Origin of the sequence: Streptomyces sp. NPDC097619 (genome assembly GCF_040302735.1) — a bacterium.
Taxonomy (GTDB): Bacteria; Actinomycetota; Actinomycetes; order Streptomycetales; family Streptomycetaceae; genus Streptomyces.
On record NZ_JBEOSD010000051.1, the window covers coordinates 1 to 49,258 of the forward strand.

Consider the following 49,258-nt stretch of genomic DNA (forward strand, 5'->3'; position numbering starts at 1 on the left):
GCAGCGTCCTGTCGGGCACCGGGGTCCGCGAACTGCCCCCGGGCTGGGGAGCGCCCCCGGTCGTGGTCAGGCCTCTATGGTCGGGACGGGGCGGCTCTCCGGCAGCGGCGGGCGGCCTTCTTCCTCCAGCTCTTCGAACCTCCGGTCCAGCCCCCGCATCGCGCGGCTCAGCGCCCACACCCGCCATCGGCTCCCGAGGAAGAGCGTGTGGAAGTACGCGGTGAGCTCCAGCAGGTGCCGCAGCTTGGCCTCGTCGGTGCGGTCGGAGATCCAGACCATCCGGACCGTCCCGCAGTAGCGCATGCCGCGGATCGAGTTAGGGCCGCGGAAGGTGAAGACGAACTCCTGCGCGTGGTCGGCCAGGTGGCAGGTAGCTTCGTCGAGCTGCTTCGTCCACCGGACCCGTTCCTCGGTGAGCGCGGTCCGCAGGGTGTCGGTGACCCCGTCGGGTATCTGCACGCTCTGGAGCTTCTGCGTGGCCGACAACACGGAGAGCGCGGCTGCGGTGATCTTCTCCTGAGCCTGCATCTTCGTCTGGAAGCGCCGGTTGCGGACCTCCAGGAGCGGCGAGATGTAGCGGCCGGTGACGATGGTCGTCGCCATCGCGATGAGCGCGGTGCTCCCCCACGCTGGGATCCAGTCAAGCATGTGGCTGATTCTCGCGGTCCACGTCTCCGCGCACAGCGGGATCGCCCGATTCCCTACCTGCCGGAGCGGGGAACCGGGCATGCCTGTGCGGGGCCGGATGCCGTCTGCGCCAGAGTGGTCGGATGCGCCGTCGGACCCTGCCCCTGCTGCTTGTCGCCCTGCTGACGACGTCCGGGTGCGTCTCGGTGATTCCGGCCGACGACAAACCACGCGCCGCGAGCACGGGCACGGTCCCGGTGTCGGCCGCGTCCGCCCTACCCGACCGGTCTCGGCCTGCCGAAGGCTCCTTGCCGCTGACCGCGCTGCCGACCCCGACCACCGCACCGGCCGCGCCTCCGAGCGCCTCTGTGCCGGTCCAGGTGCGGCCAGCGTCTCGCCCGCGGGATGAGCGGCGCACGGCGCCGAAGGCGGAGAACCGTCGATCCGTCGGGGAGCGGACGCAGGAGAAGCGGTGGGCACCCGCGAAGTCCACACGGCCCCGCACCGCCGCCTCTGCGCCGAAGTCGAAGCCGAAGACCCGCCGGGTCCACACCGCCCGCCCATTGGCCCCGCCGCGCTACCGGCCTGCGCCTGCCCCGGCTCCGGGCCGGGTGCACATGGCGGACCTCTGCCGGGCCTCCCAGGGAGTCACGAACCCGGCGATCACGCAGCTGTGCCGCAGCACCTACCGGTAGGGGCGGTCGGCGGGCTGGTCCGGAGTAGGGGTTCCGCACAGCACGCGGACGCTGGCCTTCCAAGGTCGCCCTCACCTTCCTCCGCCGTCTGTTCCGGTCCGACGCTGAGAGCACCCGGTCATGGTTCCGGCCGCACGCGGGTGAGTGCCGCCGCCTCGAACACGGAAAGGTGCTGAGTCAGGCAGGAGATGAGGTCCGCGTCCTGGTAGCACCCGGCATCGGATGCCGCTTGGTGAACGTCAGCTACGAGGAACTCGCCGAGTGAAGTAATCTCTCGAAGGCTTTGAAAGAACCGAGTGGTCTCCTCTTGTGTCGGCTCGACCATGCTCGATGCCGTGTATGCGACGCGCCAGAGTTCCGCAGCCTTCGACTGCCAGCCGCCGACCCCTGTCACCTCAAGCTCGGAGTCAGCCAATCCTTGGTATATCCGGGCCGACTTATGTGAACCGGCGTGACTGGCCGCTCGCACGAGGCGGTGTACGTTGATTCCAGCGTCAAGCAGCTTGGTTGTCTGCTCCCTGAACCATTGGATCTGCCGGTCTGTGGGGCCCCCGATACACTTGCCGCCCCACTCGTCCTCGCCGGGGACCCACGATTTCGGCCATGCCGAGTTCCATGCGCTGGCGACAGCGTCGTGGTCCATGTCCCGCCGCGCCTGCGCGACATCGCTCATCCTGAAGTAGGTGGCGAACTGAGCAGCCTCCAAAATCCGCTCAGGCTCCGTCAAATCCGCCTCGATAACACCTTCGAGGCTTTTCCGAAACTCAGCGACCTGCTCAGGAGTCGGTGCATCATCTCCGTCGCCCATACCGCTGAACCATACTGCGAAGGCTGCTTCGAGCACCGCTTGACGCATATCGAGAGGAGCGGGGGGAGCGCTGGCGCCGACTATTCGCCGGGCGCCTTCCTGAATAATGCCGACCTTCTTCCATGCGATTCCACAGCAGTACTTGAACTTATTGGGGTCATGGACCTTATCGGAACCCATGGCGATGTCCACGATCTCACCCCAAACCCATTCGGGCAGTCCGGCCACTCGAAAGCGTTCGACACTCTGCTTCCAATCGCCGGGCAGCTCGATGGCCTTGCGGTCGTCGCCCTCGCCGTAGCCCCAGCGGTTCCACTCCCGCAGGAAGGCGGCGCGGTAGTCCAGCTTGGGGGCTTCCTGTTCGAGAAGGTTGTCGGCAGCCTGCTGCATGGCGGCAGCCCAACGGATCGCGTCGTCGGCGACGTCTTGAACCAGAGCATTGTCAGCGGTTGCGGAACTCTTCCCGCTGTTGCAGGGCTCGCAGCTCGTCACGAGGTTGCCGGGGGTGTCTGTACCGCCGAGGGCAACGGGTGTGACGTGGTCGATGCGCAGCGGGACATCGGGCGCGCTGGCACCGCAGTAGCGGCAGGTGTGATTGTCTCGGCGGAAGACTTCGTAGCGGAGGCGCTTTGAGACGGCCATGGAGCATTCTCTCCGGCCGGCCCAGGGTGGTCCAGGCGTTTCCTTCGGATCGCAAAGCGCGTAATCGGGATCCCCCACGGGCGTGCACCGCCGCGATGCCGCTTCGTCCTGCTCATAGTTGACGGCCAACCTGCTGGCCCTACGGCAACGCACCACCCTGGCCGATGGCGCCTACCAGGCTTGATATTCGGGCCGTCGTGCGCGGCTCCGGGTCCCCAGGCTGCCGAGCGCGGGTGGCGTGTCAGACGGCCGCCGGTTCAGGGTGGAGGATGATCCCCGTGGCCGTGTGCACGTTGGCGGCCATTGCTTGCAGCGAAGCTCGGAATCCGGAGGCCGTGGCGTCGGCCTGGGCGGTGAGGGTGAGAGTTCGGCGCGTCGAACAGTGGACGCCGCGGGTCACTTCGGTGCCGGGGCCATAGCCACATGCCTCCAGCAGCCAACCCGCGCTGGCCCGCCAGGCCTGCACGGACGTGCGGTACACCGGTGCACCTTGGCCACCCAGGGTGCGGGCCTGGTCGTCGGTGACGGTGGGGTTGAGGAAGCAGGAGCCGGCCTGCCGGTGGTCGTGGCCGGTCTCGGGCAGGAGCAGCCCTCGCTTGGCTCGGTCGTGGATTACGGCAGCTGCCGCTTCGGCGAGTGGGGGCCTGCTGCCCAGCGGGGCTCGGAGTGCTGTGGCGAGGTGCTGGTAGGTGACGGGGGCCGCTGCGGTGGAGGGGGTCAGGTGGAGGGTGAGGGAGAGGATCGTCCACCGGCCAGGCTGCTGCTTGAACCGGCTGGTGCGGTAGCCGAAGCCGCACTTGCTGGCGGGGATCCGGGTGGTCCGGCCGGTGGTCCAGTCGTGGGCGGTGACGGCGACGAGCCGGTCGCCGATCTCCTGCCCGTACGCTCCGGCGTTCTGGACCGGCGCTGCCCCGGCTGTGCCGGGGATCCCGCCGAGGTACTCGATGCCGGACAGGCCTTCGGCGACGGTGTGGGCGACGAGTTCGTCAAGCGGGTGTCCGGCGGCGACGGTGACCTCGACCTGCCCGTCGTGGCGGCGGCGGGTGTGGATGCCGCGGGTGGCCATGTGGATGACGGGCCGGGTGGTGCCCTGGTCGGGGGCGAGGGTGTTGCTGCCGCCGCCGAGCGTGAACGGCCGCGCGGCGTGCGCGGCGGCGGTGCGGGCGAGGTCGGGCCAGTCGGCGTCGTGGGTGTGGCTGAGCCAGAGCGGCGCGGGGCCGCCCAGGCGCAGTGTGGTGTGGTCGGACAGCTGGTGCTGTCCCATGGTGGGCCTCCTGGGTGTCAGGTGGCGGTGATGGTCTTGAGGGCGAGGGCGCGGAGGGGGGCGATCTTCTTGCGGGCTTCGCCGTGGTAGACGGCGTTGGTGAGGATGGTGAGGTAGCGGCCTGCGGTGGGGTTGAGGTAGAGGCTGGTGCCGGTGAAGCCGTGGTGGTAGGCGATTCCGCCGGGGGCGACGATCCAGGAGAGGCCGCGGTCGAGTCCGGTCTCGATCGGCACGAAGGGGAGCATGGAGGTGCGGAGCCAGCCGTGGAGGCGGCTGGCGGGGTCGATGAGGTATTCGGCATAGCGGGCGAGGTCGCGGGCGGTGGAGAAGACTCCGGCGTGGCCGGCGACGCCGCCGAGGAGGGCGGCGTTGTCGTCGTGGGCCTGGCCCCAGATGCGGGGTGCTCCGGGGATCCGCTGCTCGGTGGGGGCGACCTGCGGTCCACGGGTGACGGGCCCGTACGTGGTGCCGCTCATGCCGAGGTCGTCCCACAGGGTGCGGCCGAGTTCGTCGAGGGGGCGGCCGTGGGCGTGGGCGAGGGCCAGGCCGAGGAGGATGTAGCCGCGGTTGATGTACCGGTGGGTGCCGGGCTCGGCTTCGAGGGGCTCCCTGCACAGGAGTTCGTGCAGGGGCGTCTCGGTGCCGCGGTAGTGGTCCAGGCGGGTGGAGGCCTTCAGTCCGGCGGTGTGGGTCAGGAGCTGCTCAATCGTGGCCTCGCCGCTGGGCACCGGTCCCTCGACCCAAGGCAGGAAGTCGCGGACCGGGGCGGTCCGGACCAGGACTTCGGCGTCGAAGGCTTGGCAGGTGAGCGGCCAGGTGGCGACGACCTTCGTGAGAGAAGCGATGTCGTAGACGGTGTCCGGGCCCGGGGCGGCGTCGCCAAGCTCTTCGGCGACGCGGCCGGTCTTGAGGAAGCGCGGGGGCTCGCCGAGGGTGCCCAGGGCGATGACGCCGCCGGGGGTGGCGCCGTCGGCGACGGCCTGGTCGAGGGCTTCGGCGAGGCGGGCGGTGTCGGCGGACGTGAACGGAACGAGCTGCGTCATCGGCGGGCCTCCGCGGCGGTGGTGGTGATGTCGGCACCCAGCGCGGCCAGGTTGGGCAGCAGGCGGCCGTAGCCGCGCGCGAGGTGGTACATGCCGCCGATCGTAGAGGTGCCCTCGGCCACCAGGGCCGCAATCAGCAGGGCGGTCACCGCCCGGATGTCCGCCGCCTGCACGTCGGCCGCCCGGAGGCGGGCCGGGCCGTGGATGCGGATGGGTGGGCCGTCGGCGGCGATGTCGGCACCGAAGGCCCGCAGCGGTACGACGTGGGTGTCGCGCTGCGGGTAGACGGCCTCGTAGACGTGGCTGGTGCCGACTGCCTGGGTGAGCAGGGCGGCGAGCTGCGGGGCGGTGTCGGTGGGCAGGCCGGGGTGCGGGCCGGTCCGGGCCTGCACCGCGCGCAGGCCGTCTGTGCCGACGGCGGCACGGATGCCGCCGTCGTGGGAGGTGAGGGTGAGGCCCGCGTTGGCGAGGACCTGGCGCTGGGTCTCGGGGAGTTCGGACAGGGTGATGCCGTCGATTTCGATGGTGCCGCCGGTCGCGGTGGCCGCCATGATCATGGTCGCGGCCTCGATCCGGTCCCCTGCGACCGTGAACTCGCCGCCCTCGATCCGGTCGGCACCGTGGACGTGGAGGCCTTCGTCGTCCCAGGCCGCCCGTACGCCGCGCTCGGTGAGGAATCGCAGGGTTTCGGTGACCTCAGGCTCGATGCTCGGGCCGGTGATGAGGGACTCCCCCGGGATCCGGGCGGCCAGGAGCACGGCGGTGACCGTCGCGCCGAGGGAGGGGCCGTAGGGGGTGGAGACATCCACGCGGAACGGGTGCAGCCGATGGCCGGGAGGGACGGCGGCGCTGATGGTGCGGCCGTTCTCGTCGATGGTGACTTCGGCGCCGGCTGCCTCCATGGCGGCGAGGTGGCGGTCGATCAGGCGCGGGCAGAAGGCGTCTCCGCCGGGGGTGGGGAAGGTGACGGATCCGGCGCGGGCGAGGACGGCGGCGGCCAGGACCGCGGTGGTGCGGACCTTCGCGCCGAGGTCGTGGTGGATAACCGGGCGCAGGCTCGGGGTGGGGACGACGCGGAAGGTTCCGTCGCCGGGGGCGTGGGTGTGAGTGCCGGTGTGGGTGAGGATCCGGGCGCAGACGCCGGTGTCGAGAATCTTGGGCGCCTGGTGCAGGACGAGTTCGGTGTCGGCCAGGAGGGCGGCGGCGTAGAGGTGCAGGGCGATGTTCTTGCTGCCCTGGACCCGGATGCGGCCGGTGAGGCGGTGGCCGCCGGTGATCTGGATGAGCTGCTGGTCGGCTGCCCGGGTGGCGAACGTGGTTGCGGTCATGGTGGTCACCGGACCCTGGAGCCGGCGGGCATGAAGCCGCCGAGCTGGGTGCGCGGGTAGATGACGGTCCCGGGCCCGATCAGGGTCCCGGGGCACAGAACGGTTCCGGCGGAGAGGGTGACGCCGTCGCCGATGACCGCACCGAACTTCGTCTGCCCGGTGCCGTACGTGCGGCCGCCGAGGGTGACGGTGATCTCTCTGGTGGCGGGCTCGGTGACCGGGCCGTCGCTGGAGATCAGGCCGGTGGTGGAGGAGAACGCGCCGAAGTTCACGCCCGAGCCGACGGTCGAGTCGCCGATGAAGCAGGCGTGCTTGGCGAACACGGCCGCGCCCAGGAGGCTGCGGGTGATCTCGGCGCCGAACCCGACCTGGGTGCGCGGGCCGATGACGACGTGGTCGCGGACGTACGCACCGACAGCGATGACCGCGCCCTCGCAGACCAGGACCGGGCCCACGACCCGGGCGCCGGCCTCGATGCGGGCGCCGGGCTGGACGATGACCGTGCCGGTGACGTGCGCGCCGTCCTCGATCACGCCTCCCCCAGTCAGGCCGTGCCGGTCGGGGTGGGTGAGGTCGGCGGTGAGGGTGGGCTTGATGTCGAAGACGGTGGTGCAGCGGGCCAGCAGGCCGGTGAGGTACGGGACGAGCTGGTCGTGGCGCAGGTAGTAGGCGGGGGTGAGCTCGTCGGCGACAGTCTCCGATCCCGGGGCGGGGGTGAGCAGGGTGGGGCTCATGGCGGCTCCTGTGCCGGTGGGCCGGTGGGATGCCTTCAGGAAACCGCCACTGTCCTAGGACTGGGCAGGCTCACAAGGGGGGCTCACAACTCACAAACCGGCGACGGCCCGTGGGATGCGGGCCTACCCTGCTGCTCCGGACACGGCCACGCTCCGCCGTGACCAGGTCTTCGTGAAGGAGGTGCCGTGATGGCTCCGAGCACGCGCCGGGCCAAGCCGCCCAACCTCGCCTTGGAGCACCTGCTGGCATCCAGCGGCATGAGCGGGCACGCGCTGGCCCGGCGGGTCAACGACCTCGCCGGGCAGGCCGGGGTGCACGTGGCCTACACCCATACGAGTGTCGTGAACTGGACCCGCCGCGGCATGGCCCCCCAGGCCCCCGTGCCCGAGTTCATCGCACGTGCGCTGGGCGAACGGCTCGGCCGGCCCGTCGACATCGCCGAGATCGGCATGAAGACGGTGCGCAAGAACACGGCGGAACTCGGGTTGGATTTCCCCCGGGACACCGCCGAAGCCGTTCGGCACGCCGTGAGTTTCTGGAGCACCGTGGAACACCTGGACCGCCGCGACTTCCTGAACAAGGCCTTCGCCGTCGGCGCGTACTCGACCCCCGTCACCCGCTGGCTCGGCGTCCCCGCCGACCCCGGCGCCGGACACCACGGCAGCGGCAAGGTCGGGCACCAGGACCTGGCGGAGCTGTGGCAGGCCGCCGACGAAGCGCAGCGGTGGGATTCGAAGTACGGCGGCGGGACCTGGCGTGCCTCCTCGATCACCCACTGCCTCACCCGGCGGGCCGTCCCGCTCCTGCACGGCTCGTACACCGACGAGGTCGGCAGGGGCCTGTTCGCGGTGACCGCAGAACTCGCCCGGGTCGCCGGGTGGAGCGCGGTCGATACCGGGCACCACGACGTCGCGCAGCGGCACTTCATCCAGGCCCTGCGGATGGCCAAGGCGGGCGGCGCGGTGGACATCGGCTGCCACGTCATGGCGAACATGGCCCTCCAGGCCCTGCTGCGCGGCTACCACCAGGAGGCCATCGACATGGTCCAGGGCGCCCACGACCGAGCCCGCAGCCGGGCTGGCAAGCGGGTGCTGGGGTTCGCCAAGCTCATCGAGGCCCGCGCCCACGCCAAGGCGAACGACGCGCGGGCCGCCGCCGCGGCGCTTGCTGCGTCCGAGCGCTGCCTGCAGCAGGCGGACCGCGACGCCGACGAACCGGCGTGGATCCGGTACTTCACCCACACGCGCCTGGCCTCGGACGCCGTCGAGGTCCACCGTGACCTGCGCAACCCGGCCGCGGCCTGGCGGTGGAACGCTCAGGCCGACGCCATGGACCCGGACAGCTTCGCCCGCTCGGTCGGCCTGCGCCTGACGGTCCTCGCCACCACCCACCTCCAGGAACGCGACCTCGACCAGGGCCTCGCCGCCGGACACCGGGCCATCGACATCCTGGGCCGCGTCGCCTCCGCCCGCGCCCGCGACTACGTCGCCGACATCACCACGACCATCACCCCCTGGCACCGCGAACGCCCCGTCGCCGAGTTCCTCCACCGGGCCCGCACCGAACTCGCTCTCGTCACGTGAACGCCGATGGGGCACCGCTGAGCGGTGCCCCAGCAGGTTTGGGTCGAGTGCCTGGCCGCGCACAGCCCGCCGGCGGGAGGTGCGACCGGCGCCGTCGTGGCAAGCCCATGCACTTCTTCCGCATCCAGATGATGGCCCACCGACCGGCCGCCGCGGCCCGCGCGCCGTGGACTGGCGTGTCCGGGACCGGGCTGCGGCAGTGGCTGCAGCCGATCCCGGCTCGGTTTAGCTGCGGGCTCGCTCGATTATCTGCCGGAGGCTGATGCTCTTCTTGAACGGCATACCCCATTTCCTCCTCGCCTCGGCGTATTCGGCGAAGAGGCCGGGGTTGAGCTGGGCCGAGTGGATCAGATCCTCGGTCTTGGCGAGCCGACAGGCACGGCCGCTGCGCCCAAGCCGATTTCCCACTACTTGGATTCCCCCATCAGCACCCGCCAGCACAGAAGTGCCCATGAACCGATAATCACTCTTAGTTGGCTCGGCTTCACTTAGCGTGCCGGAGTGCGTATGGTGATTCTCGGCTCGTGAAGCCACAGGATCCGTACGTTCCGACCCGTGACCGCAACGTACGCGCATGGATCCGAAGGTGCCTTGCATCACCACGACGTACTTCCAGTTCCCGCAACGTGCCTACCAGTCAGGCCACCCGCGGATCACGGGATCTCCGCGAACGGCCCGTGCCGAGGACGTTGCAATGACAACCGATCACGCCCGGAAGAGCGCTGCGCGACAGCAGGCGCGGATCTCGGGGCAGAACTATCTTCAGGCCGCTTTCAACATGGCCGCAGGGGTGCCCGCCCCGGCCCGCGGGGCAGTACAGCAGTTGGTCTTGTCCTCCGACTTCTCCGGGTCTTTCGCCGGGGTGGTGCGCGACCGGGAGTGGCTGGTCGACGTGTATGCGACCCAGGTGGGGCGGGGCCTGCCGCGTGGGCTCGCCCCGTTCGAGGCGCCGCTCCACTCGTGGGAACGGTACGTGCAGGGCGAGATCAATCGGAACCCCTTCCTTCCGCCTCTTCCTCCAGGGGCCGCTCCGCCGCTGCGGGAGTATCAGCAGGATCAGGTCGCACGGCTGGTGGCCGCGTGGCGTGAGAAGGCTCCCGGCTACCTGTGGGCTTTGCCGACCGGTTCCGGGAAGACGCCGATGGCCGTCAGGGCGGTCTGTGCGGCAGCGGGGCGGACACCGCAGAGGATCCTGGTGGTGACGCGGCTTTCCGTGGTTCCGGCCTGGCGGGCGGCCATCGACCGTTTCGCCACCAGCCGACACCAGTGGGTGGTGATCAACCCCGAACGCCTGTGGCGGCTGCTGCGCCACCCTGAAGCCCGCCTGCACCGGATGCCCACGGACGAAGCGGCGAATCTCGTCGCCCATGAGGGCGTATCGCGGGTGGACTGGGACACGGTCATCGTCGACGAGTGCCACATGCTGGTCAACTCCGAATCGAGACGGACCCGGACCCTCCAGCGCCTGCTGGTCCGCAGCGACGGGGGGCACGCGTTCGCCATGTGGGCGTCGGCCACGCCGTTCTCCGAGCCTGAGGAGAGCGCCTACCTGGCCAGGCTGATCGCCCACGCGGCCGGTGTGCGGCCCCCCGCAGAGGAGGCGGACTACCGGCTGTGGCTCAAGGAACTGGGGGGCCTGCGGCTGAACAACGACCGGCGGGGACGCTGGTACCACCGGTCCAACCGCGCAGATGTGACCCGTCTCAGAGCCCTGCTCTACGAGTCGGGGGTGGGTTCCGCGGCCACTGCGGCGGACCTGAAGCTGCCCGAGCAGGAACGCGACGTCGTGCCCATCCAGCTGTCCGAGACCGACCGAGTCCGCTACGAGCGGGCCTGGGAGGAGTTCCGGCGCTCTGAAGGTCTGGCCGTGTTCGCCGACGCAGCTCCGGGGGCCTATCGCGTCGAGGCGCTGCGCAAGGTGCAGAAGGCGTCGTTGGTGAAGGCGCCGTACGTGGCGGACATCGTCGTGGAGCAGGTGCGTCAGGGCCGGCAGGTCGTGGTGCCGATGTGGTTCGTGGAGTCGATCGAAGAGGTGGCCGTGTGGATCGCGCGGGGGCTGCGCAAGGCGGGCCTGGAGGAACGGGTGGTGGCAATCACCGGGCGGCAGGTGGAGCTGCGGCAGCGCAAGCGGGTGGCGTTCCAGCGCGGTGAGGCGCTGGTGGTGGTCCTCAACGCGTTGGAGGGCATCAACCTGCACGCCGGCGAGGCCGACACCGACGGCAAGGGGACTCGTGCCACCTCCACGCCGCGGGTGTGCGTCATCGCTGATGTCCTCACCGGTGGCAAGCGTGCCCTGCAGGCCGAGGGTCGTACCCAGCGCGATGGCCGGTCCGCTCCCGTGATCTACGCGTACGCGGCCGGAACGGGAGAGGCGCCGTGGACGGCGGCGACGTTTCGGTCGCTGTCGAACACGCTCGCCCTGAGCACGAACGAGCGGGACTCGGCGATGTTCGCCTGCCTCGCGGATCAGATCATGCCGCAGGAGGAGGCGTGAGCATCGACTCGTTCAGCCTCGCCCACGAGCGGTGGTTGCCGGTGCGGGACCAGGACGGTGAGCACTTCGCGGTGTCGGGGTGCACGGCCTTGGAACAGGCCGGTCGCCTCATGCTGGCCGTGACCGATCCGCTGGAGTACGCAGCCGTGCTCCGATTCCTGGTCGCCGTCCTCTACAGCAGCGGGGCAGCACCGGGCTCGCAGGAGGAGTACGCACTGCGGTGTGCCGGCTCCGTCGCCGTCGACTGGGCGAGAGCAGCGCAATGGCTCAGCGCTCACGCCTGTGATGTCGACGTCCTTCACCCGCTGCGGCCGCTGTTCCAGGACTCTGCTCTGCACGCGGTGGACCCGGTGCACGCGCTTCCCGTCCGTTACCTCGACCACACCTCCGCCGGCGCGTCGGGACGGCCCCTGCTGGGGGATCACCGACATCTTCATGCCGACCTCCCGGCGCTGGAGCCCGCGCGAGCCGCCCTACTGCTGCTGACTCAGCAGGTGTGGGCGATCGCGGGCCGTCTGCGTTGCTCGGCTGCCGTCTACGGGCCTGGCTCGAACTACGCCTCGGGCGCGGCCGCGTGCGGGAGCCTGATCTGGTTGCCGCACGGCACTCTGGCCGACGCCCTGACCTGGCGCACGGTTCCGGCTGCTGAGCGGGGGGAGGCGAACTGGACGTACCGGGCCAGAGGGGGCCCCAAGGAACGCCTGGAGCCGGCCGGGGAGCTGGATGCCCTGACGTGGATGCCACGGCGCGTACTGCTCGTCCGGGACGGCGACGGCCGTGTCGGACGAACCCACTTCGTCCAAGGCTGGCACCGCGCAGCGGTGAGACCCGGAGCAGCGGGGGCCACGGACCTGCTGTTCACCAACAACGGCAAGAGGCTGCCGTGCACCGCCCTGATCACGCCCGAGGATCTCGTACCGGTCGTCGACCGGTGGTGGCAGGCGGGCGAGGGATCCCTTCCGGCGCGGATCCGCGCGGTGATGCGGCAGACCGGGCACGCCCCATCCGCCATGCGTGTGGTCGGCATCGCGACGGACCAGAAGAAATACCTCCACCTGCGCGACGTGCGGGTGCCGGGAGAGCTCCTCACCGACGAACGGGCGGCCGGCGCCGCCGAACTCCTGACCTCCCTGCGGTACGCAACGCACGGCCGGCACACCCTGCCCGACCTGTCCGGGGCTCGTCTGCTCACCGACCCCACCTTCCTCCACGCCGACACGCTCGAACGCGCCCGCCTCACCGCCGACGCCCACCGGGCCGTCGCCCCCTCCCCCGGGGCGAGAGCCGTCGATCGCCACACCCTGAACCTCTTCCTGACCGGCCGTCTCGTCCAGAAGGAGCCCGGCGTGACTTCCTTGTTCGTCACCGCAGACACCCCAGCGCCCAGCGAGCTGACGCCGGGCGAGCAATTGGAGAAGCGGCTGCACGGCATCCGCGCGGGCACACACGGCCGCGGCCTGCTGGGTCAGATGCGGCTGTGGGCCGCAGCGCCGCACATCCCCAACCAGGCCAGCGAAGCGGTCACCCGGGGGCTTCCCTCCGGCTATCGGGCGGCCGCGATCCTGACCGCCGCGCTCTACGCCACTCACGCCCAGATGCACTTCGCGTCCTTCGGGCGTACGCCGCTGCCGCGCCTGATGCGCGCCTTCGGCAGCGGGAGAGGTTTCGGTCCCCAGCACGGCCCCACCGAGACGCAGATGAAGCACCTCCTGGCCACCACCCGGCCGGCCCTGTTGCTACCGACCCTGACCAACCTCGTCCGCTACGCCGCCGCCCACGAGATGACACCGTCGTGGTCGGCACTCACGGACGACCTGTCCGCGTGGAACGCGGCGACCCGCGACCGCTGGGCAGCCATGTTCTACACCAGCCAGCCCCTTGCCGAGCTCGCCCAGATCGGAACCCGCTCCTGATGGCCCTCACCGACATCGAAGCCGACCCGCGGCTCATCGACACCACCGTCCATGACGGCAACTTCGTCGTCGTGCACATCCTCACCACCTACACCGGTGTTTCGTTGAACAGGGACTTCTCCAACCTGCCCAAGAGCATCCAGTTCGGCGACGCGCTCCGGATGCGGGTATCCGCCCAGTCCAAGAACCGTGCCATGCGTACGTTCTTCCGCCATTACACGGGCGAGTCCGTCCAGGCCACCGCCCGATCCCGGCTCCTGCCCCAGCAGACCGCCCGGCACCTGCAAGCCTTGGGCCATGATCCGGAGGAGGCACGGGTCCAGGCCGCACTGATCGTGGCATCAGCGGGCATGCAGATCGACAAGGCGAACACCGAGCGCACCCGTGTCACCACCTACACGACCGTCCAGACCCCCGAGCGGCTCGCCGCTCTGGGCTCCGAGCTCTGGGACGAGACCGGCGAGGCACGCAAGAAGATGGGCCAGGCCATCGACAAGGCGAACGCCAAACGGGCCAAGACGTCGAAGTCCGGCACCGAGGGGGAGGACACGGACGCGAACACGGAGACCTCAGGAGGCCGGAAGGGCCCCGAGACAGCCGGCATCGAGGCTCCGAAACTTCCGCAGCACATCGTCGGACGCGCCACTGCGGCCTTCGCCCCCGGCACCGTCGCCGAACTCGCCATCTTCGGCCGGATGCTCGCAAATGTGCCCGACGGCACCATCTACTCCGCCGCCCAGGTCGCCCACGCCTTCAGCGTCGACCCCCTGGCCATGATCACCGACGACTGGACCGCGAAGGACGACTGGCAAGACCTCGGAGTATTCGGAGCGGCCGGCAAGGGCACCACCTACCTCGCCTCCGGCACGCTCTACCAGTACGCCGCCCTCGACCGCCGGGCCCTGCGCCGCACCCTGGCCAAAAGCGCCACCCCTGACGAGACCGAAGCCCTCGCGCGCCTGGCCGAACAGCTCTTCGTCACCGCGCTCGCCTACGCGACGCCCTCCTCCGCCCGCTCACGCACCGGATCGGCGGCCTGCCCCACCCTGACCATCGCCGCCGCCACCGACTACCCCCTCACCGCGGCCGCCTGCTTCGAATCCGCCATCGAAGCCCCCGCCGCCGTCACCGCCGCCCATCGCCTGACCACCTACCTGCGCCGAGCTCAGCGCCACACCCCCCTCACAGGCGGCATCTGCCGCTGGCTCCCCCCCGCCGACGAGGACTGCCCTGCCCTGCCCACGGTCCTGGCCTACGAGGACGACTGACATGCCGACCGCCCTGGTGCGCGCGTCCGCCCCCATGCAGTTCTGGGGCTTCCAAGAATGCTACGAAGCACACTCCGACACTCTGAGCCGGCCCACCAAGTCCGGGATCATCGGCCTCGTCGCCAACGCCCTCGGCCACGACCTCGACGACGACATCTCCCACCTGGCCGCACTACGCTTCGCGGTCAGGGCCGACCGGCCCGGCCACCTCGAACGCGACGACCAGACCGCTGGTGGCGGCGACTTCCCCCTGGACATCCTCACCGCCACCCGCGACCCCCGCCTCGCGGCCGACCCGAACCGGTTCCGCTACACCGCTCCACGCAAAGTCGACCCGGTCACAGGCGCCTCCTGGGACGCGGGCTTCCGGAAAACCGTCATGGGCGACAAGACCTACGTCATCGACGGCTCCTTCCTCGCCGGCCTGACCGGACCGGCCCCACTGATCAAGGCAATCGACCAAGCCCTCACCCGACCCGCGCGACTCCTCTACCTCGGCCGCCGTTGCTGCCCGCCCGCCCACCCCATCGCCCACGGCACCACCCACCACGAACACGACTGGCCCGACCACATCCCCCTGCTGTCCGACTCCACCACGGATCACCCCACCGTCTGGGAAGAGACCGACACCACCACAGCACCGGGCCTTGCCGAACAACCCCCTACCACCTACCGACGTCGAGACCACCGCAACCTCGCCCTGCACACCCGGATCGCGACCCCACCCCCCGCACCCCAGGAATCCGACCGATGACCATCCACACCCACGACCTGCTCTCCTTCGGTCTTCCCGACCCCCAACACGCCGTCCTCACGGTCTGGCGCAGCGCCCTCGCCCTCTCCCCACGCACCGCTGCCGCCTGCCACGACGCCTACCGCATGCACCAACTCGTCGAGACCGGCCTCGGCACCGTCACCACCACCGGCAACCGCCACGGCCGCACCCTCTACGCCGCGGCCCGCGCCCCCGCCACCACCCCCAAGCACCCCCGACAAGCACTGACCGCCGGCCGGCCCCACACCCTCCTCGTTCAGACCCTCTCCCCACCCGACTGGACCACCCACCAGAACACCGGCCTCATCACACACGCCACCACCCAGACCGTCCACCAGACCTGGACCACCGGCGACAGCGTCGAGATCCGCACCATCGCCAGCCCCCTCGTCACCAAGAACAACGAAGACAAGAAGCGCATGCGTGTCCCGCTCAAACACCCCGCCCAATGCGGGGCCTGGCTCCACGAGCGCCTCACCAGAGCCGGATGCCAACTCGCCCCCCACGACATCACCATCGACACCCCCGAAACCACCCACCAACGTGGCCAGACGCTCACCCTCCGCCAATTCCACGCCACAGCAACACTCCACGACCCCCACGCCTTCACCCACCTCCTCACCAAAGGCCTCGGCCACCACCGCGCATGGGGAGCAGGCCTCGTACTCGCCAGAAAGACAGCAAAGAAATGACCAAGCCACCAGAATCCCGCACGTCACGAAGAGCATCACCCCTGCGCCAGGGGATGAACGGGACCTCGGAGCCGGCCTGCACCGCATGCTGTCGCGTCACCCCTGCGCCAGGGGATGAACGGGCCCGATTTGCCGTCGTGTGTGCCACGCCGAAGCGTCACCCCTGCGCCAGGGGATGAACGGGCCATCAGCCGGAACGCCAGCGCTTTGATGTGACGTCACCCCTGCGTCAGGGGATGAACGGTCGAGGAATCCGTCCATGGGCAGCTCTTCCATGTGTCGCCCCTGCGCCAGGGGATGAACGGCGGTAGACCGAGTTGGCCTACAGGCTGGCGAAGTGTCGCCCCTGCGCCAGGGGATGAACGGGTGGTCATGGTCCACGCGGACCTGGGCGAGGAGTGTCGCCCCTGCGCCAGGGGATGAACGGCTGTGAGAGATCCGCACCTAGGAGGAGGCGGTGTGTCGCCCCTGCGCCAGGGGATGAACGGTACATCTACAGCTCGCCCGTGCAGGTCGTGAAGTGTCGCCCCTGCGCCAGGGGATGAACGGGGCGCCGCCCAGGAGTCGAAGTCCTCGATCCCGTGTCGCCCCTGCGCCAGGGGATGAACGGCCATGAAGAGAGGCGAAACGGTCCACGGCAACGTGTCGCCCCTGCGCCAGGGGATGAACGGGCCCCAGCGGGCCAGCAGGCAGACACAACGCGCTGGTTGTCTGGCCCGATTGACCGTATTTCCGGGTGGGCCTACTCGGCGGTACGCCTAAAGGGAGTACCCCGCCGGTTCCGCTCAGCGCTGTGGCGGTTTGCGGGTCTGGCTCTGCTCTGTCCCCCGGCGGAGGTGGCCAGCTTGCTCTGCTGCGGGAGTCCGCTTCTTCGGGCGCTTGCCCGTCGTCGACCGGCTCCGGGCGGCAGCCGCGGAGACCCTGGGCTTCTGGGGCATCGGTTTGTCCAGGGCCTCACCGAGCTTGCGCATGGCGGGGATGTCGGGGAGGTCCCCGGGGCCGTCCCCGCTCGGCGGTGGACCGCTGGAGCCACGGTAGGGTCCCGCCGCGTCTGCGAGGCGCACCAGGACGTCGGTGCCGGGGTGCGGGGTGCCGCCGCGGAGGCGGTCGGCTGCCGCCTGGGCCCATCCGGCGATCTTGTCGCATGCTTGGGCCGCCAGCTCCCGCAGGAAGCCGCGAGCTCGCTGGTCGTCGAGCAGCCGGTCCAGCCGTTCGCCTGCTCGCTGCCTGATGGTGGTCACCAGGTGCCCCAGGGCTCCACGCACTGTCTGGATGCGCTGCCACTCCGCAAGGTCTCGGAGCAGGTCGGCCTGGGAGTCGGCGTGTTGGAAGGCGGCGTTGACCTTGTCGGCGCGTTCCTGAGGGCTTTCGGGGCCCGCGGCGGCGGGCGCGGTCGGGGGCGCCGGTGCTTCCTGGGCAGCGTCGGCGAGGAGGGATTGCAGGGTGAGCAGGTGGGGGCGTACGTCGTCGAGCAGGTCGGCGGAGTTTCCGTCTGTCACCACGTCGTCCCATGCCGCCTGGAAGTTCGTGAAGTTGGCCAGGAGGTCGGGCTCGGGCTTGTTCTCGGGCTGCGCGGGGTCGAGGGCGGGCACTGGGAGGTCGGGGGTGCCCCAGAGCGGAGCGGGCTCCGCCGGGGCCGGGGGTTCCTCCTCCGGCCCCCGGGTCGTGGCCGGAGGGGCTTCAAGGTCGGGTTGCGCTGCGGGTTCCGGCTGAGTCGGGGGTTCGGAGGCTGCGGGCTCGGGAGGCTGCTGAGTGGTCTCGGCGACCGGGGCCGGGGTCGTCTCGGGCTGGGCGGTGGCTTCTTCGCGGCGGGCTCGTTCCTGTTCGTCTGCGGCGGCGGCCGCGACGGTCGCCTGGAGCCGTTCTTGAAGGTGCCAGACGTCGACGAGGGCATGGGCGAGGGGGAAGGCGAGGCCTGCCCGGATCGCGGTGGACGGGGACGGTGGCAGGGCGGCCCGCCAGTCGGTCACGGCCTGCTCGACGGCGGCCAGGTCGGCCGCCATCATCCGGGATCCCCGACCGTCGGAGTCGGCGACCGCCGCGAGGCGGGTGGCGAGCTCGGCGTAGTGCGGGTTCCGGGCGTAGGCGTCCGACAGCTGTTGGACGGCTCCTGTGATGCTCTGCATGTGGTGGGCGGCGAAGACTCGGAGGTCGCCGCGGACCTCTTCGGCGCGGGCCTGGGCCGTGTCGCCGGGGGCCGGTACGACCGGGTTTCCGAGGGGTGCGCCGGTGGCTGCCGCGTACAGGGTGGCGGCGTGCTCCGCGGCGGTCTCCGACCAGTCGGTTGGCGGGGTCAGGTCCGGTGGATCCATCTCCATCCGGGAGTACCACTGCCCGTTCTCCAGCTGGCGAAGGGTGGCGATGACCTGGCCTTCTCGGCTCAGCTGACCATAGGAGCCTTCCAGGAAGAGCATGTGCCGATCGTCGTCCGGAATCGCGAACGTCTCGCCGGTGCCGAAGTCGTCGCCGTCGACGATCTCCTTCTCCGGCACCAGCATGTCGCCTTCCTCGCGGACCGGTTCCTCGGCGGCGGGTGCGGGACTGGTCATCGCGGACTCCTGCGCGGGGTCGGGATCGGTCTGAGCGACGGGTGGGGTCGTGGACGGGTCGTGGGGTAGTGGGCGGGACAGCAGCCGGGTGCGTGCCTCGGGTGTGGCGAGGGCGAGTACTTCCTCGCGCCGGCCTTCCCTGCCCAGGTAGGTCCAGAGGAGGTGTTCGGAGGCGCCGTCGGTGACCAGCGGGTCGGCCGCAAGGGCGAAGGCCGCTCTGAATGCCTCCGGGCCGGCGTGTGCGGCGTGGAGAAGGATGTCGTTCTCAACCGCCGCGGTCACCAGCCATGCGGCGACGTCGTCCACGCTGGGCGCCATGCTGTCGCGGAGGCTGTCGCGCACGACGACGATGAGCGCAGGGCGCACGCGGTCGCTGCTCCAGGCGTCGGCGAGGGGGCCATCGGGCAGCTGCTCGCCGAGCCATGCCGCGGTCTCTTCGTCGGAGACCAGCTGTTCCGTCAGCCGGGCGGCGCGCACCAGCATGGGTGTCTGCACCGTGACGGGCAGTGGCAGGCCGGGGACGTCCGCCGTCGAGATGTCGGGCAGCACGAGGACGTTCACGGTGTCGCCGGCTTCCACTCGGGCGACGACCTGTCCCTCGGCTCCCTCCCGGAGTCCGAGGGTGAGCATCGGCCCCCGCTCCGGCTCCGGGCCGGGTGCGTCCGTGGCGGCGGGCCCGGAATCAGGCTGCTCGGCCTTCCCATCCGTGGCCGGGGGGTGGACCGGCTCCGGGGTCGCCGTTGTCTGCGGTTCCTCCCCGCTGTCGGTGGTGTCGGGCAGGGCCTCGTCGGTCGCGGGCGTTGCGGCCTCCAGGGCGGCCGTTGGCGTGTTGGGGGTGGGTGTCGGGGCAGGCGATGTCCGAACGGCTGGCGCCGTGGTGTTCGTCTCGGGTTGTTGCCGTCCGGGGGCATCTTGGGGAGCTCCGAACAGTCCCAGTTGCCCGTCCTCCGCGGCCTGATCCGTCGGCGAGGTGTCGTCCTGGGCTGCCGTCTCGGCCCAGGCGCCGTCGCGGAAGGTGTAGCCGATCTGCTGCCCTGAGGCGTGGCTGCGGAGCCAGGGGACGATCTCGTCCGGGTCCTCGAAGGTCCGCAGCCTCTTGGGCGACTGGCCCAGCGGAGCGTCCTGGGCGACCGAGTACTTGGTGCGGCGGTGTTCGAGCGAGGGCATGAAGAGGATGTAGGTGGCTCCGGGCAGGGCGATCTCGTACCGGCCGTCCCATTGCCCGACGTACCTCATGGACTCACCCTCGACGAATCCCCATCCCGTCTCGGACGCATCGGCGGAGGCCGGAGCCGTCTCGACGACGGGAGAGACCTCCGGCGCCGGAGCGGGGGGTTGGTCGCGGCCTGGCTCGGTGGAGGCCCCCTTGCCCGCGTCGGCAGCCGTGGAGGGGCTTGCTCCCGCCGTGGTCGAGCTTTCGGCCGCAGGCTCGACCAGGGTGTCGGAGGGAGCGGGCTGGGGATCGCTCTCGGCGGCCGGCTCGGGCCGCGCCTGGGGCTCGGGTGTCGTCTGGTCGGCGGCGCTGTCGGCGGCGGGGGCGGGCTGTTCTGCCTGCCGGGCGAGCTCCGCCATGGTCGCCTGCGTGCGCGCCCCGAGCATGTGCGCCGCCGCGTAGAGCCTCTGGAGCGGGTCGAGGAGTTCGGTGTCGACGACCGGCTCCAGGGCCTGGCTCCAGGCGGCGACGGCGTGGATGCGGCGCAGGATCTCGTCCGCGCCGCCCGACGCCTCGCCGCGGAGGGCGCCCTCCGCTCGCGCGTAGGCGACGCGGAGCTCGGCGATGGGGTTGTCCAGCGTGCCGAATCCGCTGGGGCGGGCGTCGTAGTCCTGCTGGATGTAGGCCTGGACGACCGTGTGCTCACTCCACCGCCCGTAGGCGTCGGACATCCGGTCGACGTCCTGTGAGATGGCGGCTTCGTCGGCGTACGGCGGAGCGTCGAAGAAGGCCGGCACCTGATCGAAGTCGGGTGGGGTGATGGCGAGTACCGGCAGCCGGGCGGGCGCTGCGAGAGCCTGTTGCCGCTCGTCGCGGCGGGCGTAGACGACGACGGTCCGGCCGGCGGCCGCGAGGACGCGGACGGCGGTGTCGACGCGGTCCTTGCGAGTGGACACCTTCCAGGTGCGGGGTAGGTAGTAGCCGCCGACCTTCCGGGACTGCTTGAAACCGCCGGCCGTCCACAGCGCCGCCTTGGCGGTCGCGTCCTCCGGGGTGATGCCGACGACGAGGGTGTCGTCGCCGTTGTGCAGGATCCAGACCGGGTCCCGGCCCTGGTCGTCGGGGGCGGGACGGTGGACGTCGACGCCGTAGACGACGGCGTGGTGGTGGGCCATGCGCTTGGCGACGACCGCGGCTTCGGCGGTGCCGCGGACGGTGTCGCCCTGGACGTCGCCCAGGTGCTTGTACTTGGTGTAGCTCCACTGCGCGATGCCGACCTGCTCGCCGGTGCTGTCGTAGAGCATCACCGTCCGGCCGGTCTCCAGGTACGTGTATCCCTCGGCGCCCGGCACCGGCTCGGTGGGCAGCGGCTCGGGCTCCGGCTCGGGTTCCGCGTTTGGCGCGGGCGGGTCCGTCTGGGTCTGCGTGGTGTCGGTGTCCTGCGCGGCGGGCGCCGGCGGCGGCCCGTACCGGTCCCGGGATGCGGCGAGTTGCTCGTCGCTCGGCGGCGGGCCCTCGCGCAGGGCGACGTACAGGGCATCGAGGGCCCCGGCGCGGGCATCGGTCTCCGTGTCGCGGCGGAAGTGGATCTCGGCGTCGAGGCGGCCGTAGGCCCACGCGGGCAGGGACGGGGAGCGGGTGGCGGTGTCGTGGGCGACAGCGGCGTCGATCCAGGCCGGGAGCTCCTCCCACAGGATCGTGGTGGAGACGTCGCGCTGGGCGATGGTCAGCCCTGTCCCGTTCGTCGACACCTGCACCTCCCCGTTGCCGCGCAGGGCGGGCGGCAACGAGCTGGAGGTGTCGGCGTAGTACGCGGCGGCGGGGGCCTGATGCTGCTCGGCGATCCATTCGCGAACCCGCTCGGTTGGGACGGCGTCAGGCGTGGCGCTGGGCGGCTGGCCATCCACCGCGACGGCGCTGACGAGGTCCAGCATCTGCTCTTCGCTGAGCACGGCCCGGATGGCCCATCCGGCGGACTGGTGGGTGCGCGCCGCCTGCGGGCCGCTGATGTGCCCGACCATCACCCTGCCGCCGAAACCGTCGACCAGGCTCTGGAGGGTGGGCTCGGGCTGCGAAGCCACGTCGGCCTCCGGGGCAACCGGAGCCGGAACGGGGGCGGGGGTAGGTGTCTCAGCGGTCCGCCGCAGCTGCTCGTAGGCGGCGGTGGCGGCCGCGGCGTGCAGCTGTTGACGGTCCAGGTAAGCCTCTTCGCCGGCGCCGAAGTAGCGGCGGGCCCACTCCGGCCACCCGGCTGTGGGGTCGGTGTATCGGTCCATCAGCCAGTCCTCGGCCCAGTCGGCGAAGACGATGGCGAAGTTGGGGGCGTCGTTGGCGCGCGCGGCCTGTTCCAGCCGTTCGACGCCGGCGGCTCCGTCGAGGATGGTCCGAAGGCCTTCGTTCCACAGCTCCGGGTCGGTCAGTCTCCGGGCGGCGGCCGCGGGCTGCGGTGCCGAGGCGGGTTCGGGGGTCGGCGAGGCGGGTGCCGGCTGGGTTGCGTCGGCGGCGGTCGTCGTTGTCCGTGACGGATCCGGCGCGGGGGCGGCGAGGGCGCGGGCCTGCTGCCGGACGGCGGCCGCGGCTTGTCCGTGGAGCACGTCCTGTGAGGCGTAGGCGCGTTCGTCGAGGTAGGCGAAGACCCAGTCCGGCCGGTCGCCAGCATCGGACCCGTACCGCTGTTCCACCCAGGCCCGGGTCCACTCGCCGAAGGCTCCGACGAAGGCGCTGTCGTCGGCATCACTCTGTGCCCACCGCATCACATCGGAGTCGGCGAGCGCGGTGTCGGTGAGCGCTTGGAGGGCTTCGGCGAACCGGTGCGGGTTCTCCAGGTGGGGGCGGAAAGGTTCGTCGGCGGGTGCGGGGCCGGTGGCCCGGACGGTTCCGACGATCTGGCCCTCGCTACGGACGACGGCGGAGCCGCCCGCCGTGGCGACCAGGACGGCGGCGTCGTGCATCGCCATGTCCGCCTCGGACATCTCGGCGCCGGCGGCACCGGGGTCGAACTGCGGACCCGACTGGCTCTCGCGCCCGGACGCGACTGCCGCGTCCGAGATCTGCGCTTCGAGCGCGGCTCGGCGGGCCCGGACCGCCTCCAGTTCGGCGTGTTTGTCGAAGGGGCGCCCGAGGTGGGGCCGGGTGTCCTCCAGAGCCGTGCGCATCTTGGCGACCTTGACGCGGAGCTCCTCCGGGGCGGTCACCGCAGCGTCGGCTGCTTCCCCCAGCGCCTTGGTGATGCGCCAGGTCTGCCCCTTGCCGAACCAGGGCAGGTTCAGCCGGACGTCGACCTGGTGCCGGCCGGGGATCACCAAGTGCGCGTACGACTCGTACGCCACGTTCCCGAACTGCTGTTTGCGGTGCCAGGTGAAGCCGATGTTCAGGCCTCGCCAGGTGTATCCGGCGCTCAGGTCCAGGGTGGAGCGCGCGCCCTGAGCGGACTGGGCGAGCGCGGCCGGAACGTCGTCCGGCTGGACCAGGCGGCCGTCGGCGGTGCGCCATGTGTCGTCGGCGGCCGCGGTCACCGCGTCGGCCATAACCTGCATGGGGGCCAGATCGCGTTCGGCTTGGCTGATCTCCTGGCCCAGGATCTCGACCTTGCTCTGCATGCGGCGCTGGGCCTGGCGGTGGCCGTCGGCCGCGTTCAGCAGAACCTGGAGCTGGCCGTTGACGTCGGCCAGCTCCATCAACAGCGGGTTACCGGCCACGATCGCCTTGGCTGCGCCGAAGCCCGCGCCGACGGCGTCGATCTCCTCGATGACGCGGCCGACCCTGTGCCCGGACAGGATCTGCACGACGGGTTTCTGCTTGCGTTCGAGCTGTTGGAACATATAGCTGTCGAAGGAGTGCAGCGCCAGGTAGCGCAGGAACGTGACCGGCTTCCCGAGCTTGATCATCTTGTTGCCCGGACGGTCGAGTCGTCCCTCGCGCTGCTCCCATTCGTCGGGCCGGTGTGGCGGGTCGACGTGGTGCAGGGCGACGCCGCGAGGCTGGACGTTCACGCCCGTACCGCCCTTTTGGGAGGACATGAACAGCACGTTCACCTTGCCGGAGCGGGCGTTGGTGAACAGCTGTTCCTTGGCGAGGTCGCTGTTGTAGTCGTGGATGAACTTGATGCGCTCACGCGGGATGCCGGGCAGTCCTTCGTCCGGGAGTCCGTCGATCAGGCCGCGGCGGATCTTCCCGTAGACCTGGCTCCCCCTCTCCTTGCCCGGGGTGCCCAGGTCGCAGAACAGCAGCTGCAAGGCGCCCTCGACGTCTTCCGGGTCGCCGGGGAATTTGAGGTTCTTGGTCTGGTGGTGGATCTCCAGGACGTTTCTGACGACGGCGCCGACCTTGCCGGGGCCGTCCGGGGTCATGCCGACCAGCTCAAGGTCCAGGGCGGCCTTCCGGCCGTCCGTGATGACGTTGAGCATGTTGTCCTGCCACGGCTTGACCTTGCCGCCCTGGATGTCGTCGATGCGGCCGGAGATCCCTTCGACGTAGCGGATCAGGTTCGGGGTCGCTTCGATCTCCACGAAGCGCTCTTCGCGCTCCGGCCGCTCGATCTGGAAGGACTCACGGGGTCTCAGCTCTGCGACTTCGTTGAACAGAGCGATGGCTTCGTCGGCGTTGACGTAGTCCACCGGCCGCCGCTTGAGCCGGAACGAGACCCCGTCCACGCCGACCTCGGGACGGGTCTCGAAGTTGATGTGGTTGGCGGCCCAGGCGTCCGGGGTCCCCAGCCCGAGCTGCTCCATGCGCTTGGGCATCGTGTAGTGCTTGAAGACGTACATCTCGCGCACGCTGTTGCTGATGAATGTGCCGCTGTAGAGGGCGACGACGTTGTCGCGGCCGGTGCGCTCGCGGGTGACGAGGATCTTCAGGTCCAGGTCGGTGGCCCGCTTGGACGGCTTGCCCAGCGACATGCCCTCCGTCGTGGCCGGCAGGGCCAGGTTTTTGAACAGGTGCGCTTCGTCGATCTGGAGGAAGTCGACCCCCAGGTTCTCGAAGGTGACCCCGGCGTCGACGGCTTTGGACCGCAGGTCGGAGGCGCGGGCGTCGAACCGGTCGACCTGCTTGGCGATCTCCTTGATGCGCCGCTGGTTCGCGTCGTCGCCGTCGAGTGCGTCGAGGGCTTCCCGGTAGTCGTTGGCCAGCTCTTCCAGGTACGTCGCCTCGGTGACCGGGTGGACGCCCAGGCGGCCGAAGCTGGAGTGCGTCATGACGATGGTGTCCCAGTCGCCGGTGGCGCAGCGGGCCGCGAAGAGCATGCGGGAGCGGGCGTCCGCGAGGTCCTTCTTGCCCGCCATGAGGATGTTGGCGTTGGGGAAGAGCTTCTTGCCGTCGCGGGCGATCTGCTCCAGGAGGTGGTTGGGGACGACCACCATCGGCTTGTTGACCAGGCCGAGCTGCTTCAGCTTGAGCGCGGTCATGAACATGGTGGCGGTCTTGCCCGCACCGACCGGGTAGGGGCACAGCGAACCCTCGTCCGCGGAGAGCACGCGCTGGACGAAGTCCCACTGGTGCGCGTACGGGGTGAACTCGGGGTCGAGGCCGTCGACGGTCAGGTGGGAGCCGTCGTTCTTGCGCAGGACGGTGGAGTTGAAGCGGCGGTTGTAGTCCGCGGCCAGCCGGTCGGAGCGTTCGGGGTCCTCCCACACCCAGCTCGCGAATCGGCGGCTCAGGTCGGTGAGCTTGGTCTCGGCGAGGAGCGTCGCCTTGTCGTTGCGGACCCGCCTCGTGCCGCCCTCCGGGGTGCGGAAGGTGTCGTAGACCCGCGGGCTCTGACCGTTGAGGGCCAGGTCGAGGAGCTCGAAGGCGTCGGCCCGGTTGGTGCCCCATTCGCTGGTGGCGGCCTCGGGGACCGTCATCGGGGTGTCGACGTTCCAGGTCGCGGTCTTGGCGACGTGGACGATGTCGACGTCCACGCCGAGGAGCTCCTCGGCGAACGCCCGCACGTCCTCGACCGGGATCCAGGGGGCGCCCAGCTTGGCCTTGATGTCCTCGGGCTGAAGCGGCTCGGGCTGGACCTCCCGCAGGGCCTCCACATGGCGCTGGAGGTCCTCGCGGCCCTGCGAGAGGAGGAACTCCACCCGCTCCAGCTTGTCCACGACCGGCCCGGACAGGTACTCGCCCACGGTCAGGAGGTCGCCGGTGTCCGGCTCGACGAAGACCAGGTCCCCGAGCGCGCCGGCGACCTGGTCCGGCTCGATGCTCAGCAACCGGGCGATGTAGGGGATGTCGATCCGGTTGCGGAAGTTCAGGCACAGCGACAGAGCCGCCTCGGGACTGTCGGCCGAGGTGGGGCGCTCGATCCGCTTGTTGACCCGGCGGGACTGAAGAGCGGCTTTGGTGGCCGTCCGGGTCTCGTCGTCGAAGTCCTCCAGAGCCAGGACCGCCACGACGTCCGGGTCCCGGCGGAAGCCACCCAGCCGCGGGTAGCGGCGGCTGACGGCTGCCTCGCCGGTCTCCTCGTCGACCTCCCCCTGGACGGTGGTGAACCGGTTGATCGGGCCGTGCACGCGGACGTAGGCGTCGTAGAGCCGGTTCACCTCCGCGCGCAGCGGCTCTAGCTGCGCGTCGGGGGTGTCGTGGTCGGTCTCCGCCTCGATCAGCGCGACCGTGGCATCGCGCAACCGGATCAACTTGGGCAGTTCCTTGCCCGCGCGCGGCACGGCGACGAGCTCGCCGTCGATGACCTCGTGCGGCTTGCCCTCCACGAGGTGGAAGGAGCCTTCCTTGCGTCCGTCGTCGCGGACGGGGAACGGCAGGGTGTCCAGAGTCCAGGCCTGGGCGCCGGGGTTCACCTTCCACTCCCGCCCGGCGGCGCGGGCCCTGGTGGTGATGGCGTCGAAGGCCTCGCCGAGGACCGCGGAGAGGTCCTGGCCCTCGGGTGCCCTCACCGCGAGGGTGTGCCCGTACTGGGCGGCCCGGCCCCGCTCCCACGTTCCGAGCACGTGGGAGGGGTTCGCCAGGAAGTAGTCGTTGCACTGCTCGTCCGGCACTCCCGGTACCATGCCGGTGCCCATCCAGCTCTCGTCGATCGGCCCGTCGGTGTCGCGGCGGCGGACGACCAGGATGTCGGCCAGGACGGCGGTGCCGCCCTCGGAGAGCGCGCCGTTGGGCAGCCGAACGGCTCCCAGCAGGTCCGCGTGCTCGGCGATGGCCCGGCGGGCGGCTTCGTCGGCGGCGTCCAGCGTGTAGCGGGAGGTCAGGAGGATGGCGATGCCGCCGGGGCGCAGCGCCTGCACGGAGCGCCAGATGAAGTAGTTGTGGATGCTCTTGGTGACGGTCTTCGGTGCGGTCTTGTCGAAGACCGTGTAGTTGCCGTAGGGCACGTTGCCGAGGACGGCGTCGACGCTGTTGGACTGGAGCGAGGCGTCCTGGAGCCGGGCGTTGATGATCTCGGCGTCCGGGTGGAGCAGGGCGGCGATGCCGGCGGTCGTGGGGTCCCGCTCGACGCCGTACCACTGGACGGGCAGCCCGTCCGGGGTGTGCTTGATGAAGGTGCCCGCCCCGCATCCGGGCTCCAGGATCCGGCCCCCTTCGAAGCCGAGGCCGCGCAGGGCCGCCCAGCACGCTTCGGTGATCCGGTCGGGGGTGTAGTAGGCGGTCGGTGTGCCCTGTTCGGCCTGCCGGTACTCGCGTGGGGAGAGGAGCCGTTGCAGCTGCTCGCCGATCTCCGCCCAGGTCCCGTCACGGCCCGGCGCGAGGGCTGGGGCCAGCGGGCCCCAGCCCGGCCAGTGCCGGAGCGCCCTCAGCTCCTCCTCGGTGGGCTCCGCCTGGTCTTCACGCAGCCGCAGCAGGATCTCGATGGCGGCCACGCTGGCGCGGGCGCGGCCGATCGGCCCGAGCCGGTCCGGCTCAGGCGGCTCGGGGGCAGGGGCAACCGGCGTGATCGACATGCGGTTCTCCAAGCAGCGGGGCCCGGCGCAGCCTCAGCGCCGACGGCCCCATGGGGCGGTCGGGAGAAAGAGGGGGGCAGCAGCCCGTCAGGACGCGTAGGCGGACAGCCGCGCCTCGAACGCTGCGTCGTCGGTCTCGGGCAGCCGCTGCGGGCCGTCCTCCCGACTCGGGGTCAGTCCGGGGTGGGTCAGCACCATGTCGGCCCAGCGCGCCAGCCGGGCGGGGCCGGGTACCAGGTCCTCCCCCATGAACCAGTCGCTCATCCCCGCTTCCGCAGGAAGCCGGAGCACCCAGCCGTAGGACTCGTCCCAGGCGAGCTCGATGTCGTCGTCCTCGTCGGCGTAGGGGCCGCTTTCAGGCGGCGCCAGCGACACCACCGCAGTCCGCACCGCGGGCGGACGCCCGGTCACCGCGTGGCCCACGACCGTCAGTCCGAGTTCTGCAAGCTCCGTCACGGCCGCCTCTACATAGCACGCGTGATCTGATCGCATGGTCATGGCTTTCCCTCTCCCCTAGTCCCCATTGCTCTCCAGAGCAGCATGGGATAGCCGCTGCTCGCCCGCGGCCGCCTATCTCGGTACTGAGCGGTTCTACAGCCCCGCAGGCCACTGGTACTCCCCCGGCCCATCACATCGACCTGCGCTGACCGCTCGGCTAGGAGGCTCGGCCCGTGGGAACACACTCCATCGGAGGAGATGGATAAGGTCACTGGTACATGATCTCTACTCCCCCGTACGGCCGATCAGCATCACCACCAGGAGCGACCTGGAGCAGCGCGGGGTTGCCGGTGAGGGTCAGTGATCCCCGCTGAGCCGTTCCGGGTGTCGACGTGACGAAGGGGCTCGGATTTTTACCGGGTAAAAATCCGAGCCCCTTCTGGCGCGCTGCTGTGGTGCAGCGGCTACCTCGCCGCGAGGCCGATCAGCCGTTCGAGAACGGCGTCCCGGCGCTGCTCGTCCATGGTGGCGAAGAGCCTCTCCAGCAGGACCTCTTGTTGTCCGGGGCTGACCTTGTGCGTGATCAGAACAGCCACCTCCGCGCCGTCGTGCCAGGGGACGCGAGGCAGGTTCCTGATGTCCACGAGGTAGGGCTCGCCCTGCTCGCTGCCGGCGTCTTCAGACGTCTCCTCCGCAGCCTCGGGTCGGGGGGCCGCTACGGGCTCGGCCGCCGAATCCACGACGCCGTCCCGGCCCGTGCCCTGCGCCGGGATGTCGGTTACGGACCCTTCGGATTCGGGCGCAGCGGGCTTGGGCTGGGCCACCCGTCGGGGCTTGGGGGCCCCGGGCTCCATGGCCTGACTGGCTTCGGCCCGCATCTCATCGGCCGGCAGGCGGGCGATGCGGCGGGCGTCACGGACCTTGAGATCGCCGGTCTCCACCTTCTCCTGGAGGTCGTCGGGGAGTCGGAGCAGGGCAAGCCGCTGAGAGATCCATCCATCGGACTTCCCGAGGAGCTTGGCGACGATTCCCTGCTTGCCGTGGGCCGCGACCAGTTCCTGGATCGCCTTCGCCTGGTCCATGGGGGGCACGTCCACGCGGTGGATGTTGGCGATGAGCGCCACTTCCAGGATGGACTCCGCAGAGGCCGCAAGATCATCGTTGACGTCGATGCGGAGTGTCGCCAGGCCCGCCTCGTGCGCGGCGGCGAGGCGTCGGTTGCCGTCGATGACAACATACTCGGCGTCGCCGATGACAGCTTTCTGGTCGGGGTGGACCTGAAGGAAGGCGGCCTTGCGCACCACGGCGATGGGCTGGAGCTGCCCTCGGTCTCGCAGCGAACCGGCGGTCTCCTCGATGTCGGTCAGCTCGTCGCGGGGGTTGAAGGGGTTGTGCGCGAGTTCGGCGAGATCCACCTGGGCCGGGGGGCGCTTGCCTTCCCCGTTGATGATCTGCTGCCGGGTTCGCACCCGCCGTCGGGTGGGTTCGGAGGAGTCCTCATCCACACTGAATCCGCGGGTTACCCGCTGCGCCGCGGTCATACCGCCAGCTCCTTCGCCAAATCGCGCATCGCTCGTGCGTGCTCACTGTCAGGTGCGTACTCAAGAAGGGGGATCTCGCCGTCGGCGGCTTCACGTCCCTCCTTGAGGTCTCCGATCACCGCAAGGACGGCAGGGGTGCTGCTCTTCTCCCACTGCTCCTTGTTCTCTTCGACGAGCTTCCCGCGGCGCCGGTCGTAGGCGTTGATCACGAGACCGAGGTAGTCGATCTGGATGCGGCCCTTCCTTTCCAGGTCCTCCTTCTGCTCCTTGAGCAACTTGAAGGCCCGGTGGCTCGCCCGGTTCGCCCAGACGGGAGTGATCACGCCGGAGCGGTCCCTGAGCTCCCCGTCACGGCGCCGGACGAAGTAGAGGGCGGTGTCCATGTTCAGTCCGAGGCTCGGGGGACCGTCCAGGATGATGATGTCGTAGTCAGCCTCCAGCGGTTCGAGGGCCCGCTCCAGGGCCGACTCGCTGAAGGACACCTTCGACAGGGCCACGTCGCGGAGGAAGGCGTCGTCGGAGGCGGGGAGCAGATGGAGCCGTTCACCGAACCGCGGTTGGTCCAGCGCCACCAGGAGGTCTCGGATGTGACCCTTCGCCGAGCCCTCCATGTGCATGAGCAGGGTCTCGACGTCGTCCTCGTACATGACCTCCTCGAAGCCGAGTTCGGCGGTGAGGTGGCCTTGCGGGTCGTAGTCCACGAGGAGGACCCGCTTCCCGGACTCTGCGAGGGCCTGGGCCATGCCGGAGCTGATGAACGTCTTGCCCACGCCCCCCTTCTGGTTCGCCACTATCACCCGGACGACCGGCTGCGCGGGCAACGGGGCGGCCGGTGAGGGGTGCGCGTCGAGCCAGAGCGTCACGGCCTGCGCGAGGCCTTGGACGTAGGTGACGCCACGCTCGGCGCACGCGGTCTTGAAGGTGGCCGGCTCGCCGACGGGCAGGAAGGTTCCCCAGGTCCGGGCTCCGTCCGTGTCCACTTCCTGTACGTCAGTGGCGAGGTACCACGCCCTGATCGCGTGCTCCGTTGCATCCTGAATGTCCATTCCATGCTCGAATGCACGGATCTTCAGGAGTCTCCGTAGGCGAGGCGTGAGCGAGGTGATTAGTTTCTCTCGCTCCCCCCGAGGCGTTGGGATGCTCATGAGGCACAACATTACTAGGTTGCCAAGGAGTCAGGTGTGAAGGAGTACTCAACACACCTGCCAACCCCCGTCAGCGCGTAGCACAACATCAACAGGTGCCGCAGAAATGGCCTCCAAGTGTGGCTTGTCAGGGGCCCGGATTTTTACCGGGTAAAAATCCGGGGCCGCCTACGGACCTGTCGAACCGTCCCCGGTTCGCTAATTCAATGCACTGGAGGTCGCCTTCGCTGACACCACGACAGCAACCCCCGACGTCTCCGTCGATACAGGCCGAACAGGTCGTCAGCGTTGGACGACGGCGCGGCTGATGTCCCGGTGGATCAGCTCGACGTTGAGCCCGCGGCAGGTGAAGGCCCTGCTTGCGCCGTCGAGGCCGAACTCGGCGGCCTGCTCGACGTCGCCCGCGACGACGGCTCGCAGGGCGAGGGCAGCAGTAGCGGCCCGGTGGCGTCCGCCGGCGCACTGCGTGACCACGGTGATGGGCGCCGCGCTCGGCCCGGCGAGGTAGCCGCTGATCTGGAGTGCGGTCGCGGCGAGGACCTGGCGCACGCCCGGGGTGTTGATGACGGCCTCGCGGACGGCCTTGTCCGCTGCGGAGAGCTTGCGCAGGTCCTGAACGCGGTGCGGGTCTCGGAAGTGGTGGCGGAGGTCGAGGGCGATGGTGGCCCGCTGGAGTATGTCGGCGTGCTCGGACAACTCGGTGTCGTGGAGGCGGCCGACGGAGACGATGACGACGTCGGCGGGCGGCTGGGCGAGGACGCGGTCCCGGCTGGGGTCCCAACCAGTGCAGTGGGTGGTGGTGCGGCCGTCCTTGGTGTAGCGGACGGTGATCTGCCAGGACGGCCAGGTGTCCCGCGGCCCGTGCTCGATGGCGGTGACCACGTAGGCGGTGTCCTCGCTGCCGTGGTCGTAGTGGCCGCCGACTCGGCGGGGGCCGATCTGGAGGTTGGCCCACGCGAGGTGGCTCATCTCGAAGGCGGGTTCGTCGCCGAGGGACTCGGCTGCCGTGGAGTTGCCGCACTCGCGGCAGACCTGGAGCGCGGCGGGGCTGACCAGCCCGCAGGCGGCGCAGGTCCATGAGGGGCGCTGGCAGTCGTGGCAGGCGTCGTACGCGGGCGGGTTCTCTGCGCCGCAGATGCAGGCCCAGGCTCGGCCGGCGATCTTCGCCGCGGCGAGGTCTTCGGAGTAGGTCATGGCGTCTCCTGTGGGTGGGGTGGGTCGGACCGCCTGCCTGCGGGCGGGCGGCAGGTGTTGGGATGGGGGCTAGTCCAGGGGCATGGCGCGGCACGATTCGGCGTGCCGCTGGGCCCACTGCCGGGATCGCGCTTCGGCGTTGGTCGCGGCTTCGGTGACGGACCTGTGGATGGGCTCGCCGGAGAAGGAGTAGGAGGTGGTGTTCCACCTGTCGGTCTCGACGGTGCGGCAGCCGGTGCAGGTGCTGACGGTGTCGCGACCGAACCCGTTGTCGTCTCGGGGGCCGGTCTCGGCGACCTCGACGGTGGCGGTGCCGACGGTGAGGTAGCGGGCGATCAGCTTGGGGAAGCCGGTGGTGGTCATGGGCACCTCTGAGGAGTCGGTGTGGCTGAGGCCTGTCGCTCGTACGTCACGGGCGCGAGCCGGCGCGGCTGCCGTTGCCCGGGGGGGGTGCGGGTAGCGGGGTCCGGGGCGGATGGGGCGGGGGCGGCCGATCCTGCGGCGCGGGCGGGGCATGGCCATGTCTGTCCTCCGGGGTTCGGGGGTGGGGAGTAGTTCGCGTGTCGGTCGGGCCTGCGCGTGGCGCCGGGGCCTGGGCGGCCACGAGCCGTCGCGCTCGCCGCCGTCCGGTGGCCCGGTTCGCGAGGGCGTTGTAGGACAGCAGTCGGCACGGTCGGTTCCGGTTCCGGTAAGGGGGGCCGCGGCGGTCCGTCACAGGCTGAGGACGACTCCGGAGACCCACACGGTGAGGAGTCCGGCGGTGCTGAGGGTGAGCCAGGACAGGGCCCAGGCCCAGAGCCGAAGGCCTTGCCCTGTGGGGTCGCGAAGGTCGGCGAACGCGTCGGCGAGGAGGCTGTGGAGAGTCGTGAGGGGGCCCATGTCGGCGTACCAGCGGCCGGTGCGGTCGACCGCACCGGAGCGTTCGCCGTCGGGGTAGTGGCCGGAGTGGACGGCGGCGCGGTGGTGGTTGCTCTGGGCGTCCAGCTCGGCGGTGCCGAAGCACATCGGGCTGGTCGTGCAGCAGAGCGTGCAGCGGTAGAGGTAGCGGCGCAACGGGGGAGTCCTTGTCTGCGAGCGGGCACGGGGAACCCCCGTGCCCCGGGGCGCTGAGTGGGCTCTGGCGCCGGGGGAGACGGGGGTTCCGGTGAGTGATTAGATCGATTGGTTTCCGCAGGTCAGCATTGGTTTCTGATCGGCTTGCCATTGGATGGCCATTGGCTGTGGCGAACCGTTCAGAGCCGATGCCGGGCCGATCGTCGGCCGTTGGTTCTCCGATCGCGCGGGCCGGCCGTGCGGGGGTCAGGAGAGGCTGCTGATGGCGTCCTCGATGTCGGCGAGGTAGTAGCCGCGGGGGCTGCCGTCGAGTTCGGTGATGCGCTCCGAGGAGAGTTCGACATCGGCCTTCTGGAGGTGGCGGGCGAGGGTCTTTCCGAGTTCGCGGAGGCGCCCTCGGTCGTCGCGGTCGTCCCACTTGCCCCACTGGTCGGGGTCCTCGTCGCGGAGGTGGGTGTGGACCTGGTTCATGGTGAGGAAGGCCGGGTCGCTTTCGCGAAGGAAGGCTTCGCGGAGCAGCGCGAGGATTTCCGGGAGGTCCGGGGTGTCCTCGCCGGGGGGACTGTGCTGTGCGGAGCAGAGCTTGATGAGCTCGGTCCACTTCGGGATCAGGCCGGCTTCCGTGAGGGTGTGGGTCAGGTCCGGGAGTCCGGCCGTCGCGCGTTCGGCGCCGAGTCGGGCGGCGAGTTGTGCCGAGATTTCGCGGACCTGGTAGCGGATCGGGCGGTCGGGCATTCCGGGCAGGCCGACCCCGTAGATCTGCCCGGCGTCGTTGACGGCGGTGTGGGTGGCAGCCCGGATCAGGTCTGCTCGGTATCCCTCGGCGAGGGCTCCGCCGCCGAGGAGTTCGGTGACGTCGACCCGTCGGGATGAGCCGAGGAGCTTGGCGGACAGCTTGGGTCCGATGGCTTCGCCGAGGTGGTCCTTGGTGCCGTACTGGCTGCCGCCGTAGACCCAGATGGCTTCCTTCCGGCCGAGGAGCAGGAGCTTGATCAGGAGTGCCTTGGCCTTGGGGGAGAGCTGGGGCCACTCGTCGACGAAGACGAGCAGGGCGGGGTGCAGGGGGGAGACCTGCCACTTGTTGCCCCAGCCGTAGGCGGCGCGCAGGCGGGCGCGGGCGGTGCAGAGGGCGAGCAGGAAATTCAGGACTGCGATGATCTTCTTGCCGCTCATCGTCGCGTTGAGCGTGATCGCCGGGCCGAGGTCGCCGACTCCGGTGCCGACGGGGTCGAGGTTGAGGACGGCCGCGTCGACGGTGGACGTGGCGGCTTCGGCCAGGGCGAGCATGATTCCGGACTTGCCGCCGCCGGAGTCGGCGACCATGAGCAGCATCAGTCCGGCCAGCGAGAAGGCAAGTTCGCTGGCGTCCATGGCGACGCCGAAGTCGAAGGTGTCCGTGATCGACGCCGAGAGGGGTGCCCGGTACGGGACGGGGCCGACCAGGTCGGGGGTGAACGGGTCGGCGAGCAGCATCCGTACGGTGCAGGCCTCTCCGGCGTTCGGGTCGCCCTCGATGAGCAGGCCGTTGCGGCGCAGCCGTAGGAGGGTGATCAGGCCCTTGTAGGTCTGGTCGGCGTTGAGGTCGTCCGGGGAGCCGGTCTTGAAGGTGACGCGGGCGGACCAGCCCCACGGTTCGCGTCGGCCGTCGGTGACGGTGTCGAGGTCGCCGCCTTCGTGGAGGATGGCTCGGCGCAGGGCCTCTTCGGCCTCCTCCACGGTGGTGGCCTGGGAGATCGGGTACGGGGTGAGGTCCTCTTCTGCGGGGGTGGCGGCAGCCGGGCCAGCAGGGGCCGCGGGGTCGGCCGGGCGGGCGGGAGGTTCGAGTTCCGTCGGTCCGTACAGGTCGGCGGGCAGGGCGCGCTGGGTGAGGGCGAGCGGGTGGCGTCCGAGCCACCAGGCGGCGCCCGCGAGGACCGGGAGGGCGATCAGGCCGGCCAGCGGGGCGGCCAGGACCACGCCGATGGTGGCGGCTCCGGCGGGGAGGATGACCCCGGCGAAGCGGGCCAGGCCCTGGTGGGTGCGGTAGCTCTTGATCTGGTCGGCGGTGGGCTGCACGGCTTCGACGTCGAACGGGATGCGGGCGAGGGCCGTACCGGCGATGCGGCGGCGCTGGAGCTCTCCGGTCACGTCCTTGAGCTGGCCGGCTTCTTCACGGGTGAGGCCGAAGTCGACGGCTTCCCGGGCGAGTTTCTGGGCTCGCTTGTTCAGGCGGTTGATGTCGCTGGCGGTGTCGTCGCGCTGCTCGACGTAGGTGTCGAGGTGCCTCTTGACCAGGCGGCGGCGGATCTCGTCGTCGCTCATGTAGCCGACCGTGGTCCAGTGCGCGGCGGCCTGCCAGCCGTGGCGCAGGCCGGGCGTGGTGTGGCGGGCGAGGAACTGGGCGGCGGTGGCCGCCTGCCGGAGCCTGCGGGTCGTACCGGCCCGGGGGTGGTCGTGCGGCGGGTCCTGGTCGTCGTCCGTACGGGGCTCGTCGTCGTCGACAAGCTCGGCGAACACGTACTCGCCCTGGTAGATCTCGACGCCCTGCTGCGGGTGGGGGTGCGGGCTCTGGGTGGTGCTCACTGGGTGGTCCTTCCTGGGCGGCTTGGGCGCGGTCTGAGGCGGCCCGCCGCACCCGGGTGCGGGTGCGGCGGACCGTCACGGCCGCGTTCAGCCGCCGACGAGCCAGAAGCCGACGTTGTTGGAGACGATCACGGCGGAGCTGACGGCGATGCCGAGGAAGCCCACGCCCGTGCCGGCGCAGACGCCGACCAGGGCTCCTCCGGCCATTTCCTTCCAGTCCTTGGGCTTGCCCTTGGCGGCGTAGATCTTGACGCCGTACCAGGCCACGATGATCAGCCCGAACAGGGCTCCGCCCGCGGTGACAGGGTTGACGTGCGTGGTCGGCGGGTTCACGGCGACTTCCGCACCGGCCAGTTCCTGGGCGGCCTGCTCTCCGGCCTGGTTCATGCCCAGGCGCAGGGCCCCCGCGATCTCGCCGAGGAGTCCGGCGCTGTTGACGGTGACCGCGAGGACGCCGAGGGCGACGAGGATGACGGTCTTCTTTCTACGCAGGACCTTGTACTTGAATCCGGCGACGATGAAGACGCAGGCCAGGGCGCCGAAGGCGAGAGTGCCGAAAGTCCCGTTGGCGACGTCGTTGTCGAAGATGTTCACGGTCAGGCTCCGGTGAGGAAGTGGACGAGGAATCGCCAGGTGAGGATGAGGCCGCCGCAGATCAGGCCCCAGACGGCGGGCCGGACGACGATCCAGCCCATCCGGGAGGTCAGGAACCTCCAGGCGGTGCGGGCGGTGAAGGAGCCGGCGCCCCAAGCGGCCCGGCAGATCCCGCCGACCGCGCCGGGGGCGAACTGGCCGGCGAAGACCGGCAGAACGGCCCCCAGGACGGCTCCTGCGGGCAGGAAGACCGGATCGGCCAGGTTCAGGTCGGGCAGGGTGTGCGCGACCCACTGGGCGGCCGTGTGGTCGCCGAGCGGGACGAGGGTGGCGATGAGGATGCACAGCCCGTTGCGCTTGAGCTGAAGGCGGCCCCAGTCCACTGGGTTGCCCTCGGCGTCGGTCGCGTTGAAGCGCTCGATCAGGCCGGTGGCGATGTCGAGCCAGCCGAACCCGAAGGCGACCGACGCGGCCGCCTCGACGCCGCGCCCGGCGACGTTCGTCCAGTCCGTACCGCCGTGCGGGGCCGCCTGCGCGGCCTGGGTGGGCACGAAGCCCAGAGGCGCCGGGGGAGCGGTGTTCCCCGTGACCGGGCAGGTCACGTAGGCGTCGCTGAACAGGGCGCACCCGGCAGCAATGGGGCAGGTGAGGCAGCAGCCGGCCGTGGCGTCGGCCGCCCGGGCCGGGGGCGTGGGCGGCTTCACGAAGCGGGCGCTGCCCGCTGCGGCCGTCACAGCTGCTCCACGGCGGCGCCGCAGCCGGTGTCCCGGCGGCGGCCGTACTGGTGGAGCCAGGCCTTGACGGCGAGTTCGGCCTCGTCGGGCGCGGGTTCGGCCCGTCGTATCGGGCTCGTGTCCACGGGGCCGGTCGCCAGGAGCGGCTGCTCCGCGTCGAACAGGCGCGGGGCGCCCGGAAGGCGGGTGATGGTGCAGGGCTCGGCCGCGGCCAGGCGGCGAGGGGGCCGCAGCCGGTGGAGGCGGCGGATCAGCAGGAGAAGCACAGCGGTCCTTCCCAGGTCGAAGAACTCTGTACGGCCACCGCTCCGGGAGCGGCGGCCGTACAGAGCGGGGGTGAGGTGGTGCTTCCGGTGGTCAGCGCCGCCAGGAGCGGCGGCCGCCGTGGTCCTGGCGCTGGCGCTCGCTGTCCTCCCACGCCTGGCCCTCCCGGGCCGTGGCCGTGAGAGTGCGGCGGTGGTTCTCACGCCGCTTCCTGGACGCCTTCTCGCTCGCCGACTCGCGTTTGTCGTAGGTGGTACCGGCCATCTGCCGGTCGTTGCCGATCAGTCCGAAGAAGGCCATGCTGGGCCAGCTCCTTGAGGTGTTGAGGGGCAGGAAGAGGGGGTTCCGGCCGGGCCGTAGGAAGCGGGCCGGGATCCCCTCGGTACGGGGTGGTTCAGTGGTTCGGGCGCGCGCCGGGCTGGCTCGCCGGGTCTGCGGGCGGGTCTGCGGCCAAGGCCGCTCTCCGCGTGGCTCACCGGGTCTGCTCGACCGGTTCTGCTGTCGCCATCGACTGCGTCCGGCAGTCGCGGCGATGGCCAGTCCGGCAGGTGCCGGGGGTCATCGCCGGTGGTGCCGGCCGGTTCAAGCTGGGGCAGGGAGGGGTCAGGGCTGGGGCCCGACCTCCTCCTCGTCCTCGTCGTCCGTCGTGCCGTCGCCGCGGGCGTGGCTGGGCTCCGGCTCGTCGCCGTCGGCCGTACGGGCGACGTCGCGGGGGAGCTCGCGCCAGGTGACGCGGATGCGCTCCTCTCCGCCGATGAACCCGGCCTCGCGGAAGGCCTGGACAGCCGCCCGGTAGGACAGCGGGGGGTCCTCGCGGTAGCACAGGTGCCGCAGGACGACGAGGAGTTGCGCGTCGGACAGCCGCTCACCGGGGCGCGGGACCGGCACACCTGCCACGGCCGCGACCTGCTCCAGCGTCAGGGCCGTGACGGGCGAGCGTGACGGCTCCTCCTCCGTGACGGGCACGTCCGTGACGGAACCGGCGTCCGGGCCGGAATCCGTCACGGCCTCCTCCCCGGACCCCGTGACGCCGTCGCGTGAGGGGTGCGTCTTCGTGACGGCGTGCTGTGACGGAATTGCCCCGGCAGGGGCGCTGACCTGCGTGCCAGCAACTGTCACGGTTCCCGCCCCGGCCGTGACGGCTCCGTGATCCGTCACGGTGTGCGGCACGGCAGGCGTGACGGACCCGCCCTGTCCCGTGACGGGGCCGAGTGCCGGTGTGACGGATGCGGTCAGGGCGGGCGTGACGGCGGCGGTGGTGAACATGCCCGCCAGCGCGTGACTAGCGCCGTCCGTCAGCCGTTCCCGCTGGACCATCACCAGGTCGGCGCCGAGCTCGTCGTCGCCGACTCCGACCTTGCGGGCCAGCCTCCAGGACGCCAGTTCCGCCAGCTTGCGGGCCTTCTTCCACGGGTGGTTCGCCGCGCGGGCCCGCAGGACCGCCATGCGCCGCATCGTGGCTGCGTTGCGGCGCCGGGCCTCCATGTCGACGCCGGTCGTGTAGATCACGATCCGGCGGGCGAGCAGGCCGATGCCCTCCGCCGAGGCGCACATCGCCATCGGCGTGATGGCGTAGACGACGGCCTCCTTGGTGCCGTCCGCGACGACCACCCCGGTGCCGGACGCGGCGGCGGGCAACAGCCACAGCCCGAGTCGCACGACCGCGGGGGAGGACTGGCTGAGCAGGGTCAGCCCGACCATGACGAGCGCCAGGACGAGCGTGGCCCCTTCGCCTGCGGCCACCACGCCCAGGGCGGTGGCGTCCTGGGGGAACTGGGTCTTGATGTTGGTGAACGTGCCCCAGCCTCCGAGGGCGCCGACCGCCAGCATCGGCAGTGCGGCGGCCCCGAGGATGATCCCCTGGCCGAGGGTGAGGGACTTCTCGTGCTGCATGCTCTGTCTCCTTGGACTGTTCACGCGCTGGCCGCGACGTCGCCGGCCAGCGAGGCGACCTCGGTCAGACGCTCGCGCTGCTGCTTGATCTCGCTGTTGAGGTCGTAGACCAGCGGCGTCGGGCGGTTGAAGGGCGGCGTGTACTCGTCGACGTGGCAGATGTCCCACCCGCGGATGTCCAGGCCGGCCACCTGCGCGACGTCGCTCAGGGGCAGCTCGTTGTCGTATCCGGCGACGTGGACCTGGTCGTCGGCGAGCTTGGCGAGCTGCACAGCGATGTCGTCCCACTTCCGGGCGGCCTGCTTCGCGGCGGTCTCGGCATCGGTCAGCCGGAGGAGCTGGGCCTTCCACCTGCTGTCGGCGGTGGTCCAGAACTCGCTGAAGACCATGCGCAGCTCGTCACGAGCGGCCGTCCACTCGTTCCACACCGGTACGGCCTGGTGCAGCAGGGGCACGGCGAGCAGGTAGAGCCGGGCATGGGACCAGAGCACCCCGGCGGAGCGGTACTGCCGGCTGAGCTCGCGGACCTGTGCGTGGGTGAGCGTCTCGTCCGCGTACGCGGCCGTCAGCACCGCGGGCTCGGACTCGCGCCCGGTGAAGCCCGTGAAGTAGTAGACGAGGTCGCCCTCGAAGTGGCCGGGCTCGACCCGGACGAAGGCGGGGTGGTGGTAGGGCGTGGCGTCGCCCTCGGGGGCCGTGACGGAGGCGGGCAGCTCGGGCTCGGTCAGTTGCCGGGTCGGCAGGCCGGCGTCGTCGAGCGGCCTCTTGAGCGGGATGGTGTGCGGCATGAGGATCTCCAGCGACAGGGCCCGGGGCTTCCGGGCATGAGTGGAGAGGTCGGCCGTCCAAAGGACGGCCGACCGAGAAGAAGGGGAGGTCGGGACCAGGCGGTCGCCCGCCCCGGCGGCTACTTCCGTGGCTTGAGCCGGGCGTTGTAGGCGTCCTGGAACCTGGCGAAGGCCGTGAACAGGCCTTCGCCGGCCTTGCAGCGCTTGACCTGCGTGCAGGCGGTGCAGGTGGCGGCGTGCTCGCGGTGCGCGGCAGCGGCGTCCATGTACCGCTGGTAGTGGTCGTCAGGCACGGCGGGACTCACTTCTGCGGAACCGTGCACGAGCAGGGCGCGTGCTGCACCGACTCGTACGACTTCCCGTCCGCGCCGACCCGGTTCACCGTGACCAGCTTCGCCGGGTGCCCGCAGCCGCTCATCCGCCCGCACCCGCGGTGCTCTTGGTGCGGTTGCGGGCGGCGCGACGCTTCATGGCGCGGCGCTCGTCCTCGGAGAGGCCGCCCCAGACTCCCTCGTCCACTCCGGCGACGAAGGCCCACTGGAGGCAGTGGTCCATGACCGGGCAGCGGCGGCAGACGGCCTTGGCCTCCTCGATCTGGAGCAGGGCGGGGCCGGTGTTCCCCAAGGGGAAGAACAGCTCCGGGTCTTCCTCGCGGCAGACCGCGTTGTGGCGCCAGTCCATGACGGTCACCGCGCCGGTACGGCCGGAGCCGCCGTGGGCACCAGGAGCAAAAGCGGGGGACGGACGTAGTCCGGGGCCATCTCGGCGAGCGTGCGACGGGCGCGGCGTCCGCCGACGTCGGCGCGACGGTCGCCGTCGGCGACGAGCTGAGCCACGAGCTGGTGGAAGGAGTCCGTCTCGTCGCGCTCGAAGCCGCGCCGGTTGTCCTCGCGCTCCATGTCATCGAGGACCCCGGCCCTGAGGGCGGGCGGGGTGATGCTGCGTGCCATGCTGGTGTGCATGTGGGTCGTCCTCTCTGGAAGGTGACCTGCTGCTGGCGGGCCCAGGGGCGCAATCCCTGGGCCCGCCGTGTACTCCCGATCGGGAGTCCGCTGCCGTACGAGCAGCCGCGGCCGCCGTCAACCCGGGCAATTCGGGTTGGCGGCGGCCGCGGTCGTTCGTGGTGCAGGTGCTCAGGCTCGGCTGACACCGATCAGGTGGACTGGTGACGGTGCCGGAGGAGGAGCCGGCTTGCAGAACCCGCGGGTCCCGCGCCGGTTCTCCGGCGGCATCGCGTCACGCAGCATCCGGTCCTGGCGGAGCTGCCACCGCCTCACGTCGATGTCGACGATGACGGGCTGGTTGCTGCCGGGACACAGCGAGTGCTCCCCGCCGTCGGCGAGGCGATCGGCGACCTGGTGCTCGCGAATCTTGAGGTCGGTGTCGCCCATGATCCGGCGCCACGTCCGGCAGTCCGGGCAGACGACCGACCTCTGCTCACCCACGCGAACATTGAAGTCGTGCGCGGCCAGCGAGCTCAGCCGCAGGGGCTGGCGACGGTTATTGCGCCGGGTGCGGGTCCGGCCGGGACGAATACGGCTCATCAGAACCTCCTGATGGGTGAGCGGGTCGCTGCGTTCTCTGCCGCGCCAAGCCCGGCCTCGGCCAGCCCTCGGCAGACAGACAGCGCAGCGGCGCTGTGGATGGATCAGGTGGTGCGCGATATTCGGTACAGGCGCCTCGGCCGGGGGAGCGCGGGCTCAACCCCACTGCCGCCGCCGAAGCGGTGACGCCTGCTGTGGTGTGCTGAAATGTGACCTGACGTGCAGTTATAGCCTTCGCAAGCACAGTCTTTAGTGAGCTAAACTCTGCGCTTGTCGAAACTGTAAGTCGCAGCGCACGGCGAGTCAACCACCTTGAAGGGTGGGCTTTAGTGCGCTAAATATGACCCTTAGAAGGGAGGCGCACAGTGGACGACAAGCTCGACACGGCGCTCGATGCCGCACTCTCCGAGGTGCGCGAACTGAGCGACCCGCTCCAGCGCGCGATCACGGCCCACCTGACGGTGGGTCGCATCCAGGACTACGAGGGCCAGTTCCAGACTGTCCGCAACGAGGCCATGAACGAGGCCCTGCGAACGGGCCAGGTCAACAACAAGGATCTTGCCGCAGCCCTCAACATCAGCGCTGGCCGCGTGAGCCAGTTGGCCAAGGGGGCGCCGCCGGAGCGGCTTTTCCTGGGTAGCGGCAAGGTGATCGTGGCCCTCGCCGAAAAGCTCGAAGCGGGGAAGGACTCGGACGGCAGGGACAAGGTGATACAAGGCCCTGTCATCGCCACGGAGGATGTGCAGACGTACGAGCACTTGCGCCTCCTCGCAGAGGAGGTAGGGCTTGAGATCAGCTTCGAGCGCATCCCCTTGGGCGGCAACGTTCGACTGAACCGTTCGAATCTGGTAGTCATCTGCGGGCCGCGCCTCAGTCCGCTAATCGAGCAGATCCTGGAAAGCGACGAGAACCTGCGCTTCGACAAGGACGTCGACGGCTGGTACCTCCGCGACCTCAACACGGGCAAGGCATACCGCTCGCCCATGGACTCCGGCGGCAATGCCGATGTCGCGTACTTCGGTCGGCTCCCTCGCCCTGACGGGAAGGGAAGCTTCCTCTACATCGCCGGGATCCATGCCCGCGGCTCTGGCGGGGTCGTCCACTGGCTGAACGAAGAGCTTGCAGCGGCGCATCGCACTCTCAAGGCGCGGCGGTTCTCGGTCCTGATCGAGAGCACCTTCGACCCCGAGACTCTAGAGATCACGAGCAGTCAGCAGATCACGCCCTTCTACCACCCGGAAAGGGCGTAGTGCCGTGCAGGTCACCATGGCATCGGCCAAGGGCGATGGCGAGGAGAACGAAGACGGCGCCTTCGCAGCGCTGCCTGGCTGCGTCGCCGTTCTGGACGGCCTATCGGCACCGAGGGATCTTCCCATGGCATGCATCCACGGCACGCCATGGCTGGTCCATCAACTCGGCACCCGCCTCGTTGCCCTCGGGGGCGACCACGACCGCTCTCTCGAAGACGTCTTGCGGACTGCGATCGAGGAGGTCAACGACCTCCATCGGGGCACATGCATGCTGGGCGAAGAGGCCGTGCCAGCCGCAACGGTCGTCATGCTGCGAGAGCGGCCGGAGGCCTTCGACTACCTCGTCCTCTCCGACTCGGTACTGGTACTGGACACCGGAACATCCGTCACCGCCGTGGCGGACTCCCGAGTAGAAGACGTCGCCAAGGCAGAGATTGCCGCCGCCTTGGCCGGCCGGGCAGGCACGCCCGAGCGGGCAGCTCGCGTCTCGGAACTGGTCGCGAGACAACGGGGATTGCGGAATCAGCCTGGCGGATACTGGGTGGCATCCACCCTTCCGGAGGCGGCCGCTCAGGCAATCACCGGCAGCGTCCCACGTGGAGAACTCCGTCGCGCAGCGCTACTCACGGACGGCGCAAGTCGCTTGGCTGACCTCTTCCACGAGGCCACATGGGAACAGGTGCTGGAGCTCCTCGACCAGGAGGGACCCTCTGGGCTCCTCACCCGGGTCCGCGCGGCAGAGCGCTCCGACAGCGATGGCACGCGGTGGCCTCGGTTCAAAGTCCGCGACGACGCCACTGCGGCGTACGCAGTGGGCCTGAGCTGACGAAACATCATTTCGCTGACCTGATCGGGTGAAGACGGCCGCCGAACCGCTGCCACTTCGCCTTTTCCCTTACCTTTCCATGTACCTTTTTCTCATCGGTCACCGTTGGAGGTGAGATGACCACAGACGCCGTAGCGGGCATCCGCGCCCTGCTCTCCACCCCCCACAGCTTGCCGCCCATCTCTGAGCGCGTGCGCCTCCGAAGGGCCGGCGGCTTCACTCAGGCACAGGTTGCTGAGGCAATCGGAGTACGGCACCAGCAGGTATTCCGCTGGGAGAGGGGTCTCGCAGAGCCCCGAGGCAAACGCCGCGAGGCCTACTCCGAACTCCTTCGGGAGTTGGCCCGAAAGCATCCGCCAGTCGGCAGCTAGGCCCAAAGACAAGCGGCCCGGGGTTTCCCCCGGGCCACCGACCTCCACTCGATCCCGTCTCGCCAGACTCCGAGTGGGCTTCAACAAAGCTGTGAGGCAAGCCGCCCGGTTCCCGCCGGGCAGCCCCACGCGCCGCCTTCTACTCTACAAAGGTCCGTCAAGACTCCGGTAGGGAAAACGGTGGTCCGCAGGGGTGGCAGTCGCCACATAGCGGACAGGACCGTACGTTGCAACACAAGATTGGTCCGGGGCTGCTCCCGCCAACCGCCACTCGGACGGTGAAGCGGTGAGCAACACCCCCATCATCGACACAACCGCATCCATCGTTCGCGGAACCGGTCCGCGCTCCGTTCCGGTGTACCGCGAGATGGCCTTCGGCGGTCAGCTCGTTCACGCCCTCGACTACGTCGTGCTCACGCACGTTCTCTTCGCTATCGCGGCCGGGGAGGACGTCACCGTCCCCATGATCTGGAAGCGTCTTCAGGAAGTGGGCATCCGCTCAACGAAGAACGCCAAGGAGCTGGTCGGCAAAAACTCCGTCTACGAAGCCTTCGGCCGGATCATCAAAGCCGGGTTCATCCGCCGGGTACGCCTCCCGCACCCGGACGGCCGCGGCCGCAAAGGCGCCGTCGTGTACGAGGTGTACGAGTTCGTGAGCGACAACCCTGACCACGCCGGAACCGCTGCAATCTCACCACTTCCCGGAACCCGGGAAGTGGTCGGCTCCGCACCACTTCCCGGAACTGGGGAAGCGGTGGAGACGCGATCCGTTTCCGCAGGTCAGACCACTTCCCCGAAGCCGGGATCTGGAGTACCGGGATCAGGCGTTCCGGAACGTGGTCGGCGCCGCATTCCAGCAGGTCAGAGCCACTTTCCGGGTTCCGGGAAGCTGGGCTCTCACCCCCCACACCCCCCGGAGGGGGTGGAAACCCCCTCCCCCTACCCCCTCACGTCACAGGAGTCTCATCGGGCGCCTGCGGCGCAGGAGGTGGAGGAGGGAGTCGACTCCGTCGACAATCGGCCCTCGCCTGAGGCTGTCGCAGAGGCCTACGAGTTCCTTCAGGACCTTCCTCGTCCCTGGAGCGCTGGCCGCCCCACGGCCAAGAGGCTTGCTCCTCTGCTCGCTGAGGCGATCGACGCTCAGGGATGGGCTCTCGATGACGAACTCGTTGCCGAGCTGACCGATCAGAGTGGTCCTGCGATTCACAGCTTCCCGTCGGTGCTGACGAAGCGGATCAAGGAACTGCCTCGTCACACGAGCCGAAAGCGGAGCCGCCAGGTGCCTGGCCAGCGCCAGGTGGCTGCTGGTGCTCCGGACCCTGGATGCAAGGACTGCTTCGGGTCTGGCTGGACCGATGACGTTGGCGTGCGATGCGCCTGCACCCAGGTTCCCGTCGCAAGCTGACGGACGCGAAACGCGAGCGGCGGCCGATTCCCGCGAAGAAACCCGGCCGCCGTCGCTGCACTCAACCTCAGGAAGGAAGAGAACTGATGACTAGGGTCCCACGCGGCAGAGCCGCTGACGACACCACCTCGGTGCCTGAGACCTTTCGTGCCGGTTCGAGCGGCGATCTCATCGAGAGGAAGCTGCCCCACGACCTCGACGCCGAGGTCGCTGTCCTGGGCGGGATGACCCTCTCGAAGGCGGCCATCGCCGAGGTCATCGAGATCCTCAAGGGACACGAGTTCTACCGCCCGTCACACGAGACGATCTTCCGTGCAATCCACGACCTGTACGGGCAGGGCACGGAGGTCGACCCGATCGTCCTGAGCCGCACGCTCGACCAGCGTGGCGAGCTCTCCAAGATCGGCGGGAGCTCGTACCTCCACACCCTCGTGCAGTCCGTACCCACCGCGGCGAACGCCGCCTACTACGCCGAGATCATCAAGCAGAAGCACGAGGACCGGCGCCTGATCGCCGAGGGCACCCGGCTCATCGAGATGGGCTACTCCGCCTCGGTTTCCACCGCTGAGGCCGTCGCCGCGACCACCACCACGCTCCAGAGCCTGGTAACCGGCACCCCTGAGGCCGTGAAGCTCTCCGTCGCGGACCGGTGGGAATCCTTCATCGACCAGCTCGAAGCCGGCGCCGACCCCAACGCGGTCTCCAGCCCTTGGCACGACCTCGATGAGGTCCTCACCGTCTCCGGCCCGATGTTCATCACCATCGGCGCCACGACAGGCGGCGGCAAGACGCTCATGATGCTCAACTGGGGTGCGCACGTCGCCCTCCGCCTGGGCAGGCCGGTGCTGGTCGCCAGCATGGAGATGGGCGGCAAGGAGATCGTTGCCCGTCTGACCGCGGCCGAAGCCCTGATCCCCCTGGACCGGCTGACCAAACGCAAGCTCGAAGAAGGGGACTGGGACAAGCTCGCCAAGGTGTCGAAGCGGATGGAGAACGCGAAGAACTTCGTCCTCGACGACACCCCGGGCCTGACCCTCTCTCGGCTCCGTGCCCGGATCCGCACCATGATCGCCCAGGGCAACGCCCCGGCCCTCATCCTCGTCGACTACCTCCAGCTCCTCACCCCGGACGTACCCAGCTCCGTGCGAGCGCAGGAAGTCGCCGCCCTCAGCCGGGGCCTGAAGGTCATCGCCATGGAGTTCGACACCCCGGTCATCGCCCTGAGCCAGTTCAACCGAGGCGCCGTCGGCCGCCGCCCGCTGCTGTCGGACTTCAAGGAGTCCAGCGCCATCGAGCAGGACAGCAACGCCGTCCTCTTGCTCCACGAAGAGCGGGACGAGGACGACCAGCCGGTCAAGCCCGGTGAAATCGAGCTGATCGTCGCCAAGAACCGCCAAGGCGCCGCCGGACGCGTCATCCCACTTGCCGTCCGCAAGCACTACATGCGTCTCGACAGCATGGCCCTCGCCTGATCACCGGCCTACGGCACCCGCCCCAGCCGTGCCGACACGGCTGGGGCCCCCGACCGCCCACCCCTCAAGGAGGTACGACGTGATCACGATCGACAGCGTGCGCACCCGGTTCATCAGCGACGACCAGGCTCAGCACATCGCCGACCACTGGAACCCCGTGTACCCCGCGATGCGCCGCATCCTGGACACCGTCATCAAGGCTCAACGGGCCGCCGACCGTCCGACCGTGGACGTGGCGAGGCTCGAACTGGTCCGCCGCGGGCTCGGACAGCTTGACCGCGGCACCTTCAAGGGCTGCACCCGCAGCCCCGGCTACTTCAGCGTTCACCACGCGATCCGTCACGTGCATGGGGTCCTGAAGGTGACCTACTCCGGCGACCCGGACAAGGGAGCCATCTACCGGCTCGCCGGAGTGCTCGCCGACACCAACGCGCACACCGATGCCGCCGCCAGCACGTACTTCGCGGCCGAGAAGCAGGCGCGCATTCCTGAGCAGACGGTCGACCGAAGCCGCGTCGGCAAGGCAGACTCGGGGCAGAGGGAAAGGGGCGGGCGATGACCGCACAGCCGATACACCAGCACGAGCCCGAGCGGGTGCCGCGCAACGCGGAGGGGATCGCGGCCGCCCTGTCCGGTGCGCAGCGGATGGAGTTCTACCGCGAACTTTTGGCCGCGACGCCGGAGCAGGCCAAGGGCGTGCTTCTGCGCTGGTGGGGCGCGGCGATGCTCGATACCGACCCCGAGGCCGACGTGCGGGCTGACGCGGTGCTGGCCGGCACGGTGCCCACCGTCTCGCTGGACGAACTCGTCGCGCGGCGCCGGGCGGCGGGACTGCCCGTTGACTGATCCGTACGACGACAGCCTGCCGTGTGTGCTGTCCGAGACCGTCTCCCAGCTGATGATGGATCCGACGCTTTCGCCGGACGTCTTCGGCGCGATCGTGGCAGCGATGGTCACCATCGGGGAGATGGGCGGCCTGGTCCCGGGGAGCACGGCGTCGCCGCGGCGGCCGCAGCAGCGCCGCCTCGCGCTCGGGCCCGAGGGCGAACTCGGGATCGCCGAGTACGTCATCAGCCGCGACGAGGTCCCGCCGCAGATCGTGATCACGCACATCCTGGTGTTCTGAACGACAGCTCTGGGGCCCGGCCTTTGCGCCGGGCCCCTTCGTCGTCACGCGGCAGCGCTCGTGGTCACTCCGGCCGCCGAGCGGTCGGACAGGAGACCCTGATGATGCCCGCCTCCGCCTGCCGCGCTGCGGCCGGCCTCGCTGCTTCTGCCGGTGCCGTTCCGACGGTCGCGTCGTACGAACTGGGCCTGGTGGCCGGGAACGCGGAGGACGCTGGCCGTGTGGTCCGGGCCGGCCGGGACGGCGGTCGAGGATCCGCGTGGAGGTCCGCCCCCTCGTGTGCCTGGTGTGGTGGGGCGGGGACGGCCTGCCGGTGGCCTGGTCGAGCCGACGTATGAACCTGTAGCCCGTCTGGGTGACTTGAAGGGGCGGACATGGCCCCGCTGTCTCTTGTTGCCGTAATGTTTTCTGTGTCGGGAGGGTGGTCGGTACCCACCCCTCCGGCGGCAGACGACCCGTCAGCACCAAGGAGAACGCCATGGACGACGACACCCTCACCGCCGCCTCGCTCGACCTCATCGCCGAGTACGTCGCGAGCATCTGGAGCGACTGCCCGACGGAAGGGCCGACCCACCTGCTCTACCAGATCGCAGCCGCCGACGGCGCGGCCTGCGGCCTGCGCCCGGTACGCCGCGTCGGGCGCGGCTACCTCCCGGTGGAACACCGCCCCGGCTATGACCTCGACGGCTGGATCAACGACCCCCAGCTGCCGTGGGGTGAGCTGGGCGCGGAGCTGGAGAAGCTGGTCGGTCAGCAGGTCCGGCACCCGGCGCTGGCCCGGGAGACGGGGAGCTGGTGGAGGCTGGCTCTCTACCCGCTGGGCGACCGGGCCGAATGGGACGTCGAGCAGGACTACGAGGCCCACACGGTGGTCGAGAACCCTGACGCTGGGGCCCGCGACGCCGCGCGCGGCAAGGAGATCCTGCTCAGGCACCTGGCCGCCGTCCGCGACGGCCGCAGGGTGGAGGATGTCCTTGCCGAGCACGACGGCCACGACCTCGCCGTCGGCGACGGTGAGGGCGGAGACCTCCGCGTACTCGGCGAGGACGAGGATCCGGCGGACCACGCGGAATCCCTGATCGAGTGCCGCACCTGCCAGACGGACCCCTCCGTCCAGTGGGAGCGGGGCGGGAACCCCCTCGCCGTCGGCGCCCCTATCCCCTTCGTCGGCCACGCGGTGGAAGCGGTCGTGGCGCTTCTCCACTACGCGGACGGCTGGCACCACGCCTCCGACGTGGTGGAGCGGGCCCTGGTGCTCCTGGCCGAGAGGCAGCGGGACGTCACCTTCGGAGTGCCGGAGCCGATGCCGGTGGAGGACGTGGACCTGCGGGCCCTCGACACCGTCGCCGGAGCGGTCGCGGCCCACTTCGCGGCCGCCGCCGCCCGGTTCGGCATGACCGACTGGGCGTTCGCCGACATGGCGGAGGACAAGTTCCGGGCCCAGGTTGAAGGTCGGCGGTTCGACACGGTCCGTGCCTGGCGTGCCGCTGCGGCGGACGTCGCCGCCAAGGCGGCGTGAGTCACGGAGTACGGGCGGCACCTGGAGCGGCTGGTGGCGGAGGAAGTGGTGGCCGCGGCCGCCGACGAGACGAGAGAGGAGCGGGTACGTGCC

The 49,258-nt window shown here is 70.2% G+C and carries 40 protein-coding genes and 1 CRISPR repeat array; of the genes, 15 read left to right on the forward strand and 25 right to left on the reverse strand.

Annotated features, from left to right (window positions below):
- Positions 1-66: 66 nt before the first annotated feature.
- The 6 genes from ABTZ17_RS16450 to ABTZ17_RS16475 form a co-directional block, all read right to left on the reverse strand.
- The gene (locus ABTZ17_RS16450; RefSeq protein ID WP_352196307.1) at positions 67-648 is read right to left on the reverse strand and encodes a hypothetical protein; all 582 of its coding nucleotides are present in this window, start codon (positions 646-648) and stop codon (positions 67-69) included.
- 792 nt (positions 649-1,440) lie between these two features.
- On the reverse strand, positions 1,441-2,772 hold the full coding sequence (locus ABTZ17_RS16455; protein ID WP_352196308.1) for an HNH endonuclease: 1,332 nt from the start codon (positions 2,770-2,772) through the stop codon (positions 1,441-1,443).
- A gap of 241 nt (positions 2,773-3,013) precedes the next feature.
- On the reverse strand, positions 3,014-4,036 hold the full coding sequence (locus tag ABTZ17_RS16460) for a UDP-N-acetylmuramate dehydrogenase (RefSeq protein ID WP_352196309.1): 1,023 nt from the start codon (positions 4,034-4,036) through the stop codon (positions 3,014-3,016).
- Between the two features lie 17 nt (positions 4,037-4,053).
- Entirely contained in the window at positions 4,054-5,079 is a 1,026-nt protein-coding gene (locus tag ABTZ17_RS16465) for a serine hydrolase domain-containing protein (protein WP_352196310.1), read from the reverse strand.
- Complete coding sequence (locus ABTZ17_RS16470) at positions 5,076-6,407, reverse strand: UDP-N-acetylglucosamine 1-carboxyvinyltransferase (protein WP_352196311.1); 1,332 nt, start codon at positions 6,405-6,407, stop codon at positions 5,076-5,078. Before ABTZ17_RS16470 ends, ABTZ17_RS16465 begins: the two co-directional genes overlap by 4 nt.
- Before the next feature lie 5 nt (positions 6,408-6,412).
- Positions 6,413-7,141 (reverse strand): hypothetical protein, encoded by a 729-nt coding sequence (locus ABTZ17_RS16475; RefSeq protein ID WP_352196312.1) that lies wholly within the window; start codon positions 7,139-7,141, stop codon positions 6,413-6,415.
- A 189-nt stretch (positions 7,142-7,330) separates the two neighbouring features.
- On the opposite strand from ABTZ17_RS16475, the gene ABTZ17_RS16480 reads away from it, so the two are divergent.
- The gene (locus ABTZ17_RS16480; protein WP_352196313.1) at positions 7,331-8,725 is read left to right on the forward strand and encodes an NsdA family TPR-like regulatory protein; all 1,395 of its coding nucleotides are present in this window, start codon (positions 7,331-7,333) and stop codon (positions 8,723-8,725) included.
- 225 nt (positions 8,726-8,950) lie between these two features.
- Here the strand turns inward: ABTZ17_RS16480 and ABTZ17_RS16485 are convergent, their stop codons facing one another.
- Positions 8,951-9,178, reverse strand: a complete 228-nt coding sequence (locus ABTZ17_RS16485; protein ID WP_352196314.1) for a hypothetical protein — start codon at positions 9,176-9,178, stop codon at positions 8,951-8,953.
- Between the two features lie 121 nt (positions 9,179-9,299).
- Here ABTZ17_RS16485 and ABTZ17_RS16490 point away from each other — a divergent pair, with 121 nt between their 5' ends.
- Genes ABTZ17_RS16490 through ABTZ17_RS16510 form a run of 5 tightly spaced genes read left to right on the forward strand, consistent with a single transcriptional unit; the run spans position 9,300 to position 15,867 of the window.
- On the forward strand, positions 9,300-11,219 hold the full coding sequence (locus tag ABTZ17_RS16490) for a DEAD/DEAH box helicase family protein (protein WP_352196315.1): 1,920 nt from the start codon (positions 9,300-9,302) through the stop codon (positions 11,217-11,219).
- Positions 11,216-13,132: a type I-E CRISPR-associated protein Cse1/CasA gene (locus ABTZ17_RS16495; protein ID WP_352196316.1), complete on the forward strand. Its 1,917-nt coding sequence runs from the start codon at positions 11,216-11,218 to the stop codon at positions 13,130-13,132. The genes ABTZ17_RS16490 and ABTZ17_RS16495 overlap by 4 nt, the downstream gene beginning before the upstream one ends.
- Positions 13,132-14,400 (forward strand): type I-E CRISPR-associated protein Cas7/Cse4/CasC, encoded by a 1,269-nt coding sequence (locus tag ABTZ17_RS16500; RefSeq protein ID WP_352196317.1) that lies wholly within the window; start codon positions 13,132-13,134, stop codon positions 14,398-14,400. The genes ABTZ17_RS16495 and ABTZ17_RS16500 overlap by 1 nt, the downstream gene beginning before the upstream one ends.
- Position 14,401: 1 nt before the next feature.
- Positions 14,402-15,154, forward strand: a complete 753-nt coding sequence (gene cas5, locus ABTZ17_RS16505) for a CRISPR-associated protein Cas5 (protein ID WP_352196318.1) — start codon at positions 14,402-14,404, stop codon at positions 15,152-15,154.
- A complete protein-coding gene (locus ABTZ17_RS16510) occupies positions 15,151-15,867 on the forward strand; it encodes a type I-E CRISPR-associated protein Cas6/Cse3/CasE (protein WP_352196319.1) in 717 nt (238 codons plus the stop codon). The genes cas5 and ABTZ17_RS16510 overlap by 4 nt, the downstream gene beginning before the upstream one ends.
- 32 nt (positions 15,868-15,899) lie before the next feature.
- Positions 15,900-16,538: direct repeats of the CRISPR family, unit length 29 nt; unit sequence GTGTCGCCCCTGCGCCAGGGGATGAACGG.
- Positions 16,539-16,652: 114 nt separating this feature from the next.
- On the opposite strand, the gene ABTZ17_RS16515 is transcribed toward ABTZ17_RS16510, so the two are convergent.
- The 18 genes from ABTZ17_RS16515 to ABTZ17_RS16600 form a co-directional block, all read right to left on the reverse strand.
- Positions 16,653-27,446 (reverse strand): helicase-like domain-containing protein, encoded by a 10,794-nt coding sequence (locus ABTZ17_RS16515; protein WP_352196320.1) that lies wholly within the window; start codon positions 27,444-27,446, stop codon positions 16,653-16,655.
- Between the two features lie 87 nt (positions 27,447-27,533).
- Entirely contained in the window at positions 27,534-27,944 is a 411-nt protein-coding gene (locus ABTZ17_RS16520) for a DUF6292 family protein (protein WP_352196321.1), read from the reverse strand.
- Positions 27,945-28,348: 404 nt separating this feature from the next.
- On the reverse strand, positions 28,349-29,353 hold the full coding sequence (locus tag ABTZ17_RS16525) for a ParB/RepB/Spo0J family partition protein (RefSeq protein ID WP_352196322.1): 1,005 nt from the start codon (positions 29,351-29,353) through the stop codon (positions 28,349-28,351).
- 68 nt (positions 29,354-29,421) lie between these two features.
- The gene (locus ABTZ17_RS16530) at positions 29,422-30,405 is read right to left on the reverse strand and encodes a ParA family protein (RefSeq protein WP_502994701.1); all 984 of its coding nucleotides are present in this window, start codon (positions 30,403-30,405) and stop codon (positions 29,422-29,424) included.
- 447 nt (positions 30,406-30,852) lie between these two features.
- Positions 30,853-31,764: a RapZ C-terminal domain-containing protein gene (locus ABTZ17_RS16535; RefSeq protein WP_352196324.1), complete on the reverse strand. Its 912-nt coding sequence runs from the start codon at positions 31,762-31,764 to the stop codon at positions 30,853-30,855.
- Between the two features lie 69 nt (positions 31,765-31,833).
- Positions 31,834-32,127 carry a hypothetical protein gene (locus ABTZ17_RS16540; RefSeq protein ID WP_352196325.1) on the reverse strand — a complete coding sequence of 98 codons (294 nt, stop codon included), beginning with the start codon at positions 32,125-32,127 and terminating at the stop codon, positions 31,834-31,836.
- Between the two features lie 348 nt (positions 32,128-32,475).
- Positions 32,476-32,817, reverse strand: a complete 342-nt coding sequence (locus ABTZ17_RS16545; RefSeq protein ID WP_352196326.1) for a hypothetical protein — start codon at positions 32,815-32,817, stop codon at positions 32,476-32,478.
- Between the two features lie 246 nt (positions 32,818-33,063).
- On the reverse strand, positions 33,064-35,379 hold the full coding sequence (locus ABTZ17_RS16550) for a hypothetical protein (protein ID WP_352196327.1): 2,316 nt from the start codon (positions 35,377-35,379) through the stop codon (positions 33,064-33,066).
- Between the two features lie 87 nt (positions 35,380-35,466).
- Complete coding sequence (locus tag ABTZ17_RS16555) at positions 35,467-35,973, reverse strand: hypothetical protein (RefSeq protein ID WP_352196328.1); 507 nt, start codon at positions 35,971-35,973, stop codon at positions 35,467-35,469.
- Between the two features lie 2 nt (positions 35,974-35,975).
- Complete coding sequence (locus ABTZ17_RS16560; RefSeq protein ID WP_352196329.1) at positions 35,976-36,707, reverse strand: hypothetical protein; 732 nt, start codon at positions 36,705-36,707, stop codon at positions 35,976-35,978.
- Positions 36,704-36,973 carry a hypothetical protein gene (locus ABTZ17_RS16565; protein WP_352196330.1) on the reverse strand — a complete coding sequence of 90 codons (270 nt, stop codon included), beginning with the start codon at positions 36,971-36,973 and terminating at the stop codon, positions 36,704-36,706. Before ABTZ17_RS16565 ends, ABTZ17_RS16560 begins: the two co-directional genes overlap by 4 nt.
- 91 nt (positions 36,974-37,064) lie before the next feature.
- Positions 37,065-37,271 carry a hypothetical protein gene (locus ABTZ17_RS16570; RefSeq protein WP_352196331.1) on the reverse strand — a complete coding sequence of 69 codons (207 nt, stop codon included), beginning with the start codon at positions 37,269-37,271 and terminating at the stop codon, positions 37,065-37,067.
- Positions 37,272-37,574: 303 nt separating this feature from the next.
- Complete coding sequence (locus tag ABTZ17_RS16575) at positions 37,575-38,864, reverse strand: hypothetical protein (protein ID WP_352196332.1); 1,290 nt, start codon at positions 38,862-38,864, stop codon at positions 37,575-37,577.
- 20 nt (positions 38,865-38,884) lie between these two features.
- Positions 38,885-39,652: a hypothetical protein gene (locus tag ABTZ17_RS16580; protein WP_352196333.1), complete on the reverse strand. Its 768-nt coding sequence runs from the start codon at positions 39,650-39,652 to the stop codon at positions 38,885-38,887.
- 119 nt (positions 39,653-39,771) lie between these two features.
- Entirely contained in the window at positions 39,772-39,945 is a 174-nt protein-coding gene (locus ABTZ17_RS16585) for a hypothetical protein (RefSeq protein ID WP_352196334.1), read from the reverse strand.
- Positions 39,946-40,066: 121 nt separating this feature from the next.
- Positions 40,067-40,333 (reverse strand): WhiB family transcriptional regulator, encoded by a 267-nt coding sequence (locus tag ABTZ17_RS16590; RefSeq protein WP_352196335.1) that lies wholly within the window; start codon positions 40,331-40,333, stop codon positions 40,067-40,069.
- Positions 40,334-40,338: 5 nt separating this feature from the next.
- The gene (locus ABTZ17_RS16595) at positions 40,339-40,614 is read right to left on the reverse strand and encodes a hypothetical protein (RefSeq protein ID WP_352196336.1); all 276 of its coding nucleotides are present in this window, start codon (positions 40,612-40,614) and stop codon (positions 40,339-40,341) included.
- A gap of 171 nt (positions 40,615-40,785) precedes the next feature.
- The gene (locus ABTZ17_RS16600; protein WP_352196337.1) at positions 40,786-41,097 is read right to left on the reverse strand and encodes a hypothetical protein; all 312 of its coding nucleotides are present in this window, start codon (positions 41,095-41,097) and stop codon (positions 40,786-40,788) included.
- A 464-nt stretch (positions 41,098-41,561) separates the two neighbouring features.
- Here ABTZ17_RS16600 and ABTZ17_RS16605 point away from each other — a divergent pair, with 464 nt between their 5' ends.
- From ABTZ17_RS16605 to ABTZ17_RS16645, 9 genes are all read left to right on the forward strand, one after another.
- Positions 41,562-42,446, forward strand: a complete 885-nt coding sequence (locus ABTZ17_RS16605; protein ID WP_352196338.1) for a sigma-70 family RNA polymerase sigma factor — start codon at positions 41,562-41,564, stop codon at positions 42,444-42,446.
- Between the two features lie 4 nt (positions 42,447-42,450).
- Positions 42,451-43,272 carry an integrase gene (locus ABTZ17_RS16610; protein WP_352196339.1) on the forward strand — a complete coding sequence of 274 codons (822 nt, stop codon included), beginning with the start codon at positions 42,451-42,453 and terminating at the stop codon, positions 43,270-43,272.
- A gap of 116 nt (positions 43,273-43,388) precedes the next feature.
- Positions 43,389-43,643: a helix-turn-helix domain-containing protein gene (locus tag ABTZ17_RS16615; protein ID WP_352196340.1), complete on the forward strand. Its 255-nt coding sequence runs from the start codon at positions 43,389-43,391 to the stop codon at positions 43,641-43,643.
- Positions 43,644-43,929: 286 nt separating this feature from the next.
- Positions 43,930-45,048, forward strand: a complete 1,119-nt coding sequence (locus ABTZ17_RS16620) for a hypothetical protein (RefSeq protein WP_352196341.1) — start codon at positions 43,930-43,932, stop codon at positions 45,046-45,048.
- 131 nt (positions 45,049-45,179) lie between these two features.
- On the forward strand, positions 45,180-46,520 hold the full coding sequence (locus tag ABTZ17_RS16625) for a replicative DNA helicase (protein ID WP_352196342.1): 1,341 nt from the start codon (positions 45,180-45,182) through the stop codon (positions 46,518-46,520).
- Between the two features lie 79 nt (positions 46,521-46,599).
- A complete protein-coding gene (locus tag ABTZ17_RS16630) occupies positions 46,600-47,079 on the forward strand; it encodes a hypothetical protein (protein WP_352196343.1) in 480 nt (159 codons plus the stop codon).
- Positions 47,076-47,366 carry a hypothetical protein gene (locus ABTZ17_RS16635; protein WP_352196344.1) on the forward strand — a complete coding sequence of 97 codons (291 nt, stop codon included), beginning with the start codon at positions 47,076-47,078 and terminating at the stop codon, positions 47,364-47,366. Before ABTZ17_RS16630 ends, ABTZ17_RS16635 begins: the two co-directional genes overlap by 4 nt.
- The gene (locus ABTZ17_RS16640) at positions 47,359-47,646 is read left to right on the forward strand and encodes a hypothetical protein (RefSeq protein WP_352196345.1); all 288 of its coding nucleotides are present in this window, start codon (positions 47,359-47,361) and stop codon (positions 47,644-47,646) included. Before ABTZ17_RS16635 ends, ABTZ17_RS16640 begins: the two co-directional genes overlap by 8 nt.
- A 478-nt stretch (positions 47,647-48,124) precedes the next feature.
- Complete coding sequence (locus ABTZ17_RS16645) at positions 48,125-49,165, forward strand: hypothetical protein (RefSeq protein ID WP_352196346.1); 1,041 nt, start codon at positions 48,125-48,127, stop codon at positions 49,163-49,165.
- Positions 49,166-49,258: the final 93 nt, after the last annotated feature.

Coding starts and splice junctions, on each gene's coding strand:
- ABTZ17_RS16450 (WP_352196307.1), bottom strand. CDS start 648: ATGCTTGACTGGATCCCAGCGTGGGGGAGCACCGCGCTCATCGCGATG.
- ABTZ17_RS16455 (WP_352196308.1), bottom strand. CDS start 2,772: ATGGCCGTCTCAAAGCGCCTCCGCTACGAAGTCTTCCGCCGAGACAAT.
- ABTZ17_RS16460 (WP_352196309.1), bottom strand. CDS start 4,036: ATGGGACAGCACCAGCTGTCCGACCACACCACACTGCGCCTGGGCGGC.
- ABTZ17_RS16465 (WP_352196310.1), bottom strand. CDS start 5,079: ATGACGCAGCTCGTTCCGTTCACGTCCGCCGACACCGCCCGCCTCGCC.
- ABTZ17_RS16470 (WP_352196311.1), bottom strand. CDS start 6,407: ATGACCGCAACCACGTTCGCCACCCGGGCAGCCGACCAGCAGCTCATC.
- ABTZ17_RS16475 (WP_352196312.1), bottom strand. CDS start 7,141: ATGAGCCCCACCCTGCTCACCCCCGCCCCGGGATCGGAGACTGTCGCC.
- ABTZ17_RS16480 (WP_352196313.1), top strand. CDS start 7,331: ATGGCTCCGAGCACGCGCCGGGCCAAGCCGCCCAACCTCGCCTTGGAG.
- ABTZ17_RS16485 (WP_352196314.1), bottom strand. CDS start 9,178: ATGGGCACTTCTGTGCTGGCGGGTGCTGATGGGGGAATCCAAGTAGTG.
- ABTZ17_RS16490 (WP_352196315.1), top strand. CDS start 9,300: ATGGATCCGAAGGTGCCTTGCATCACCACGACGTACTTCCAGTTCCCG.
- ABTZ17_RS16500 (WP_352196317.1), top strand. CDS start 13,132: ATGGCCCTCACCGACATCGAAGCCGACCCGCGGCTCATCGACACCACC.
- cas5 (WP_352196318.1), top strand. CDS start 14,402: ATGCCGACCGCCCTGGTGCGCGCGTCCGCCCCCATGCAGTTCTGGGGC.
- ABTZ17_RS16510 (WP_352196319.1), top strand. CDS start 15,151: ATGACCATCCACACCCACGACCTGCTCTCCTTCGGTCTTCCCGACCCC.
- ABTZ17_RS16515 (WP_352196320.1), bottom strand. CDS start 27,446: ATGTCGATCACGCCGGTTGCCCCTGCCCCCGAGCCGCCTGAGCCGGAC.
- ABTZ17_RS16520 (WP_352196321.1), bottom strand. CDS start 27,944: ATGACCATGCGATCAGATCACGCGTGCTATGTAGAGGCGGCCGTGACG.
- ABTZ17_RS16535 (WP_352196324.1), bottom strand. CDS start 31,764: ATGACCTACTCCGAAGACCTCGCCGCGGCGAAGATCGCCGGCCGAGCC.
- ABTZ17_RS16540 (WP_352196325.1), bottom strand. CDS start 32,127: ATGACCACCACCGGCTTCCCCAAGCTGATCGCCCGCTACCTCACCGTC.
- ABTZ17_RS16570 (WP_352196331.1), bottom strand. CDS start 37,271: ATGGCCTTCTTCGGACTGATCGGCAACGACCGGCAGATGGCCGGTACC.
- ABTZ17_RS16575 (WP_352196332.1), bottom strand. CDS start 38,864: ATGCAGCACGAGAAGTCCCTCACCCTCGGCCAGGGGATCATCCTCGGG.
- ABTZ17_RS16580 (WP_352196333.1), bottom strand. CDS start 39,652: ATGCCGCACACCATCCCGCTCAAGAGGCCGCTCGACGACGCCGGCCTG.
- ABTZ17_RS16590 (WP_352196335.1), bottom strand. CDS start 40,333: ATGGACTGGCGCCACAACGCGGTCTGCCGCGAGGAAGACCCGGAGCTG.
- ABTZ17_RS16595 (WP_352196336.1), bottom strand. CDS start 40,614: ATGCACACCAGCATGGCACGCAGCATCACCCCGCCCGCCCTCAGGGCC.
- ABTZ17_RS16615 (WP_352196340.1), top strand. CDS start 43,389: ATGACCACAGACGCCGTAGCGGGCATCCGCGCCCTGCTCTCCACCCCC.
- ABTZ17_RS16635 (WP_352196344.1), top strand. CDS start 47,076: ATGACCGCACAGCCGATACACCAGCACGAGCCCGAGCGGGTGCCGCGC.
- ABTZ17_RS16645 (WP_352196346.1), top strand. CDS start 48,125: ATGGACGACGACACCCTCACCGCCGCCTCGCTCGACCTCATCGCCGAG.